This window comes from Rhodococcus sp. SB1D, from assembly GCF_048573875.1.
Taxonomy (GTDB): domain Bacteria; phylum Actinomycetota; class Actinomycetes; order Mycobacteriales; family Mycobacteriaceae; genus Rhodococcus_F; species Rhodococcus_F qingshengii.
The window spans coordinates 115,344-173,014 of record NZ_JBMAIQ010000010.1; the positions used below are offsets into that span (position 1 = coordinate 115,344).

Sequence of the window (57,671 nt, forward strand, 5' to 3'; positions counted from 1 at the left end):
AGCGATTCCAGCGGGTGTCGGGTCGAGGAACATCCACTGAAGCGGGATTCTCCGTCGGAAACGAGAGTGCAGTGCGCTGACGATTCGGGTGGCCACCAGGGAGGACCCGCCCAGGTCGAAGAAGCTGTCGGTAGTGCTCACCCGGTCGACACCCAGAACCTCGACGAACGAGTCGACCACGGCGCGCTCGGTGTCGGTGACCGGCTCGCGGAACTCGGCTGCAGCCGAACCGAATTCGGGTTCCGGTAAGGCCTTTCGGTCGAGCTTGCCCACCGGTGTCATCGGAATCCGATCGAGAAGCACCACTGCCGACGGAACCATGTGCGAGGGTAGTCGGTCGGCTGCGTACGCCCGTATCTCGTCGGTGCCGGTGGCGTCGGCAGCTGACGCACGCACGTACGACACCAGGACCGTTTCACCCGACGGTCCCGTGTGGCCGACAGTCGCGGCGAAGTCCACCGACGGATGGCGTGAGAGAACTGCATCGATTTCCCCGAGTTCGATCCGAAAACCACGGACCTTGACCTGGAAGTCGCTGCGCCCGATGTATTCGAGCGTGTGATGCGCTCCATCGCCGGAGCCAACGATTTTGGCACTGTCACCGCCGGATTCACGCCAACGCACGACATCTCCGGTGCGGTACATCCGGCGCCCCGGCGATCCGTACAAGCAAGCGACAAATCGTTCCGACGTGAGCGACGCCCGATTATGGTACCCACGTGCCATACCTGGGCCGATGATGTACAACTCCCCCGGCACGCCCACCGGGACGGGCTGCAAACGCTCGTCCAGCACCAGGAAGCCGAAACCCACTGCCGGCGAGCCGATGTTCACTCCCGCACCGGGTTTCATCGAATCGCTGACACTCGCCTGCACGGTGGTTTCAGTCGGGCCGTAGCCGTTGTGCAGCCTCCGACCCGGCGCCCATTGCGCGACGACCTCCGGCGGGCAGGCCTCGCCCACCAGATCGAGAACACGGAGCGCCTCGAAACCGTTGTCACCCAACGCCGCCAGCGCGGTCGGTGTAATGGTGGCATGAGTGACCTGCTCGCGCCGGAAAACATCGGCCAATTCGGCGCCACCGTACACAGCAGGCGGAACGATCACGACTTGCGCCGAGGCGCTGAATGCCATCGTCAACTCGAAGATGGAAGCGTCGAAACTCGGCGATGCCAACTGAGAGACATGAGAGTCGTGAGTGACCTCGAACCTCTCACGAGTTTCGGCCGTGAAGCTCGCCAAACCTCGATGAGTAATGTTCACTCCCTTGGGTTTCCCGGTAGATCCCGAGGTGTAGATCAGGTAGGCCGGATGATCGAGGTTCAGTTCACCGGTTCGATCGTCATCGGTGATCGGTTCCGGCGACAGCGCGGCTACCCGCCGGGCGAAGTGTGGGTCGTCGAGTTCCAGCCAGGGAACAACGTCGGGTAGGTGAGTTCGGCTGGTCTGAACAGTCAAACCGAGCGAGGCTCGGCAATCGGCGAGCATGTATTCGACGCGCTCGCGCGGATAGGCCGGATCGACAGGCACAAAAGCCGCTCCGGCTTTGGTCACCGACCAGATCGCCACCACCGATTCGATCGAGCGAGGCATTCCCAGTGCCACGAAGGTCTCCGGGCCCACACCGCGACCGCACAACTCCCGGGCAACACGATTCGACCACTCGTCCAGGTCGCGATAACTGAGCTGCCGGTTCTCGAGCGACAGGGCCACCGAGTCAGGATCGATCGCCACGGCGTCCGCCAACAACTCAGGCCACAATTTCGGAGGTACTTCGGGGAGCCCATGCGCCGGCGTCAACTCGCGACGTTCGAGATCGCCGAGTAGGTCGATGTCACCGATCGGTACCTGCGGATTCCGGGTCACGGCCTCGAGCACACGAACGAACATGTCGGCAAAACCGCCGACCGTACCGGGGTCGAAGAGATCAGTGGCAAAGTCGACGGCTCCGCTCATCCCTCCCGGTTCACCGCGATCGTCGTACTCCTCGGCCAGAAGGAATTCCAGGTCTACCTTCACTACCTCGAGTTCAGGGTCGATCCCGCGGACTTCCAGTCCCGGTAGCTTCAGAATCGGTCGTTTGTTGTTCTGGAATTCCAGCGACACCGAGGAAATCGGTGCATAAGCGCTCGACCGTTTCGGCCCGACCGCGTCCACTACCCGCTCGAAGGGCACGTCGGAATAAGCGAACGCGGCGAGGTCGACTTCGCGGCAATGCTCAACCAACTCGCGGAACGATCGAGCCGGATCCACCTGTGTGCGCAGTGCGAGCGTGCCGACGAACATGCCGACCAGATCATCGAGGGCACGATCTCCCCGGCCGGCGATCGGCGTGCCGATCACGATGTCGTCGGTGCTGCCCAAACGTGCCAGCAAGAGCGCGAGCGCTGCATGCACAGTCATGAATGCAGTGGACTCGTGCTGCCGCGACACGTTCAGAATACGGCGGTGAAGATCACTGCTGATCGAGAAGTGAATCCGCGAGCCGTGAAAACTCTGTTGCGTCGGCCGGTCTCGATCGAGCGGAAGTTCCAAGAGGTCGGGAGCACCTGACAATGCACGTCGCCAGTAAGCCAACTGCTCACTGATCACCGACCCGGGGTCGTCGACTGAGCCCAGAATCTCCCGTTGCCAGAGCGCAAAGTCGGCGTACTGGACTGGAAGCGGCGTCCACTGGGGATCCCCGCCGTACGCGTGGGCCTCGTATGCAATCATCACGTCTCGGGTCAACGGAGACATCGAGAAGCCGTCAGCCGAGATGTGGTGCACCACTACGGCAAGCACGTGTTCGCGCTCATCGATGGTGAACAACGCTGCCCGCAGGGGAATTCGTGCGGCGACGTCGAAACCGGCCGAGACCATCCGGGCAAGCTCGTCACGGAGATGATGTTCGTCGGTCACCGATGTCTCGGTCAGTTGCGGCAGCTCGGCGCTCTCGGTGGGCAGGATGTGCTGGACCGGTCCGTCACCGTGGACCGGGAACATCGTTCGCAGCGATTCGTGGCGGGCGATGACATCGGACATCGCTGATCTCAAGGCCGGTTTGTCGAGTTCACCGCTCAACCGCACCACGAGCGGAATGTTGTATGCAGGAGAACTGGTGTCGAGTTGATTGACGAACCACATCCGCTGCTGAGCAAACGACAAGGGGATGTTGTCGGGTCGGGGGCGCGGTCCCAGTCGCTCCGCCCCTTCGGCAACCGACTGGCCGATCACCGTAGCCAACTCGGCCACCGTCGGCGTCTCGAACAGATCCCGCACGCCTACGGTAGCTCCGAGCACCGCCCGTAGCCTCGCCGCGACCGAAGTGGCGCTCAGAGAATTTCCACCGAGCTCGAAGAAACTGATGTCGGTACCGACTCGTTCGAGGCCGAGCACCTCGCCGAACACGTCCGACACTGCCTGTTCGACCGGGCCGACCGGGGGACGGAAATCCCCTGTGGTCGTCTCGATTTCGGGTCTTGGCAACGCCGAACGGTCGACTTTTCCGACAGCGGTCAACGGAATGTTCTCCAGCACCGTGAGAACGGCAGGCACCATGTGCGAAGGCAAGCGCCGGGCCACGGCGCGACTCAGGATCCTGGTGTCCAGTCGACCCGCCGTGGGCACGACGTACGACACGAGTCGGGTGTCTCCGGTGGGGGCGGAATCGGCAACCGTAACGGCAAAACCGACGTTGGGCTCCGACATGAGCACACTGTCGATCTCACCGAGTTCGACACGGAAGCCTCGAACCTTGACCTGGAAGTCGCTTCGCCCGACGTACTCGACACACATGTCCGCCGTCCATCGCACGATGTCGCCGGTGCGGTACATCCGCGTTCCAGGGTCAGCCGGGTTGGCAACAAAGCGTTCTGCCGTCAACCCCGCCCTTCGGTGATATCCCCGTGCCACGCCTGGTCCGGCCAGGTACAGCTCGCCGGGGACCCCGACGGGAACCGCTTGAAGTCGAGTGTCGAGCACCAGTTCGCTGACGCCCCTGACGGGTCCACCGATGGTGATTGGTTCTCCGGCGGTCATCGGCGGGCTGACGTTGGACATGATCGTTGCTTCGGTCGGTCCGTACGCGTTGTACAGGCGGCGGCCAGGTGCCCAGCGAGCGACGAGGTCGGGCGGGCACGCCTCGCCCCCGAATACGACTTCCGAAAGTTGTTCCAGCCCAGCCGGGTCCACCGATGCCAATGCCGCTGTGGTGACGAACGCGTGCGTGACGGCGTGCTCTGCCAGAAGTTGCGCCAGGTCCTCGCCCCCGTAGATCCCGGGTGGAGCGACAACCATCGTCGCCCCGGCTCCGAAAGCCTGCAGATATTCGAAGAGCGACCCGTCGAAACTCGGAGTGGAGAAGTGCAGCGTGCGTGATTGTGGAGTTGCGCCGTAGCGTTCGAGCTGGTCTCGGGCGAAGTTGTCGAGCCCTCGCTGCGTGACCACGACGCCCTTGGGCACGCCGGTCGACCCCGAGGTGTAGACCACGTAGGCAGCTGAATCCAACCCGATCGGACGGAGTCGGTCGTTGTCGGTCAACGGGCTCCCCGAGAATCCCTCGCACTTCTTCGTAAAATGCGGATCGTCGATAATCAGCCACTCCGCGATATCGGGCAATCGATCTCGGCCCGCGGTGGTGGTCAATCCGAAGCTGACCTTCGAATCGATCAGCATGTGATTGATCCGCTCGTCCGGATAGTCGGGATCGATCGGCACGAACGCAGCGCCTGTCTTGGCGACGGCAAGTATCGACACCACGGACGCGAGAGAACGTGGGACACCGACCGCTACATAGTCCTCGGTTCCCAGGCCGTGCGAGACGAGCATGCGAGCAATGCGATTGGAGAGGATGTCCAGCTCGCCGTAGGTCATGCTGCCGTCCGCCGATTCCACGGCCGGTGCGTTCGGATCACGCTGGGCTGCCTCGTCGAAGATCTCCGGGAAGACGCGCGACGACCCGCCGGCCGTGCCACGGACTGGCACCAATTCAGCATGTTCGGAGGCTGCGAGCACCGACACCACAGCCAAGGGGCGATCCGGCTGGGTACACGCTTCGAGTACGCGCCGCAGTCGTCCGGCGATCTCTTCGATGTCGGCGGCACCGAAAACCTCGGGTATGTACTCGAATTTCAGGCGGAGCCTGGTGTCGAACGATGCTACGAGGCTGAGCGGGTAGTGGGCAGCGTCCTTGGCTTCGACATCGGTGATCCGGACCCCCGCAATATCGGTATCGGACGAAAGCCCCTGACGGTCAACGGGATACGATTCGAAGACAGTCAACGTGTCGAATACGATCTCCGGCCCCGCGCCTACGTGGATCTCGGAAAGCCCGAGACAGTGGTGATCCGACAGCTCTGCTTGCTCGGCCTGGATCCGCGCGAGGAGTGTGCCGATACTTTCACTCGGGCGCAGCGTGATTCGGACCGGAATTGTGTTGATGAACAGCCCGACCATGGTTTCGATCCCGGTCAGCTCGGGAGGTCGACCCGACACCGTCGCTCCGAACACCACATCGTCTCTCCCGGTCAGTGCAGCAAGGACGATCCCCCACGATGCCTGAACAATCGTGTTGATCGTCAGCCCGAGTTCACGCGCCATCCCGCGAAGTGAGGTTGTGAATTCCTCGTCCAGATCGAACACCCACTCGGCCGCCATGGTGGAGAGTCGACGCGATCGAACCGCTGGAGCCAACAGCGTCGGTCCTTCGACTCCGCTCAGCGTCCTCGCCCACACAGCTCGGGAAGCTTGCTGATCGCGGCGGCTCATCCAGGTCAGATAGTCGCGATACGCGCGCGCGTGAGGCAAGGCCGCCACTTGACCGTCGGCGGCATAGAGCGTCGCCAATTCCCGGATCAGCAGGGGCATGGACCAGCCGTCCAGAAGGATGTGATGATTGGTGAGCACGAGCGTGAACTTTTCGGGGGCGAGAGCGATCAGGGTGAATCGGATCAACGGCGCCCGTGCCATGTCGAACGGGCGCGCTCGGTCCTCGGCCAGCGCTCGATCAATTTCCTGATCTGGTGCACCAGTGAGGTCGATTTCCTGCCACGGCGCTGCCACGTTGCTTCGGACCACCTGGACGGCACGGCCGTCGGCGCTGTGAAGGAAGGCGGTACGCAGGTTCTCATGCCGGCCGAGCAGCGCGTCGGCGGCGCGGCGCAGGCGCTCCGAATCGACTGCGCCGGCTAGATCGAGAGCCACTTGTACGAGGTATGCGTCGACCGATCGTTCGGCCAATTCGGCGTGGAACAACAACCCCGCTTGCAGTGGAGAGAGTGGCCAGACATCGCTCAGGTCGGGACACCGACTTTCGAGGTCGTCGATCGCCTCCTGTCGAAGATCGACCAGATCGAAGTCCGAGGGTGTGAATCCGCCGCCGCCCGCCGCGAACTCTGCGAGTCCGGCCAGTGCGTCGAGCCACCACTGCCCCAGTTGCCGAACGTCGTCCGCACCCAGAATGTCCGGTGGGAACGTCCAGCCGGCAACGAGCTGCGGACCGTCCTCGGTATCGCTGTCGACCGTCATCACGTTGACCTCGAGGACGCTGGCGAGTGGGAGATCGACGGCCGCAACCGTCCGCAGGTCCTCGTCACGGATCGGTACCCATCCCGCTGAAGCGTCGGCGTCGGATCCACCGACGCGTCCGAGGTAGTTGAAGCTGATCTGAGGCACCGGAAGTTGCGAAAGAGTGTGTGCCGTTTCGCGGTTCAGATAGCGCAGCAACCCGAAGCCGATGCCGCGGTCCGGCACCGCCCGGAGTTGTTCCTTGACAGTCTTGGCAGCGACGCCGGCAGCCGGGCCGCCGGCGAAGGCGTCACCCGGATCCACTCCGCTCAGATCGATCCGCACCGGGAAGATCGTCGTGAACCATCCCACCGTGCGAGCAAGATCTGCCCCGGGAACCACCTGTTCCTCGCGTCCGTGCCCCTCTAGACTGATCAATGTCTCCGGATTGTCGATGCCGCGGTCCATGCGCCAGCGGACCATCGCAAGTGCCAAAGCCGTCAACAATCCGTCCTCGACGCTCCCGTGAATCGCCTGCGGAACTGTCGTCGACACGGCCTCGGTCAATCCCGTGGGAACTCGTACTTCGATGTCAATGGTGGCCGAGGCGGTGTCCCTCTTCGTCAGGGCGCGCACACCCAGAGTCGGATCCGGGCCCTCGAGCACCTCTCGCCAATAGTCGATTTCAGCGACCCGATCCGGCTCGCGCGCGGCGTCGACGAGGCCATGTGCCCATCGACGCATCGAGGTTCCGACCGGAGCAAGTGACGGGTCGACGCCTGACTGCACCTGCGCACAGGCAAGTGCAAGATCGGGGATCAGGATTCGCCAGGAAACGCCGTCCGTCACGAGGTGGTGCGCCACGATTAGCAACTGTTTCCGGCTCTGCCGGTCCTTTTGAATCTGTCCGTCGGTGTCGAGCAGGACTGCCTGCACCATCACACCTGCCTCCGGGTCGAGCCGCCCCAGAGCTGCGTCGAGTTCTGTCGAGACCGTCTCCGCGGCAGAACCCCCGAGGCTCCCGTGGCGTACGACGGTCTCCGCCCGCACCGTACCTACAGGCGCAACGTCCATCCGCCGAGCGGATTCAGGATGATGCGTCGCCCGGATGCCTGCGCGGAGGATGTCGTGGTGGTCCAGCACAGCCTGCATGGCCAGTGTCAGCGTGACCTCGTCGAGCGTGGCAGGAACCGAGAGCAGAACAGATTGGGAGTACCGGCGAAAATCTCCACCACGGTCAAGCATCCATTCGACGATCGGCGTCAATTCGATCTCACCGACGCCGCCGCCAGGTAATTCGTCGACGACGACACGGTTGCCAGCCGTTCCGGCCGTCTCGGACAGCGCCGCAACAGTTTTGCGTTCGAACACCTCGCGCGGTGTGATCAGAACTCCGGCAGACCTGGCGCGCGTCACCAACTGGATGGACATGATCGAGTCACCGCCGAGAGTGAAGAACGAATCGTCGACCCCCACCTCCTCGAGTCCCAGAACTTCGGCGAACAGACTCGCAAGGATGTTTTCCGTCGCGGACGCGGGGCCACGACTTACGGTTGCCTGTCGCCCGAAGTCAGGTTCAGGCAATGCATTCCGGTCGAGCTTTCCGTTCACCGTCAGCGGCAAACCCTCGAGAACCGTCACGACAGCGGGGACCATGTGGGGCGCCAACCTCTGTGAGACATACTCGAGCAACGCCGCCGGAGAGATAGTGGCACCGGACTCCGGCACCACGTAGCCCACCAACCGGTCTCTGCGGGCTACCACCGCCGACTGAGACACGCCCACTCCGGAGAGCAGTGCAGCCTCCACCTCGCCGAGTTCGATTCGGTACCCCTTCACCTGCACCTGCAGATCGTTTCGTCCGAGGTACTCCAGCTGCCCGCTGTCATCCAAGCGCCCCAGGTCACCGGACCGATACATACGCGCACCACTGACCGCGAGGTCGGGAATGAACCGCGCGGACGTCAGACCGAACCGGCCGAGGTATCCGCGTGAAACCTGATCACCGGAGACATACAGTTCACCCACCACACCGGGCGGCACCGGGTGCAACCGCTGATCCAACACATACACACGCAATCCGGGTAACGCCCGACCAATCACCGAGGCCGATCGTTGACGCACCAGCACACGATCGAGCGGTAAATGGCTGACGTGCACAGTGGTCTCCGTGATGCCGTACATGTTGACCAGATCTGGTGACGAAGTCCCGCGACGGGCGTACCAGCGCGTCAACTGTCCGAAGTCGAGCGCTTCTCCGCCGAAGATCACGTAGCGCAATGACAGGGCCGCACCCCCGGTAAGCCGGTCGGCTTCCGCCAATTGATAGAAGGCGGTGGGAGTTTGATTGAGCACCGTGACACGTTCGTGCCGTAGCAATTCGAGGAATGCCTCTGGTGAACGGGCCGTGAAGTAGTCGACCAGTACCAGTCGGCCACCGTGTGCGAGTGCGCCCCACATTTCCCAGACCGAGAAGTCGAATGCCTCCGAATGGAACATCGTCCACACATCGCCGCTGCCGAAGCCGAAGAGCGCTCTGGTGTTTGCCAGCAACGTCACTACGCTGCGGTGAGAAACCTGCACCCCCTTCGGGCGCCCGGTGGACCCCGAGGTGTAGATCACGTAGGCCACCGATTCGGGTCGGAGCGGTAGCAGCCGATCTCGGTCGGTCACCGCAAGCGGAGAAAACCTGTGCAGTGCATCGAGAATCACCGGGTCGTCTACCGCAATCACTGGAATCTCGCTGTCTGCGATTGCGTCACTGTCTCGTATGTAGTCGCCGTCGGCCCGGGTGGTCAACACACACTTCGGCCGGGCGTCACGCAGCACGAAGTCCACCCGGTTTACCGGAGAAGTCGAGTCCACCGGTACGTATCCGCCACCCGCCTTCACCGCCGCCAGCAATGCCACCATCAGGTCGATCGAGCGGGCCATCGCGACTGCCACCAAGGTTTCCGGCCCCACCCCCTGCGCCACCAACAGTCGAGCAAGGCGGTTTGCTCGCTCGTCGAGTTCGCGGTACGTAACCGACAATCCGCCGCAGCGCACCGCCACGGCAGCACCGGACGTCCGCGCCGTGCGATCGAAGAGATCCGACAACGAATCCTCGTCTGTTCCGGCGCCAGAGGGCGTGGGCGCAACCAGCACCCCGCTGAGTTCGCCGGCCAGAATCATGTCGATATCACCGACGACCACCGACTGGTTCTCGGTCACGGCGCCGATCACTCTTTCGAAGCGCGCCGCGATGCGCGCCACCGACATTCGATCGAAAATATCTGTTGCATAACGGAAACCGGCGCTGATACCAGCGGGCTCACCGTGCTCGTCGACGTGCTCCATCACACTCAGTTGCAGATCGAATTTCGCAACCGCGAGATCGACGTCGAGCGAGCGAACCGTCAGTTCCGGCAAGTCGAAGCGCAGTCCCGTATCGGTCTGGAATTCGAGGAGTACCTGAAACAGAGGTGAATGCTCGGTGGAACGGTCGGGCGAGAGGTAATCCACCAACCTCTCGAAGGGGATGTCTGCATGGTCCAGAGCACCGAGATCCGTTGACCGCACCGCGGCCAACACCTCGGCAAAGGTTGCTCCGGATGAGACAGGTGTGCGAAGGACGAGCGTGTTGACGAACATCCCGACCACATCGTCGAACACCGATGCACCGCGACCTGCGACCGGAGTCCCGATCACTACGTCGTCCGCTGTAGTGAGCCGTGCCAGCAATACCGCCAGAGCCGCATGCATCACCATGAACAGAGACGAACCGTTCTGGTGTGCGAGTTCGTTCAAAGCTCGATGGATCTCGGGCGAGAAGTCCATCGAAACCACCGCGCCCTCGGCAGACCGTTTCGAGGTTCGTGGTCTATCGAGAGGGAGCGGCAAGACGTCCGGAATACCCGACAGCTTCGCTGTCCAATAATCGAATTCGGCCGAGGGCGAAGTTTCCGGACCAACGTCTGCGTCGACGATCTCACGCTGCCAGAGGGTGTAGTCGGCGTACTGAACCGGCAGCGGCGCCCAGTCCGGGCTCCGACCTTGCGTGCGCGCGGTATATGCACTCATCAGGTCGCGTGCCAGTGGTGCCATCGAGAAGCCGTCTGCGGCGATGTGGTGAACAACGATCGCGAGTACATGCTGCTCCGGTCCGGTTCGGAGTAACCTCACGTGCAGCGGGAACCCTTCGGACACATCGAATCCGATGTCGAAGAACGCGTGCAAGTCCGTGAAAAGCCACTCGCCGGGAATCGGCACGGGGTGGATTCGAGGAGCAGCGACCGCGGGTTCGGCGATCACCTGGTAGGGCCCGTCTGCGGACGCAGGAAAGATCGTTCGAAGAGATTCGTGCCGTTCCACCACATCACCCAGCGCGGCTTGGAGCGCACCCGAATCCAGGAACCCGTCCAGTTGTAGTGCGACGGGGATGTTGTAGAGCGGAGACGACGTGTCGAACTGGTTGACGAACCACATCCGCGATTGCGCGAACGACAGCGGAATACGTTCTGGCCGTGCCCTACTCGTGAGGGGCACACGAGTAGCTTCCTCGGGTCCAGGCTCGCCCGGCGCGGAGTCGATTGGATCTATCGAGGCCGCCAGGTCCGCGACCACGGGGGCGTCGAACAGTGCATTGACCCCCATATTGGTGTGCAATGCGGCGTTGATGCGGGCGATGACTCGAGTGGCGCTGAGGGAATCCCCGCCGAGTTCGAAGAAACTGTCGTCGGCACCCACCTGGTCGAGACCGAGAACGTCGGCAACAGCACGGGCGATTCCGATTTCGGCAGGAGTGGCAGGAATCCGATATGCAGCGCTCGCAAAATCGGTGTCCGGGAGGGCTTTACGGTCCAACTTCCCATGCACCGTCACCGGAAACTCCCCCAACACCACCACCACCGACGGCACCATGAACCCCGGAAGAGACCTCCGCACCCCCTCCAACACCACCACCTCATTGACCACCACCCCCACCTCACCCACCACAAACCCCACCAAAAAATCCCCACCCACACCCGACCGCAACACCACCACCGCACCAGCCACCCCCACCTGAGCAGCCAACACCGCCTCCACCTCACCCAACTCCACCCGCTGCCCCCGCACCTTCACCTGAAAATCCGTGCGCCCCACAAACTCCAACACCCCACCACACCCCCACCGCACCACATCACCCGTCCGATACACCCGAGCACCCACCACCCCCGACACCGGATCCGCCACAAACCGACCCACCGTCAAATCCACACGACCCTCATACCCCCGAGCCACCTGCACCCCACCCACATACAACTCCCCCACCACACCCACCGGAACCGGCCGCAACCGCGAATCCAACACCAACACACGCGTATTCCACACCGGCCGACCAATCGGAACACCCACCCCCACAACACCCTCCACCACATGAAACGTCACATCCACCGACGCCTCCGTCGGCCCGTACAAATTCACCAACTCCGCACCACACACCCCCGCAAACCGCCCCGCCAACACCGACGACAACCCCTCACCCGACACAAACACCCGACGCAAACCCGAACACCCCACCCCCAACTCCCCCACGCTCAACTCCCCCACGAACACCTCCAACATCGACGGCACAAAATGCACCACCGACACCCCCCACCGCTCGATCACACCCACCAAATACACCGGATCACGATGCCCACCCGGATCCGCCACCACCAACCCCGCACCCACCATCAACGGCCAAAACAACTCCCACACCGACACATCGAACGACACCGGCGTCTTCTGCAACACCACATCCCCCACACCCAACGGAAACTCCCCCTGCATCCACAACAACCGATTCACCACCCCCGCATGCGACACCACCACCCCCTTCGGACGACCCGTCGACCCCGACGTGAACATCACATACACCGCATGCTCAGGCAACAACACCCCCAACCGATCCCCCACCCCCACCGGACCACCCGAAAACCCCGAAACATCAACACAACCCACATCAACAAACCCCACCCCCACCGGCAAACACCCACCATCACCAACCCGCGACAACACCACCACCGGATCCACCACACCCACCACAAACCCCACCCGCTCCACCGGCGCACCCACATCCACCGGAACAAACACCCCACCAGCCCGCACCACCGCAAACACCGCCACCAACAACTCCACCGACCGCGACAACGCCACACACACCCGCGACTCCGGACCCACCCCCAACGAAATCAACAACCGCGCAAAACGATTCACCCGAACATCGAACTCACCCCACGACAACACCACCCCACCACACACCAACCCCCCACCACCCACACCAGCAAACCGCCCATCCAACACATCCACCAACGTCAAACCCCCCACCACAACCCCCACACCATCCCAACCACCCACCACCAACCCACGCTCACCGGCGACAAACACGTCGACCTCACCGACCGGTGTATCCGCGTTCGCTGCGAAGGCGGCAAGAATCCGCGACATTCGCTGTGCAATGGTGTCGACCGCGGCGCGGTCAAATGCCGCCGGCTGGTACCGCAGGCTGACCTGCAGCGTCGGTTCCGCGACCGACAGCACGGTGAGCGGGTAATGCGTGGCGTCGCGGGCATTCACAGCGGTGACGCGCATACCGGCAATGTCGGTGTTCCCGCCCATCCCCGAGGTATCGATCGGATACGACTCGAAGACCGACAGTGTGTCGAACAAATTGCCTGTCCCTACGACAGATTGAATCGCGCCGAGTCCGACATAGTGATGATCGAGCAGAGCTGTCTGCTCGCTTTGCAGTCGAGCGAGCAGCTGCGTACACGTCTCGTCCGGATCCAGTTGCACTCGGACAGGCAACGTGTTGATCAGCAGCCCCATCATGTTTTCCACACCAGGCAACTCGGGTGAGCGGCCCGAAACCGTGACGCCGAAGACTACGTCGTCACGGGAAAGCATCCGAGACAGTAGGACACCCCACGCCGCCTGGATCACCGTGTTCATCGTGATCCCGCTCCGTTGGACCAGCGCACCGAGTCCGTCGCGCACCGAATCGGGTAGATCGACGGCAACCTCTTCGGGCACCAGCTGCTCCGCGATCGGCGTCGAAGGCGCCAACAACGTCGGCTCGTCGACGCCTTCCAAGGCGTCCTCCCACGCCGCGAGCGAGGTCTCCATATCGCGGTGCATCAACCATTCCAGATAGGTGCGGTACGACGGAGTCTCCGGAAGATCGGCCGGGGCCCTCTCGACCGGGAGACCGTCGTCGGCCGCGTATCGCATCAACAGTTCGCGAACCAGCAACGGTATCGACCAACCGTCGAGGACGATGTGATGGTTCGTCACCACCAACACGCACCTCGTCGGCGAGGTTCGCAGCAGCGTCAGCCGAAGCAGTGGCGGCGAAGCGAGGTCGAAGGGTGCACTGCGATCCTCGTCGAGGCGGCGCTCCAGATCTGCGTCGGTTGCCGATCCGCGATCACTCAGGTCGACCTCGGTCCAGGGAATCACTGCATCGTCGACAATCAACTGCACCGGTAGGCCGTTCACGTCGTAGAGAAACGCTGCACACAGATTCGGGTGGTTTGCGAGTAGTCCGGCAGCAGCGCCGCGCAAACGCTCGGAATCAACCGATCCTTCGAGCTCGACGCACAACTGCGCTGTGTAGACGTCCGTCGACGTGGCCGCCAGTGAGGCATGGAACATCAGCCCGGCCTGAAGGGGCGACACCGACCAGACATCGTGCAATCCGGGGAAGTCGTTCTCCCAGCGTTCGATCTGTTGTTGGTCGACCGAGACGAGGGGAATGTCCGACGGCGTCAGACCGCCCGCATCAGGTCGCGACGCGTGCGCGGTGAGTCCGTCGAGCGCACGACGCCACAGTTCCGCGAACTCCGCGATGTCAGACCTGTCGAGCACTCCGCGGGGAAAGGTGAAAGATGCTGTCAGGCACGGCCCGTCGACGTGGTCCTCAACCGCGGCGTTGATGTCGATCACGGACGCCACAGGCATGGACGGGTTCTGGGTTCCGCCAAGCCTTCGATTGCCCTCCACCGGCAGCCAGTCCTGTGTTCCGTCAGAGGAGCTGATCCGGCCCAGATAGTTGAAACTGATCTGAGGAGAACGGAATCGGCCGAGTGGGTCGCTCTCGCCCGACAGGTACCGCAACATCCCGAATCCGATTCCATGATCGGGGATCGCACGCACGTACTCTTTGACAGCTTTGAGAGCCCGCCCGGCGTCGGCGCCACCTGCCAGTGCGTCGTCGACGTCGATTGCGCCAAGTTCCACGCGCACCGGGTAGAGCGTGGTGAACCAACCAACGGTGCGAGCGAGGTCTGCACCAGGAACCACCCCTTCCTCGCGGCCGTGTCCTTCGAGCGTGATCAGGGCGGCAGCGGTATCCATACCGCGGCGTCGTCGCCACCCGATCGAGGCCAACGCAACAGCGGTGACGAGTCCGTCGTTCACGCCGGCGTGGAATGCCGCAGGAACCGTGGTGAGAAGGTTCCTGGTCGCCGAAGGCGAGATGTCCACTGTAACGGTGTCGACCGTGTCGTCGACGTCGATCGTGGGATCGAGTGGGCGCGAACCGATCAACGGGTCATCGCCGTCCAGGATCGTTCTCCACATGTCCAGTTCGACGCTCCGGTCGCCCACGTGCTCGACAAGCCCATGCGCCCATCGCCGGAACGACGTTCCGATCTGTGGCAGTTCGGGCGTGACACCGGCCTGGAGTTGTGCTGTCACCGACGCCAGGTCGGTGACCAGAATGCGCCACGAGACGCCGTCGACAACCAGGTGATGAATCACCACAAGTAGTCGGCCCCGCCCGGTCGACACGTCAGGTTTGTCGGCCAGGTCGAACCAGATCACGCGCACCATGTCAGCCACGGCGGGATCCAAGCTGTCGGCCACGGCCTCGAGTTCTCCCGACGCCAAGGCCCTGAAACCTTCGTCGTCCACCGAATCGACAGCTACGCGGTGGATCAGTCCTTCGGCCGAGATCGAGCCGGGTGGTAAGACTTCCATGACCCGGTCACTCTCAACCAAGCGCGCTCGAAGCATTCCGTGGCGGTCCAGCAACACCTGGAGACCACGGACAAGGAGGTCCTGGGTGAGATCAGCGGGAGCTGTCAGCAAGAGCGCCTGGGAGAACCGTTTCACTCCGCCGCCACGCAGCCCGCCACTGCTGCGGTCGAGCATCCACTGCGCCACCGGGCTCAGTGGAACAGTTCCGACAGCGGATCCCGGTAGCTCCGCGAGTACATCAGGCCTGTCCTGCTCAAGGTGCGCCGACTCGGCAAGCGCGGCGACGGATTTGTGGTCGAAAACATCTCGGGGTGAGATGATCACACCCGCATCGCGAGCGCGGGCCACCAATTGGATGGACATGATGCTGTCGCCACCGAGCTCGAAGAACGAATCATGCACTCCTACCGCGTCGAGACCGAGAACCTGCGCGAACAGAGCGGCAAGAAGATTCTCGGTTTCCGTTCGCGGTGGCCGGTCGGGTGTGGCGGCGGACGAGAAATCGGGTGTGGGAAGCGCTGCGCGGTCGAGTTTTCCGTGAACCGTCAGCGGAACGGCGTCGAGCACCACCACCGCCGCCGGCACCATGTACGACGGCAGGCGCTTGCCTGCATGGGCGAGGACGTCTCGCGGATCGACACTCGCTCCGCGATCGGGAACCACGTAGCCGATCAACCGATCCCTGCCGTCGCCGTTCCAGACGGCCGTCACCGCCTGGGCCACGCGCGGGTGCGTCTGCAGTGCCACCTCGACTTCCCCGAGTTCGATGCGGAACCCACGGACTTTGACTTGGGCATCGGTGCGCCCGAGATACTCCAGCCGTCGGTCGGGCGTCCACCGCACGCGATCGCCCGTGCGATAGATCCGCGTTCCCGGCGCACCGAAGGGATCTGCGACAAACTGCGTGGCGGTCAACGGGTATCGCCGGTGATAGCCGCGAGCGAGAGCCGGCCCGGCGAGATACAACTCCCCCGCGACACCTACCGGTACCGCTCGCAGACGCGAGTCCAGCACTACCTCGCTGAATCCGCGAGTAGGTGTGCCGATAGTGACCGGGTCGTTCGGGGCCAGTGCCGCACTGATGCTCGACACGACAGTTGCCTCGGTAGGACCGTAGGCGTTGAACATCTTTCTGCCCGGCGCCCAGCGGGCCACCAATTCCGGCGGGCAGGCCTCCCCACCTGTCACGACACAACCGACAGTGGTGAGTCCGTCTGGGGCGACGGACGTTAAGGCCGCCGGAGTCACAAAACAATGGGTGACGCGCTCGCGCTCCATTAGCTCCGCCAGTTCCGACCCGCCGTAGACGGTCGGTGGCACGATCACCATCGTGGCTCCAGCACCAACGGCCATCACGAGCTCGAGAACCGACGCGTCGAAACTCGGCGAAGCGAAGTGCAGAGTTCTGGATCGGGTCGTGGCGGCGAAGGTCTCACGCTCCTGGAGCGCGAAGTCGCTCAACCCGCGATGTGTCACCGTCACGCCCTTGGGTGTTCCTGTCGACCCCGACGTGTAGATCAGATAGACCGGATTGTCGATGCGAATCGGTGCCTTCCGATCCGCGTCGGTGACTTTCGATGGCGAGTACGCCCGCAGCCGTTCCTCGAAACCGGCATCGTCGAGGACCAGCCACGGCACGAGGCCGGACAATGCCGCGTTGTGAGCTCGAGACGTTATCCCCCACCCTGCACCGGAGTCGCCCAGCATGTGCTCGATACGAGCAGCAGGATGTCCCGGGTCCACGGGAAGGAATGCCGCACCTGTCTTGGCAATGGACCACACCGCCAGAACGGACTCGATGGAGCGTGGGAGACACAACGCCACCACCGATTCGGGACCCACTCCGGATTCGATCAGCATGCGGGCCAAGCGGTTCGACCGCACGTCGAGTTCGAGATAGGTCACTTCACGTTCCTCGAACACCAGCGCGACGGCGCCGGGATCCTGGGCGGTCGCCATATCTGTTGCTGCAGTCAGCAAATCCGGAAGGGTCTGAACAGCGGCGGAAATCTCACCTCGCACGGGTACCAGTTCGGCTGACTCATAGGCGTCGAGGATCTCGATATCTCCGATCCGTGATTGCGGATCCGTGATAACGCACTCGAGAATCCGTTGCAGGCGGTCGGCGAAGCCCGCTACCGTTTCCTCGTCGAAAATATCTGTGGCATATCCGAACTCGGCGCGAAGACCGTCCGATTCGTCGGCTGCGCCGGCGTTCTCCGTCACCGTCAACTGAAGATCGAAGTTGATGGTGTCGATCTCGACGCCCACGTCGGTCACCTGCAGGTCGGGGAGTTCGAGTGCAGGCCGTTCGATGTCTTGGAACTCCAACATGACTTGAAACAGGGGCGAGTACGCCGTCGAACGTGAAGGATTCACGATCTCGACGACTCTTTCGAACGGCACGTCCGCATGAATGAAGGCGCTCAGATCTAGGTTTCGGACCTGGTCGAGGAAGTCTCCGAAAGTCGCGCCGCGGTCCACTGCAGTGCGCAAGACCAACGTGTTGACGAACATGCCCACCAGGTCGTCGAGTTCGCGCTCCCCACGGCCGGCGATGGGAGTTCCGACGGCTACGTCGTCCTCATCACTGAGCCTCGCCAGCAGCACTGCCAAGGCTGCGTGCACAACCATGAAGACCGTGGCGTTGTGTTTGCGCGACAGGGCAACCACACCGGCATGCACCTTCGGACCGAACTCGAACCTGATCCGTCCGCGTCGAAGCGAACGCACATCACCGCGCGGTCGATCGGTCGGAATGTCGAGAACCTCCGTTGCGCCCGCAAGATTCTCGGCCCAATAGTCGAGCTGTTTCGAGATCAGAGATCGAGAGTCCGATTCCGAGCCCAACCAACCACGTTGCCACAACGCGTAGTCGGCATACTGGATCCCGAGCGGCGCCCACTGCGGTGCCTTACCGTTCACACGGGAGGAGTATGCGCTCGTGAGATCTCGGGCCAGCGGTACCGTCGAGAATCCGTCAGCGGCGATGTGGTGAATCACGATCACCAGGACGTGCGAGTGGACCTGGTCGTCTCGCCGCAACAAGGCGGCGCGCATCGGGACCTGCTGCGTGACGTCGAAACCATCCGAAGCGATCTGCCGGCTACGCTCGCGCAGCTCTTCCTCTCCCTGCACAAGTATCGGTGCAAGATCCGATACCACCTGTGAGGTAGACATGATCACTTGACGCGGGCCGTCATCGGTGAGAGGAAAAACGGTGCGCAAGGACTCGTGCCGCTCGACGACGTCGACAAATGCAGTCTGAAGCGCACTCACGTTCACTGCACCTTCGAGCCTCAACGCGCACGCGACGTTGTAGGCGGCGGACTCGGGGGCGAACTGATTCGCAAACCACATTCGCTCCTGCGCCGGTGAAAGTGGGATATCTGTTGTCATACCCCGCGGCGTCAACGCCGGCTTGGCCCCCTCTCCTCCGCGACACTGCGCCAATTCGGCCAGCGCTGCAACGGTAGAAGCATCGAAGACGTCACGAATATTGATCCGTTCGCCGAGAACAGAATTCACTCGCGCAACCAACCTGGCCGCACTGAGAGAGTTCCCACCCAGGGCAAAAAAGTCGTCGTTCACGCCCACCGTCGACGTTCCCAGCAGATCATCGAAGATTGCGGCAACCGTCTCCTCGACCGGCGTTCGTGGCGCAACATACTGCAGCGCTTGAGGTTCGAAGTTGACGTCCGGGAGGGCTTTACGGTCCAACTTCCCATGCACCGTCACCGGAAACTCCCCCAACACCACCACCACCGACGGCACCATGAACCCCGGAAGAGACCTCCGCACCCCCTCCAACACCACCACCTCATCGACCACCACCCCCACCTCACCCACCACAAACCCCACCAAAAAATCCCCACCCACACCCGACCGCAACACCACCACCGCACCAGCCACCCCCACCTGAGCAGCCAACACCGCCTCCACCTCACCCAACTCCACCCGCTGCCCCCGCACCTTCACCTGAAAATCCGTGCGCCCCACAAACTCCAACACCCCACCACACCCCCACCGCACCACATCACCCGTCCGATACACCCGAGCACCCACCACCCCCGACACCGGATCCGCCACAAACCGACCCACCGTCAAATCCACACGACCCTCATACCCCCGAGCCACCTGCACCCCACCCACATACAACTCCCCCACCACACCCACCGGAACCGGCCGCAACCGCGAATCCAACACCAACACACGCGTATTCCACACCGGCCGACCAATCGGAACACCCACCCCCACAACACCCTCCACCACATGAAACGTCACATCCACCGACGCCTCCGTCGGCCCGTACAAATTCACCAACTCCGCACCACACACCCCCGCAAACCGCCCCGCCAACACCGACGACAACCCCTCACCCGACACAAACACCCGACGCAAACCCGAACACCCCACCCCCAACTCCCCCACGCTCAACTCCCCCACGAACACCTCCAACATCGACGGCACAAAATGCACCACCGACACCCCCCACCGCTCGATCACACCCACCAAATACACCGGATCACGATGCCCACCCGGATCCGCCACCACCAACCCCGCACCCACCATCAACGGCCAAAACAACTCCCACACCGACACATCGAACGACACCGGCGTCTTCTGCAACACCACATCCCCCACACCCAACGGAAACTCCCCCTGCATCCACAACAACCGATTCACCACCCCCGCATGCGACACCACCACCCCCTTCGGACGACCCGTCGACCCCGACGTGAACATCACATACACCGCATGCTCAGGCAACAACACCCCCAACCGATCCCCCACCCCCACCGGACCACCCGAAAACCCCGAAACATCAACACAACCCACATCAACAAACCCCACCCCCACCGGCAAACACGCACCATCACCAACCCGCGACAACACCACCACCGGATCCACCACCCCCACCACAAACCCCACCCGCTCCACCGGCGCACCCACATCCACCGGAACAAACACCCCACCAGCCCGCACCACCGCAAACACCGCCACCAACAACTCCACCGACCGCGACAACGCCACACACACCCGCGACTCCGGACCCACCCCCAACGAAATCAACAACCGCGCAAAACGATTCACCCGAACATCGAACTCACCCCACGACAACACCACCCCACCACACACCAACCCCCCACCACCCACACCAGCAAACCGCCCATCCAACACATCCACCAACGTCAAACCCCCCACCACAACCCCCACACCATCCCAACCACCCACCACCAACCCACGCTCGGGCGCGCCCAAAATTTCCGTATCCCCTACTGGCACTGTTGGATCCGACACGACCGACCGGAGGAGGCGGACGAAACGCTCGCCGAACTCGGCGACTGTGGTGCGCTCGAAGATATCGGAGGCATAGGTGAAGGCGGCATCGAAACCCATGGGGACGCCGTCTTTGCCACGCTGCTCGGAGAGCGACAGTTGCAAGTCGAATTTGGCGACACCGACGTCGACTGGAACAACATCGACACCCAGTCCGGGTAGTTCGAGGTGGGGATCTGCGGTGTTCTGGAATTCCAACAGAACCTGGAAGAGCGGTGAGCGAGATGACGAACGCTCCGGCGCAACTGCATCGACGACTCGCTCGAACGGCACCTCGGCTTGTCCGAACGCTGCCAGATCGACTTCGCGAGTTCGTGAAAGGATCTCCTCGAAAGTCGCGGCGGTGTCAACGGTGATTCGCAGGACGACCGTGTTGACGAACATCCCGACCAGATCGTCGAGGACTTGCTCGGCGCGCCCTCCTACCGGAGTCCCGATCGCTATGTCCGGCGAGACGCTCAGCCGTGCCAACAGAACCGCCAGCACTGCGTGCATCACCATGAACGGTGTCGTGTTGTGATTCCGAGCGAGTTCGAGGAGTTCACTGTGCACGTCTGCGGGCACCGAGAATCGGACCGATTCACCGCGCATGGATCGTTCCGCCGGTCTCGGTCGATCCAGCGGAAGGTCGATCACGTCAGGTAGACCGGCCAGGGTGGACGTCCAGTAGTCCAACTGCTTCGCCTCGAGCGTGTCCGGATCGTCGTCACTGCCGAGCAGTTCGATCTGCCATTGGCTGTAGTCGGCGTACTGCACAGGCAAAGGCGACCAGTCCGGTGCCCGTTTCGCAGCCCGCGCCGCGTAGGCGCGGGTCAGGTCGCGGGCCAGCGGCTCGAGGGATGCTCCGTCCGCCGAAATATGGTGAACCACCAGCGCAAGGACATGATCGTCCGGCGTGACCCGAAAAAGGGAGCCGCGCAGGGGCACGTTCGCGCTCACGTCGAACCCCTCGCGAGCGAGATCGGCGATGCGCCTGTCCAAGGCTTCCTCGTCCACGGATACTTCCCACGCAATCTTCGACGTCACGCGTTCCGAAGGCACTACTACCTGATGTGGGCCGTCGACCGACGCCGGGTAGACGGTACGGAGCGATTCATGCCGATCGACAACATCTCCCACCGCGCGCTGCATTGCAGCGACATCCAAGGCACCTGACAGTCGGACCACCATCGGAATGTTGTAGGCCGGGGACGACGTGTCGAACTGATTGACGAACCACAGGCGTCGTTGTGCCACAGACACCGGAATCTTGTCCCTGTACGAATGTGCCTGCAGGATTGGACGCTTCGAACGCGTGCGATCAACGCGGGATGACTTCGCATCCCGCACGTGGAGGGCCAGTGATTCGATCGTCGGTGCTTCGAACAAAGTCCGCACCCCGAAATCGATTGCTTCAGCGGCATTGACTAGTGCGATCACCTTTGTGGCGATCAGTGAGTTCCCACCCAGCTCGAAGAAGTCGTCACCCGCACCCACCGTCTCGACGCCTAGAACGTCGGCAAAAATCTCGGCCAGCAGTAGTTCTTCAGCGCCCTCGGGCGGTCGAAAGTTGTCCGACCGAGCATCGAACCGAGGTGCCGGTAAGGCAGCGCGATCGACCTTTCCCGCCGGAGTTACCGGCAACTCGTCGAGTAGAACAAATGCCGCTGGAACCATGTACGACGGCACACGGCTCGCGGCGTACTGCGTCAGCTCGGCCGTCGAGAGCGCACTTCCGCCGGCAGGCACGACATACGTGGTGATCATCGTTGTACCGGAGGGAGCCGCACGCGCCACGGTGACTGCATTCTCGACCTGCGGACACGACTGCACGACGCTGTCGATTTCCCCGAGCTCGATACGGAATCCGCGAACTTTCACCTGGAAGTCACTACGGCCGACGTACTCGAGTGCACGGCCACGGCGCCGCCGCACCAAATCCCCCGTTCGATACATCCGCCGGCCCGGGTGGCCGAAGGGGTCTGCCACGAATCGTTCTGCCGTCAACGCATACTTTCGGTGGTAGCCGCGTGCGAGCGCGTCTCCCGAGATGTACAGCTCGCCCACAACACCGTCGGGGACGAGGTGCAATCGCTGATCGAGCACGATCTCCTCGAAGCCGCGGAGCGGACCGCCCACTGTGATGTTCTCCGACGACACCATCGGCTCGCCGATGTTCGACATGACGGTGGTCTCGGTCGGCCCGTACGCATTGCACAGCCGTCGGCCGGGAGCCCACCGCTGCACAAGATCCGGCGGACAGGCCTCACCACCGACCACCACTTCGCCGAAGTCCGAAAGGCCCTCAGGCGAAACTGTTCCGAGCGCCGCAGTAGTGACAAAACCATGCGTGACACGCTGGGATTCGAGGAAGTGAGACAACTCGTCACCGCCGTAGATCGTGCTCGGCGCAATCACCATGGTCGCTCCGGCACCGAAAGCCAGCAGGTATTCGAAAATCGAGGCGTCGAAACTCGGGGTCGAGAAGTGCAATGTTCGCGCATCCTGGGTCGCACCGAACCGCGAACGCTGTTCGGCAGCAAGCGCTTCCAGTCCACGATGCGAGACCGTCACCCCCTTGGGGAGTCCGGTGGAACCCGAAGTGTAGATCACGTATGCAGGATTGTCGGGCCGGATCGGGTGCACCCGATCGACATCGGAGATGGAGCGCACTGACAACCGTGCAAGTCGGCCACGGAACTCAGCGTCGTCGATTGCTATCCAGGAAATCGAATCCGGCAAACGATGAAGTTCGGAAACGACCGTGAGCCCCAGTACGGCGCCGGAATCGGTCAGCATGAAGCGAACACGTTCACCCGGATAGGTCGGATCCACCGGCACGAATGCCGCGCCAGCTTTGGTCACCGCCAACATCGCGACAACCGATTCGATCGAACGCGTCATACCCAGCGCCACACTGTTTTCCGGACCGATGCCGCGGTCGATCAATTCTCGGGCCAACTTCGAGGAACGCTCGTCGAGTTCTCGATACGTCAACTCGGCATCGAGATACGACAGGGCCACGCCGTCGGGGTGTGTGCGCGCCGCACCGTCGAACAAATCGGCCAGGGTGCGGTGCGAAGCGCGAGGGTCACTGCGTACAGGCCGTATCGCGGATCGCTCGACGTCGGACAAGATGTCGATGTCGCCGACCATCATTGTCGGATCCGCTGTGACGGATTCCAGGACGCGCGCGAACCGCAAACCGAGGCCACGTACCGTCTCGGCGTCGAACAGGTCGGTGGCAAACGCGAGCCTTACCGAGATTCCGGACGGCGTACCCACCTCGTCGAAAGTCTCGACTGCAGACACTCCGAGATCGAAGCGGCCGATGTCGCGAGGGTGCTCGTCAGCGCCGGTGACGGACTCGAACGTCACCTGTACAACCGGCGCATAGGCGGGTACATCCTCCACGTGCAATGGCTGAACCAACTGCTCGAGCCGTATCTCGCTGTGCGCCCGCGCATTACTGTGGACCTCGACGACGCTGTACAGGAGCGCCGTGAAAGTCGTCACCAGATCGACGCGACTCCGGATGGCGACGATGTTCGCGTCGGATCCCGCGGGCGTACCGATCACAACATCCGAAGCACCGGACAACCGGCTCACCAGGAGAGCAAAGCTCGCATGTAAGACCGCACGAGTGTCCGTCCCGAGATCACTCGCCATCGCCGTGATCCGCGCGTGGGTGTCGGCGGCGATCAGGACCTCAACCTGTGCACTGTCCAGCGATTGCGTTGCAGGCCTGGGTCGATCGAAGGGAAGTTGCAAAAGTTCGGGCGCCCCGGCGAGCTCATGTCTCCAATACTCGAGGTGCCGGACTTCGCGTTGTCGTCGCTCGCCCTCCCGGGCCGTCGGGCCGTGAATGTCTGCGAGTTCGGCACCGGAATCAGACGCGATCAACTCTTCCAGCAAGCCGACAAAGTTCCGGTGGTGCTCGCGTAAACCCGCCTCCTCGTATCGGATCGGGTTTGCCCGGAAGTCGACACGCAGCCTGTCGCCGCTCGGATACACGTTGACCAGAAGGTCTTCCACCGGCCCGGAGGTGACGATGTGATACTCCCCAACCACCTCGCCCAACTGCACCTCCTGGCGAAACAGCATGACGTTGACCATGGGCCCGGCATATGAGTCTTCGCCTTCCAGACCGCTCGTCACGCCTGCGTCCCGACGGATGTCGTCGAGGCTGCAGCGCTGGTGCCGCAATGCACCCATGAGCTCATGTTGGACCTGGGCGAACAGTTCACCGACGGTGTCGACCGCTGCGACACGGATGAGCAGTGGCGTGACGTTCACCATCATGCCGCCCGAGTCCCGCAGCACCGCCGTAGTCCGTCCGGACATCGGAACATGAATCTGGACAGTCTCTTTCGCCGTCATCCGCGCGAGGTACAACGCGAGCGCAGCGATGACCGGTGCAGCGTGGTTCTCGGATTCGTAGAGAAGGGCACAACTTCGGTCCGACATCAGTGTGCTTTCGAGTCGGCTCTCGGTTTGCGCGGGCCCAGAAGCCTCCGCCAGGCTGGATCCGGCGAGGGTGGTATTGCGCTCAGCCCAGTACTCCCGGTCGGCGGCGAATCGATCCGACATTCTGTACCGCTCGTCGATGTCGTACAGCGTGCGCAGCGTCGCGGCACGACTCGGCTGCGAGTCCTTTCTCGCCGCCGAGGCCGAGTACCGATGCGCAATGCGGTTCATCATGGTCATGGCACCGAAACCGTCGAGCGCAACATGATGGATGCGGCTGTACCACAGATAGTGCGCGTCCCCGACGCGCAGCACAGCGGTCGCGACGATTCCGTCGACTGCCAGGTCGAGCTGCGTCCGGCAATCTCGGCGCATCCACCCGAGGGCATCCTCGATCGGATCGGGGGACCCACGGAGGTCGACAAGACGGACGGTGATCTCAGATGTCTCGTCCACGTACTGCATCGGTTGACCGTCGATCTCGATCACTTTGAGCAAAGGAGATTGAAACTCGTATGCCACCGCTCGCGTTTCGCGATCCAGCAGTTCGACGTCGAGTTCGCCGCGCAGCTCCACGTAGTGCGCTATCAGAATCGGGACTTCGGGATCGAATTGCTGAGCGAACCAGGTTGCCCGTTGGGCGGCCGAGAGCGGAAAGAGCGTCTCATCAGAAGGATCGGTCCGACTTACCTCGAAGGGTTTCACAGCGCCCCGCCCTGCATGATCTCCGCGGCCGCCGAGTGCGTAGCCGCGTCCGAATCAACAGCGCGAAAGCAAGAGGCTGATCGCGCCTCTCAAGCAGTCGTACCCAGAATCGGCACGCGCATGCACCGCCCCACCAGTCGATGTCACGTACGTATCGCTCATGTTTCGCGTGCCCGATATGTACTAAAAGTGTGAATGCGTCTCGTCACCTCGGTAATGTCCCACTCCGAGAAGACACATCCCCCGAGGGGAGCAGGCGCATGGACATCACCACCATTACCGACGTGATACGCCGACCACCGGATCGCCCAGGGGACGTGTGGCGTCCCGGCGACGCCTGGCTCGCGGGAGGAACGTGGCTGTTCTCAGCAGAACAACCCGACACGCGTCGACTGGTCGACCTCACCGCGCTCGGTTGGACACCACTGGAGGTCGGCCCGACTCATTTCGGTGTCGGAGCTACGTGCACCGTTGCCGAACTGTATGCGTTTGTCCCGCCGGACAATTGGCGTGCGAGTCCACTTATTCGCGTCAGCTGCGAGTACTTCCTCTCGTCTTTCAAGGTGTGGAATTCGGCCACCGTAGGCGGCAACATCTGTATGTCGCTTCCGGCCGGACCGATGATCACCCTGGCAGTTGCACTCGAGGCTTCGTTCACACTATGGGCTACCGACGGAACAGTGAGGACCGTCGACGCGTGCGACTTCGTGACCGGTGACCACCAGAATGTCCTGGAGCCGGGCGAAGTCCTTCGGAGCATCGAGTTCCCGGTGCACGCACTCACCAAACGGCACGCCCACCGCCGCTTCAGTCTCACGCACCTCGGCCGTTCGACGATCTTCATGATCGCGACGCAGACTCCTGGCGCCGACGACTTTCACCTCACCATCACCGCCGGCACCACCCATCCGATCCGGCTGACGTTCGACACCATGCCGGACGAGCACTCTCTGCGACGAGCCGTCGACTCCATTTCGGCCGACATTTGGTTCGACGATCCCAACGGAACCCCAGACCACCGCCTCCACCTCGCCCGCCACTACGCCGACGAGCTCCGAAACGAACTCACGGGGAGCCAGTCATGAGCTACACGGTGAACGACCGGCAGTTCCACGAGGAGCCGTTCCCGGGACAGTGTCTCCGGACGTTTCTTCGGCACCTCGGACACCACGGGGTGAAGAAGGGGTGCGACGGCGGGGACTGCGGGGCGTGCACAGTGTGGCTCGACGGAACACCGATACACAGCTGCATCACGCCCGCCTTTCGCGCCGACGGTCGCGCGGTAACCACGATCGAGGGACTCGGCACGCCCGAAGATCTCCATCCGATTCAGCAGCAGTTCCGGGATGCACCCGGCTTTCAGTGTGGGTTCTGCACCGCCGGGATGATCATGACCTCGGCGGCGCTCACCGACGCGCAGAAAGAAGACTTGCCGCGAGCGCTCAAGGGAAACCTGTGCCGCTGCACCGGTTACCGATCCATCGAAGACGCGGTCAACGGTGTCGGTGCTATCGAAGTTGCCCTCCCGGGACAGGCCGTCGGAACCAGCGTCGGGGCGCCGGCGGCCACCGACGTGGTGACCGGCCGAGCCGAATACACTATGGACACCGCGATCGACGGCATGCTGCACCTGAAAGTGCTGCACTCGCCTCACGCACATGCCCGCATCACCTCCATCGACACCACCGAGGCGCTCGCCGTCCCCGGTGTCCATCGCGTCTACACCTGGAAAGACGTGCCGCGCAAGCTCTTCACCACGGCAATACATACCGACCACCTTGTCGATCCGGACGACACCTACATTCTCGACAACGTCGTGCGGTTCGTGGGTCAGCGTGTAGTGGCCGTCCTCGCCGACTCCGTCGTCGCTGCGGAAGAAGGCCGTCGGAAGGTGAAGGTCGATTACGAGATCCTGCCTTCCGTGTTCGATCCGGAAGAGGCCATGGCCGACGGCGCTCCAGCCCTGCACGGATCCGACGATCCCTTTGTTCGAGATCCCGAGCACAACATCCTGCTCGAACTTCACGGTCATGTGGGCGACGTCGAGGCAGGGTTCGCCGAGGCCGACGTCATCCACGAAGGCACCTACTTCTCGCCGCGGGTTCAGCACGCGCACCTCGAGACGCACGGTTCGATCTCCTGGATGGAAGACGGACGCCTTCACGTTCGCACAAGTTCGCAGTCCCCCTCCATCGCCAAGGTCAAACTCGCCCATCTCTTCGACCTCCGCCCGGATCAGCTACGCGTGTTCTGCAAACGCGTGGGCGGCGGGTTCGGAGGAAAACAGGAAGTGATCAGCGAGGATCTGGTGGCGCTCGCCACCCTCGACACCGGTCGTCCCGTCTGCCTCGAGTTCACCCGAGAAGAAGAGTTCACCACCGCGTCGCCGCGTCATCCGATGAAGCTCACGATCAAGCTCGGTGCCAAGTCGGACGGAACCCTCACAGCCTTTCAGTATCGCAACGTATCGAACACCGGTGCGTACGGAAACCACGGTGGAGAGACACTCTTTGCCGGCGGCGCGGCAGTATCGCTCTACCGCTGCGCCAACAAGAAGTTCGATGCGTATTCCGTGTACACCAATAACGTCCCGAGCGGCGCTCTGCGTGGGTACGGGATGACGCAACCGGCCTTTGCCGTGGAATCGGCCATGACCGAATTGGCCGTCGCGCTGAACATGGATCCGCTCGAACTGCGTCGACGCAATATCGTCCGACCGGGCGATTCGCTGATCGCACTCGAAGACGGCCCAGACGACGTGATCTTCACCGAAGACGGACTGGGGCAATGCATCGATCTGATCGACACCGCGTTGAAGCGGCAACAGGTTCCCTCGCTCGGAGACGATTGGCTGATCGGCACCGGTACCGCCAGTTCACTACATGAGACCGCGCCACCCACCGAGCACATTTCCGAGGCTTGGCTCACCCTCGGCGAAGACTGTGTATACGAACTTGCCATCGGCACAGTCGAATTCGGTGAGGGAACTTCTACGGCCCACGTGCAGATCGCCGCAAATCAGCTGGGCACAACTCCGTCGCGTGTACGAATCATTCAGTCGGACACCGACCGAACCGGTTTCGACACAGGCGCTTTCGCCAGCGCCGGCCTGTTTGTCGCTGGGAACGCGGTACTTCGCGCGTCGAATGCGCTCCGCGATCGCCTACTTGCCTTCGCCGCGCACCACACCGGCGTGTCGATTGACCAGTGCTCGATGGACGACGACAAGATCGTCTGCGGTAGTACTCGATTAACACTGCAAGAGATACTCGAGGCCGCGCCCCCGCGCGGGATCCGATTCACCGAGGCGCGGAAGGCATACGGATCTCCGCGCAGCGTGGTGTCCAACACTCATGGCTTCCGGATTGCCGTCCATCGCATCACCGGCGAGATCCGCATTCTCTACAGCGTCCAAGCCACCGACGCTGGGGTGATCATCAATCCGGCGCAGGTGCGGGGACAGATCGAAGGTGGCGTCGCCCAGGGCATCGGCTTCGCACTCACCGAGAACTTCCACGTAGACGCAAACGGCGCGATGATGAACCCGAATCTACGTAACTACCGGATCCCGACATATGCAGATATCCCACGCACGGAGGTGATCCTCGTCGAGTCATCAGACTCCGTCGGTCCTCTCCGCTCCAAGGGCATGGCGGAGTGCTGCATCAATCCGGTTGCCCCTGCATTGGCGAACGCACTGCAGGATGCAACCGGGTCACGATTCCGGTCGCTACCGCTCACCCCGGAACGCATCTACACAGGCCTGAACCGATGACCGCGCACACGTCGGCGGACAGCGCCGCGACGGTCATCATCGGCCAGCGAGTGCGTGCCGGACTGGAGAAAGAATTCGAGGTCTGGCAGAAAGATCTCAACCGAGCCGCCGCAGATTATGCAGGCTTCCTCGGGGCAGAAATCGCTGCTCCGACGCCCACCCAACCTGATTGGGTGATCGTGTACCGCTTCGACTCCATCGCTCATGTTCAAGCGTGGATCAACAGCGCGACGAGGCAGGACTACCTCGACAGCGGTCGTCAGTTCTTCGACGGCCCGGCCACGCAGCAGGTAGTGAGCGGCGGGATCAGGCCTCCGGACCCACTGCTGACCGTCGTAGTGACGCACCGAGTAGGTGACGACAGCATCGACGAGTTCCTTGCCTGGCAGGATCGCCTTCGGGAGGTGGAGAGTGCTTTCGACGGATTCCGCGGCACCGAACTGTTTCGCCCCGTCGACGGTGTGCAGGATGAATGGACCCTGCTGTATCGCTTCGACAATGCTGCCCACCTCGATACGTGGCTGACTTCCCCTGAGCGACAACAACTCCTCGCCGAGGGCCGCAAGTTTCACGACTTCGAACTGCGAACCGTGGACAATTCGTTCGGCAGTTGGTTTGCCTTCGACGAGAACGGAAACGAGGCCCCTCCACCTTCGGAGACAAAAACCTCGATCGCGGTCTGGGTCGGTCTCTACCCGACTGTCGTCTTGCTTACTTTGGCGCTGTCACCGCTGAAGCTGCCACTCTGGCTCGGATTGTTGATCGGCAATCTGCTGTCGAGCTTCATCATGAGTTTCTTCACGATGCCGTACTACGTGAATCGACTCCTGCGCCGTTGGCTGCGTCCGCCTCCGGGGATTCCTGTCGCAAAAACCAACGCACAAGGGGTGGCAATCGTCGCCGCTGTGACCTTGTTCTGGGTTATCGTCTTCTACCTCGTGACTACTCAGTTCTGGTCGCTGCCCTGAACTCTCCGGAACACGAAAAGCCAGCGCATGTAACGGGGCATGATTCTTCCCCGGTGCATACGCTGGCATTTTCAGTTATGTCCGTTCACGCGGCCGTTGGTGGGCTGTTCCCGCCGATCGGCTGCTGGAACGGATCGATCGACATCGGTGGATAGAACACCGATTTCCGATCCGGACCGATCTCCACCCGCCACTCCGTGTGATGCAGCGTCCGATGATGATGACCACACAACAAGACCAGATTATCGAGATCCGTTGGGCCACCATCACCCCAGTGAACAATATGATGAGCATCGCACCACCCCGACGGAGTCCAGCACCCCGGAAACGCACACCCACCATCACGAACCGCCAACGCCCGCCGCTGCGGCACCGTCGCTGTTCGCGCTTCCTTACCGCAGTCGAGCGGAACACCATTCTCATCCAACAAAATCCGCGTGACCGTGCAATCGCACGCCAACATCCGCGCAGTATCGATACTGATCGGACCCACCCAATCCGCCCACGCAAACCCGAGTTCCTCCGTCGACGGCAGTAGATCCTTCAATGCTTTGAGGTCGGTCATGTCTTTTGCACTGGCGGTGACTGTGATGTGCGGTTTCACTCCGCCCTCGATCGGACCCAACCCCGCCCGCTCGTACCGCCGCAACAATTCGCAAAACCCGTCCGCACGCCGCAGCGCCGGAGTACGGGTGTCCTTGACGCCGTCCTTCTCCGGCGTCGGCGCAGACAGACTCGACAACAACGTGATCAGACGTGCCCCGTTCACCGCATCCAGATCACCCTTCACCGACACGCGCCCGTACAAACCTTTCGAGGCATAGAACTCGTTACGCTCCGAATCCTCACCCACCGGAACCCCGTCCTCACGCTTGCCGTACTGCTTCTCGATCCGCCGAATCGCCGCCCGCACCGCATCACAATCGGCGATGTTCTTCGACGCCAAACCCAACAGAATCCCGCGGGCCTTGTCCACATCCGCCAGGGTCATGTTCTTCGGCGGATGCTGACAAAACGACGCCACCTGCCGCGCCTTCAACGCATCAACATCCCCGCGGTGAAACGCATCCGCGACAACAGGTTCGAGCATCAACAACCGCGCCAACCCGACCAGCAGGCTGCACTCACCGATCTCCAGATTCGTCGAACCATGCAACCACTGCGCGATCGCCCGAAAACCCTTCCCGCCGAGAACGTCCCGGGAAAACATCTCCACGATCAGCAACACCAACCGCGACTGCAACTCGTGCCGGACACGCACCAGATCGAGAACCTCACCCTTGAGGCCCTCGCCATCCAGCTGCCACGCTTCCCGACTGTCCATACCGAAAGTTTAATCGAACACACTTTCGATAACCAGAGACAAAACGGACAACTTCGAGAACAGGAAGGCTCGAGACCCGTTGACATGAAACTACTTTCAGTAAATCTCAAAACCGGATCATCGGCCACCGAGCGGCAAAACTCCCCCGCCGACGGGATAGGGCGGCAGCGTTCCCACAAGCGTCGGTGTCAATGTGGTCGCAGACGGATCGGAACGACCGAGAGTGAATTTCCGAACTTCGGCACCACTTCCGTCGCTGCCGCTGACGAGGAGATCCGCGCCGGTGGTCGTGCTCGTCGTGGCTACTCCGACACCCGTCCCTGGACCGGTGAACGGATCGAAGGATGCAACTTCCCGAAACACCACGTCCGTCGAATGATGATCTGGGCTCTCCAGGTACATCTCGGGCGCACCGTCGAGCCTGGATCCACTCGAGAAGACGCGGACGGATCCTTCGCCTCCGAGCATGCCTGCCACTATCGACTTTGCTCCGCCCTCGGCGCCGGCCACCCAACCCGTCGACAGAGACACCCCGTCGCGGTAGTCCTGATCGAATGCCAAGAACTGTGATGTCGTTGCCGGACCAGCCGTATGACCTGCGTGTTCATCGGAGCCGCCCTGCGCAGCCGCCGTCGGTTCGTACAGGTCGTAGCGGAACGTCTTGATCAACGGCTCCTCGCCCGCACCGGGTGCGGTCACGATGCTCGCTCGACCGGAGTGACTGTCAACCATTCCGGTTGCGAACGTGACTCCGCTACTCGATCCCGGGTACGGCGAGAACGAACCGAATTCTGTGGGTGCGGACCTCTTGTCCGCCGGAAGGTCGGTGGAGTAGATCTTGACCTGCGACTCCATCCCTGGGCCTGATGCAACGATGATGTTGTCTGCCAGTGCATTTCCGTCGATGTCGACACCGCCGACGTTCACTCCACCGCGGAAACCCACATCGAAGGGGGCGAATCTTGCCAACTCGTCGGTGAACGGCACGCCGCCGACTGCGTTGTACGCCACCACTTCCGGAGCCGAGCCTGCACCTGTTCCAGCGACCAGATCAAGCACCATGTCTCCGTTCACGTCCGCCATCGCAACACTCGGGGTGCCTTCGAACGACGGGAAGGGCGTCACAGCAGTGATCAGTTTGTCGCCGTTGGCATCGAATATCTGCACCTTGGCGGGCACGCCGGCCGAACCAGGTATCGCGACGGCATATGTCGATACCTCGGGAATCACGTTGACAGTCGCCATCAAACCGTTGTCCTCGTGATTGAGTCGGTGGCAGTGAATCACAAAGGTTCCGGTGTACTCGGTGAACTTCGTTCGCAACGTCACTGACGCAGGCTCGAGAGCATTCTCATTCTCGTCAGTCACCGGAGCGGGCACGTTCACGTTGTCGATTCCCCAGGGCTGAACGCCCGTCGTGGTACCTGCGACGGGATCCACAACTTCCGTTACCTGGAAGTCGTTGACGTGAATATGCATCGGGTGTTCGTCGTTGTTGAGGTTCGTGATCTTCCATTCCTCAACGGAATTCAGTCGCGGTTGAATCAGCGGAATGTTGGGGAACGTGTTGTCGGCGAATTCGTAGGTGAAGGCCTTCGGATCGCTGTTGCTGGCCTTCTCGTTTCCGAACCCACCGGACACTGTGAGATTGCGGGTCACGTCGGGCGTCATCGCTGCGGTATCCACGAACGAGGTGTAGGTATCGAGCTTCTGTCCGAACTCGAAGGGAGTCGTCTTTCCTTCACCCTCGTCTGGCGTCGCACGGATCAACTGCTGAGTCGGGAACGTGAAGAATCCGTCCGCGTAACTGATCACCGACGGGTCGACGGTGACGGTTCCGAGTTCGGCGGGCGGATTGTCGGTACCGTTGTTGGTGTAGAGAATGCCTGGATTGCTCACCGGCTTTGCACCTTCGAGCGGTGGCATCTCCAGCACCAGATCGCCGGACTCCGGCATCTTCACTGCGATTGCGTATCGCGAGGCCGGCGGAATCACCAGCCTGGTTCCGTCCCCGTCCACGGGTGGCCTGACCTCGTCGAACGGGTTTCCGTCCTGCCCTACGATGGCGAACTTCGGATGGGCGCCGGTTGCGGTTTCCGTCAACGTGACCGGCATGTAGGCAAAGTCGCTGATGTTGGCAAGCACCCAGATCTCGGTCTGCCCCGGCTTCAGTTTCAGCGACGGCTGGAACTGACCGTTCACGGTGTACTGCACATCGCGTTGGTTGTCCGGCAGTGAGGGATCGGCCGGTACAGTCGTCGATTCACCCACGAAGCTCTGCAGATTGCCTGGAACGAATTGATTCTGTCCACGATGATTGGCCGGGGACAACGGTCCGGTGTACCAGTTGGTGAAATACTGCGTGCCCTCGGTGGTGTCCGAGAAATTCACCGGAGCAAGGCTCGGACGGTACGTGCCGTCGGCTAGTTCCGTACCGGCGGGTGGCGTCAACGTACTGACGAATTGGGGCCAGTTCGCGTCGTTGAGCTGTCGGCCCTTTCCTTTTCGGTCGAATACGAAGTTGTACTGCAGTGCCATATCGCGAATCGGAACGTCGTTTGCCGTCACGACAGGCAGATTGCCGTCCGGCCGGCCGATTTCCAGTAGCCCGGCCAGGCCCATGTACGTCTGCTGGGCGGTGAGGGTGTGCCGGTGACTGTGATACCAGTACAGACCGTTCGGCATCGTCCCCGGAATCGCGTAGTCGTACACGTTTCCCTGGCCGGCGGGAATGTTGAGCAACACGTTGTCCGCATTGCCGTCCGGACTCACGTGCACTCCGTGCGTGTGCAGATTCAGCGGAGCCGACGTCAGCGCCGGCGGATAGATCGGCACGTCCCCGCCCGCCGGTGTGAATGCCGGATCGTAGAAGTCCTGGATCGTGAGATCCTGCAAATCGTTGTCGTAATGAATGATCAATCGCTCTCCGGGATTGACGCGGAGAGTCGGCGCCGGATAGACGTCACTCGCCGAGGTCGATCCGTCCGACGCCGTACCGCGGATGACCTCGTACCCGAAGAGCAGAAAATTCGACACGGGCGCCGAAGCGGTATCGAGCGGAATCACTCCCTGATGAGCGGACAAGCGCACCTCGAGAACACCATCTCGGCTACTCAGTTTCACCGGCTCCCGATAGTCGACGGCGGTTCCGCCAGAGCCGTAATTGCCGCCCACCTCGGGCGCCGATTCACCGGAGGTACACGCGGCCAACGCCATCGTCATGGACACCACTACTGCTGCGGCTAACGACTTTCCTCGCAGTGTGATCACTGGTTTCCCCGTTCCATGGTGGCGTGAGATACGTCCGATCAGCGCTCACCAGCCTATCGAGAAAACATGGGCTGAACAGGATATTCACGATAAATCGCCCACCTAAGGCCTGCGTGAGTGCTGCACCTTGCAAGCAGTCTCAGCAAACCGATCAGAAATCGAGAAGCACAGCCACGGGACCCGCAATTACGTTGAAAAACATGAACACACCACAGAAGTCCACTTCCGACCACACGTCGTCGATCCACACATCAGCAGGGAGCGCCCAGATGACCACCGCGCAATCCGTGATCCTCGACGTTCCCGACCTCGCGGCAGCCGAAGCCTTCTACAACGCTCTCGGCGTCGGAGATCGAATCCAGCTACACGAATCGAACGAACCGACAACAGGGTTTCGTGGGTACACCCTTTCGCTCGTCGTCTCTCGACCTAACATCGTCGACGCCTTCGTCGGCGCAGCACTCGCAGCCGGTGCCACCGCCTTGAAGCCTGTCAAGAAATCCCTCTGGGGATACGGCGGAGTCGTCCAGGCTCCAGACGGTTCCATCTGGAAGATCGCCACGTCGTCGAAGAAGAACGACGGGCCGGCCACCCGCACGATCGACAGCCTCGTGCTGCTGCTCGGCGCCGAAGACGTCAAGGCCAGCAAGCAGTTCTACCTCGACCGCGGACTCGAGGTGTCCAAGAGCTTCGGTCGCAAGTACGTCGAATTCACCAGTGCAGCAAACAATGTGACACTCGCACTGTATGGTCGCCGCGCTTTGGCAAAGGATGCCGGGGTTGCTCCGGAAGGCACCGGATCACACCGTCTGACCGTTGCCGGCGCGTCTGAAACCTTCACAGACCCAGACGGTTTCGCCTGGGAAGCCGCCTGCGCTTGACATCAAGCACAGATCACCGGGAAGGCGGCCGGTATCAGACGTCGGAGTTGGCCGCGTCATGCGCCGGGTACGCATGCACCAAGGCAGTAGCGAGTTTGGGCACCGCGTGAGTGAGCGAATGCTCGGCGCTGTGTGCAATCGCATGAGCTTCGGCAAGTGTTGCCCGGGGATCGATGTCGAGTTCTGCATCGGCATGCAGTCGGTGTCCGATCCACCGCATCTTCAGATCACGAACACCGAGGACTCCAGGTTCGTGCATCAATGCATGCTCTGCGTCGTCCACCAACTCAGGTTCGACGCCGTCCATCAACCTCCGGAAGACGTCTCGCGCTGCAGTCCTGAGCACCGCCACGATGGCAACGGTGATGACAAGGCCGATGATCGGATCTGCCAACGGGAAACCCAGCGCAACTCCCCCCGCCCCCAGAAGGACTGCGAGCGAAGTGAATCCGTCGGTCCGAGCATGCAATCCATCGGCCACCAGGGCCGCTGAACCGATTTGCCTGCCGACCCTGATCCGATACAACGCCACCAATTCGTTTCCGATGAAACCGATCAAACCTGCCGCCGCTACCCAACCGAGGTGCTCGATCTCGACCGGGTTGATCAATCGCCTCACCGCCTCGACACCGGCGATCACTGCCGACAGTGCGATCATGGCGAGCACGAACAGTCCGGCCAAATCCTCCGCACGCCCGAAACCATAGGTATAGCGCCTGGTCGCAGCGCGCCGACCGAGCGCGAAGGCAATCCAGAGTGGGACTGCCGTGAGCGCGTCGGAGAAGTTGTGAATGGTGTCCGCCAGCAGCGCCACCGAACCCGAGATCGCCACGATCGCGACCTGAGCAACTGCGGTGACTCCGAGCGCAACAAGACTGATCTTGACCGCCCGGATGCCGATTACGCTCGATTCCAATGCGTCGTCGACACTGTCGGCAGCGTCGTGACTGTGCGGCGAGAACACTTCGCGGACTGCCGATCGAAATCCCTTCGGCCCGTGGACATGGCGGTGGCCGTGGCCGTGGCCGTGGCCGTGGCCGTGGGACGTCTTGGGTTCGTGCGTCACGACGCACCTTCTTCTTGATCGGTCCGATCGACGTTCGCCGAGCGCTCCGGGTGTATCTCCCGAAGCTCACCTTCACTACGGTGATGCCCCGGCAATCCGGGTCCGGCATGCTCCGCATTGAAGACCGCGTCCGTAACCAGTTGGCGCACATGGTCGTTCTCCAGGCGATAGAACACCGTCGTACCATCGCGGCGGGTTCGTACCAACCTTGCCATGCGCAATTTCGCCAGGTGCTGCGACACCGAGGGCGCCGGCTTGCCGACGCGTTCCGCCAGTTCGTTCACCGAGCACTCGCGGTCGACCAATGCCCACAAGACCTGCACACGGGTTGCGTCGGCCAGCATGCGGAACACCTCGACGACGAGGTCGACTTGATCATCGGGAAGCTTGCGGCGACAAACACCACTATCTGCGTTCATACGTAGATAGTAGATCATGCTGGACGCCGAAGATGACCTCTCGTCGATTCACCAGTTGTGCAAAGCTTGGCGGCAGAGCCCTTCGCCACTCGCAGACCGGGAGACAACGATGAGTACCGACGATTGGAACGCAGGAATCATTGCGGAATTTCGGGAGAACGAGGGCAAGGTAGGCGGCCCCTTCGAAGGTGCGCCCATGGTGTTGGTCCACCACACAGGACGCAAATCCGGACGCGATTTCGTGAGTCCCATGATGTATCTGGCAGACGAGCAGGATCCGAAGACCATCTACGTTTTTGCATCCAAGGCCGGTGCCCCGACCAATCCCGACTGGTACTACAACCTCGTTGCCACCGACCAGGCAGAGGTCGAGATCGGCACCGAAACATACCCGGTCTCCGTCAGCGAAGTAACCGGCGATAAGCGTGACCGCATCTACGACGAGCAGGCCAGTCGATACCCGGGATTTGCCGAATACGCGGAGAAGACCGCTGGGATCCGCACAATCCCGGTGGTAGCCCTGACTCGCGCGTAAATCCTGGTAGCACCTCCCAGTCGTTTCCATTCGGAAACGGCTGGGATCGTTTGTACGGAATCAGGTCGCTGAAGAGGCTTTGACCTCACCCTTCGCATGCCGTCCGAGCAGCACGTATCCTACCCAGGATCCGACAACCACTGTCGCCGCGAGCGCCTGTACAAGGCCTTCGATACTCGCCGGATAGAACACGCCGGTGATGTAGTGCGAGATGAATCCGGTGGACGGCAACTCCGCGATCCCGGCCATCCGGCGGGCCCAGTTCTCGAGATTGGTCAGCGGGCAGTCGTATCCGACCGCTATCGAACCGACTCCCCAGACGACTGCAAGAAGGTGGAAACCGATGGTACGACGCCACTTCCACGCCACGAACCCACCCAGCACCACATAGAGGACAAACCCGAAGTGAACGAACACCGTTACTACTTCGATGAGCCGATACACCATCGTCGTCTCCGCTCGTGGCGCGGAAGTCCCGCAACAACCAGACTAATCCGATGTTAGTCCTCGTAGAGGTGATCTACCCGGTGTATGCAGCGGTCGTGCGAGCCGCGGCGGCTGCAGCCGCATCCGGGTCGTCGCCCGATGCGATCGCAGCTTCGGCCCACAGTTCACTGCTTCCCGCGATGAATGCCTTGGCCTCGTCGCTCGCCGACCACTCGGGTGTCTCGAGTGGCGTCGCGATCCCCAGTTCCACGTGTCGAGCCAGCCCGAGCAGTCCCATGTCCCACCCGACGCCGACGGCACCTGGACCGTACTCGGCCCACCGATCCGGCTCCACGTCCGCGGCGTGTGCGAAGTCGAACAGAATTGCACGACGGCGCTCCTTGGTTCGGGAAAACTTCAGCTCAGGCGCTGCTGTAGATGTACCGCTACCTCTTCTCCAGCGGCGCTCTTGCCGATCGCCTTGCACAGCGCCACGCGCAGCGGAAGCCAGTGTGGACCGTCACCGGACGGCATCAGCGTCGCCTCGAAGGGATGCTCACCATCGAGGGTTCCGAGCACCTTCACAGCGCGTCTGGTTCCCAGAAGTTCCGCCGAGCCGGGCACGGTCAAGAACGTTGCGAACGCACCGTCTTTCTCGATGGGAGCGGTGAACGAGTAATCGAGCGGTTGTGGAGTCTTGTCAGTGGCCATCTCGCGTCACTGCTCAGCAGCGAGCAGGACGTCGGTGTCGAAACACGTGTGAGTGCCGGTGTGGCACGCGGCGCCCTCCTGATCGACGATCAGCAAGACGGAATCGCCGTCACAGTCGAGTCGCACCTCGTGGACGTACTGGGTGTGCCCCGACGTCTCACCCTTGACCCAGTACTGCTGCCGCGAGCGCGAATAGTACGTCCCCTTACGGGTTTCCAGTGTTCGCGCGAGCGCTTCGTCGTCCATCCACGCGACCATCAGCACATCACCGGTCGACTTCTCCTGCGCAACCGCGCTGAACAGTCCGGCGTCGTTTCGCTTCAGCTTCGCCGCGATTGCGGGATCAAGACTCATATGACGTTTATACCTTCCACCTGTGACTTCCGTGGAATTCCCCTGCACGGCCGCCCTAGAATGGAAGTTCCTTCGCTTCTCGCTCTGGAAGAAGATCCGACATGAACCATCAGCATCATGACGGTCCGCACCCGGAGTACATCTGCCATCTCGCGAACCCGAGTACCGATCGCGTCCGAACCCGCCACGTCGTTCTCGGCATCGGCCCAGGTGCTACCAGCAAGAATGTACTCAGCTACGCACTGACGCTTGCCGCCAAGGAGGATTCAGCCCTCCACGTCGTTCACTGCATCACGTCAGAGGACCTACCTGTCGAAACCGACTCACCAGAATTCGAAACGCGTCTGCACGACGAGATGGTGTCGCAACGCGAGCAGACAACCTCGGCACTTGCCTCGCACGCCGACACCTGGACGTACGACTGCACCTATGGAGACCCGGCCGGTGTCATTCTCGCAACCGCGGACAAATACGACGCATTTACCATCGTGATCGGATCTCCGCGAAAAGGCGCTGCCTCCGCGGTGAGCCGACTGATGCACATCTCGGTCACTTCCCGACTGAACCGGCAGAACCGTTATCCCGTGATATCGGTTCCGACCGGAGTCAGCTCGGCAAGATAGCCGAACGCGGGACAAGCCCGCCTAGATGATCGAATAGTCCTCGAGCGGAAAGCGTTTCGCTTCGACGAACGCATTCCGTGTAGACGTGGGCCGCAGAATCGCAGCCTCGCCGTGCTGATTGAAGTAATAGCTTCGTGCAGTCTGGCAACTACCGCCGTAGAAGACGGAGTCCGCCAGGTTCTCGGTCATCCGGTCGAGGAACTCGGCGTTGGCAGTTTCGGTGACCTCGAATGTTTCCGCGCCGCGCCGTTTCACCTCGCCGAACAGTCGATCCATGTGCTGCATCTGGGATTCGATCGTCGTGAAGTAGGACAACCCGCTGTACGAGTACGGACTGGCGAGCGTGAGGAAGTTGGGGAAATACGGAACCGCGACCCCTTCGTAGGCCTGGAAACGGTTGTCGCGCCACCACTTACCGAGGTTTCGTCCCTCGCGACCGATAACCTCGATGGCTGGAAAGTTCACATCCCAGAGGTTGAATCCCGTTGCCAGCACCAAGGTGTCGATCTCGGTCTTGCGACCGTCGGCGGTGACGATTCCGTCGGCAGCGATGTGGTCGATCGGCGTCGTTTCGAGATGCACGTTGTCCTTGGTGAACGTACGGAAGTAGTTGTTGGAAAATGTGGGACGCTTGCACCCGAAGTCGTAGTCCGGTGTGAGTTGTTTGCGAAGGCTGGCGTCGCTGACCTGGGACCGCAGAAACGCACGTGATGCGGCCGCCGCACCCTTGTTCAACAGTTTGACCTGCTTGTAGTGAAGGACCGCGCTGACCATGATCATTTCTAGGATCGACGAACTGACAGCGCGGGCGATTCGCTGGGTGAGCGGAATACGCGAGAACAGCTTCTGCACTGCATTCGGAATGGAGACGTCGATCTTGGGAACCACCCAGATCGGGGTGCGTTGGTAGACGGTCAACTCTGCGGCCTGCCGCGCCACCTCGGGGATCAACTGCACAGCGGTGGCGCCGGTTCCGATGATTGCGGTCTTGGTGCCGGACAGATCGTAGGAATCGTCCCAGGCCGTGGTGTGGATGATCTTGCCGGCGAAGTCGTCGATACCGGAGATGTCGGGCCGATGCGGTTGCGAGAGGAAACCCGTCGCAGTCAGGAGGTACTTGGCAGTGATGTCCGGCGCGCCTTCGACGGATACGACCCAGTGCGAGGAATCCTCGTCCCAGCGGGCTCCGTTGACCACGGCACCGAACGTCATGTGCTTCCGCAGATCGTACTTGTCCGCGACGTGATCGGCGTACTTCTTCAGTTCCGCGCCCGGTGCGAAAAGCCTGGACCAGTTCGGATTGGGCTCGAACGAATACGAGTAGGTGACCGACGCGATGTCGACAGCCAGACCGGGATAGCGGTTGACGTGCCAGGTTCCACCCAGATCGTCCTCGCGCTCGAGGATCGCCAGGTTGTTCAGGCCCAGCCGCTTGAGTTGAATGGCCGCACCCATTCCGCCGAAGCCCGCCCCCACCACAACTGCGTCGTACTGCACTGCCATCGGAGAATCCCTCTCGTGAACTGCACATCAGAAAAACTGCACATCAGAAAAACTGCACATCAGAAACTGACACGTCATTCCGTTATTGAGAACGGTATCATTCCTGATGTGACGAAGGCCATGACCAGAGCGGAACGAAAAAAGGCGGAATTGCGCCGCGAGATCATCGACGCATCATTCGAGTGCTTCGCGGAACGCGGCTACCACGCGACCGGAATTGCCGATATCGCAACAACTCTCGGAATCGGTCACGGGACCTTCTACCGGTACTTCGAGAACAAGCGCGACATCATCGACCACGTCATCGACGATCTGATCGCAAAGATCATCAGCGCACTCGCCGTCGAAAATGCCCCTGACGCAGCAAATACATTGGACGAGTACCGCGCCCAGGTCGGTCGCATCGCCGAAGCGCTCCCCCGCATCTTCTTCGACGACCCGCGCATTCCGCGGGTTCTGCTCTTCGAGACGACAGGCGTCGACGCCGATCTCACTGGCCGGATGCTCGATCTACTCGACCAGTCGGCATCCTTGACCGCGGCGTACCTGCATCACGGAGTCGAATGCGGCTATCTACGCGCCGACCTCGACGTCGACAACACTGCGCAGGCCGTCAACGGCATGATGCTGGCAAGTGCGATTCAAGGATTGCGAGCCGGTTCGTCCGTCGACTGCACGGCGTTGAACCAAGCCATCAGCCGCCTCATGTTCGACGGAATCCGCGCCGAGAACGCCTAGCGAACGACGATTCCCTCGGCACGCATCGCATCCTTGACCTCCGGGATGCTCAGATCGCCGAAGTGGAAGACACTTGCTGCGAGAACTGCGTCTGCGCCCGCTTCGACTGCAGGGGCAAAGTGCTCGACCAGGCCGGCACCGCCACTGGCGATCACCGGTACGTGGACTGCCGCCCGGACAGCGCGGATCATCAGAAGGTCGAAGCCCGCTTTGGTGCCGTCGGCATCCATCGAGTTGAGCAGGATCTCCCCCACTCCCAACTCTGCACCACGCTCGGCCCACTCGACAGCGTCGATCCCGGTGCCGCGCTTGCCCCCGTGCGTCGTGACCTCCCACCCCGACGGTGTGTCCGGCTGCCCCTGGGGAACGGTGCGGGCATCGACCGAGAGGACGATGCACTGCGAGCCGAAACGCTCACTCAGTTCCTTCAGCAGTTCCGGGCGCGCAATCGCCGCGGTGTTCACGCTGACCTTGTCGGCACCGGCACGCAGCAGACGATCGACATCCGCGACCGTGCGCACTCCACCGCCGACGGTCAGAGGAATGAAAACCTGCTCGGCAGTGCGACTTACGACGTCGAGCATCGTGCCGCGATCCGACGTGGAGGCGGTCACGTCCAGGAAGGTCAGTTCGTCGGCGCCCTGAGCGTCGTACGCTGCCGCGAGTTCCACCGGATCTCCGGCGTCGCGAAGATTCTCGAAATTGACACCCTTGACCACTCGCCCGGCGTCGACGTCGAGGCACGGAATCACACGAACTGCGAGGGTCATGACTGTGGTCCTCCTGAGGACGAAGCGCGCGGATCACCGAGCGCGTTGAGGATATCGAGAATCTCACCGTGGATGCCCGGAGCGGCAGCGAGCACCGACTCCGATTCTACGGTCCACGGGCGGCCGGCCAGGTCGGTGACCACCCCGCCCGCACCGCGAACGAGCGCGACCCCGGCCGCGTTGTCCCACGCGTTGCGGCCGTAGACGATCGCACCGCCCAGGATGCCGGCCGCGGTGAAGGCCAGATCGACTCCGGTTGAACCGTGTATCCGGATCCGCGAGGACACCTTGCTGATCTCGGCGAGGAGGTCGAGACGGAAACTGCCGGGGATCCGCCCTCGACTGTTGACGTTGAGCGCACCCAAGCCGACGATCGACGACGCCAGATCGGTTGGCTCCAGCGGCGGTACGGCGATTCCATTGACCAACAACGGACCGCCGGCGCGAGTCGCGTACGTGTGACCGATCAATGGAAGCCAGGTCAATCCGAGCACCGGGACACCGTCGTCGAGAAGCGCCAACAACGTTCCGGCAGTGGGCAATCCGGCCGAGTAGTTGAAAGTACCGTCAACGGGGTCGAGAACCCAGACGAGCCCGGAACCGACGTCGGGACCGCCGAATTCCTCGCCGTGCACCTCGATGCCGGTCTGCTCGAACAACTCCGCGGTCAACCGCTTCTCGAGCGCAAGATCGACCTCGGTGGCAAAATCACCCCAGCCCTTGCGGACCGCACTCGGGGCGCCGACACCGGAGACGAACTGATCGTGGACGCCGTCGAGAAGCCGACCCGCAATCGCGAGAAGTTCGTCGAGGTCACGCGTCGGAGTCATCTGGAAAATCTATCCGGAAACTGCTGCCAGTGCTTCGGGGAGAGTGAAGCGACCGGCATACAATGCCTTGCCCACGATCGCGCCCTCGACACCCTGATCAACCAGGCTGGAAATGGCGAGTAGATCCTCGATGGTCGACACACCACCGGAGGCGACGACGTGCGCGTCGGTGACCGCGCAGACCTGGCTGAGAAGTTCGAGATTGGGACCGGTGAGTGTGCCGTCCTTGGAGACGTCGGTGACGACGTAACGAGTGCAGCCGTCACGGTCCAGACGCGCGAGGGTCTCCCACAGATCGCCGCCGTCGGTGACCCAGCCGCGACCACGGGTGCGGTACTGACCGTCGACGAGACGAACATCGAGGCCGACAGCGATCTTGTCGCCGTACTTGGCCAATGCACGCGCACACCACTCGGGATCCTCGATAGCGGCAGTACCGAGATTCACGCGAGCACAGCCGGTGGCCAGTGCGGCTTCCAGGGAAGCGTCGTCGCGGATTCCACCGGACAGTTCCACCTTGACCGTCAGGTCGCCGATGACGCCGGCCAACAGTTCACTGTTGGACCCACGCCCGAAAGCAGCGTCGAGGTCGACAAGATGCACCCATTCGGCACCGTCGTTCTGCCACGCAAGAGCAGCGTCGCGGGGCGACCCGTAACCGGTCTCACTTCCCGCCTCTCCTTGCACGAGGCGAACAGCTTCACCGTTGACGACATCTACAGCAGGCAAAAGGACCAGGCTCACGTGCGGTAACCCTAGTAGGTCAGGACCTCGAACCGTCTTCCGGGTCACCGAACGCTTTTCGGGTCATCCGCTTGGATACGACGCCCATTGCCGCAATCGCAGCGGCGACCCCCACGAGACCGATCACGAGGCCGACGCCCGGCGATGGTTTGAGAACAACGATGACGACAGTTGCGACCGCCAGCGCAGCCACAGCGGCGCCGAGCGAGAACAACGCCAGACGGGCGAGGGAGAAATCGTCACCGCGGTTCGGTCCGGATCCCCCGGTCACAAACTCTGCACCCAGTTGCTCAGCAGCTCGGCGCCTGCGTCACCGGATTTCTCGGGGTGGAACTGCGTTGCCGACAACGCACCGTTCTCGACGGCAGCGAGGAACTTTCCGCCGTGATCGGCCCATGTCAGCTTCGGGGGTGCAATGTGCTCGGACGGCGCGAGCTCCCAACTCTGCACACCGTAGGAGTGGACGAAGTAGAAGCGGGTATCGGCGTCTATGCCCTTGAACAGGGTGCTGGACTCCGGAGCCTCCACGGTGTTCCAGCCCATGTGCGGCAGGACCTCTGCTTGCAGCCTCTCCACGGTGCCGGGCCATTCGCCACAGCCCTCCGCCTCGACACCGAATTCGACTCCCCGGTCGAACAAAATCTGCATGCCGACGCAGATGCCCAGCACCGGTCGGCCACCGGCCAGGCGTCTGCCGATGATTCGGTCACCCTGCACTGCACGCAGACCTTCCATGCAGGCCGCGAACGCGCCGACGCCGGGCACCACGAGACCGTCGGCCGCCAGTGCAACCTTCATGTCGTTGGTCACCTCCACCTGCGCCCCGGTGCGCGCCAGTGCGCGAGTAGCCGAATGCAGGTTGCCGGAGCCGTAATCGAGTACAGCAATCGTGGAAGCGCTCATGCCCCAACTCTATCGGGCAACCCTGCTGCCGATCACTTTGCCGCCCGCGGCCAGTGCCGGGAGCAGAGCGACAACGACCGCGGAGACCGCGAAGACCCACGCATAGCCGGCAGTCGTGGCCACGAATCCCAACGCCAGTGCACCGATTCCGGTGCCGGCGTCGTAGCCGATGTTCCAGATCGCGCTGGCGGATCCGAGTTGCCTCGGGCCGGCAGCCTGAAACGCCATGACCAAGGACTCGTTCTGTACCGCCCCGAACCCCAGCCCGAAAAGGACCGCCGCGCAGAACAAGACCGGCGTCGACCCGCCGTCGACGTTGATCGCGAACAGCACCAATCCGATGGTCGACGACGCCAATGCCGGCGCGAGTGTCCGACCACTGCCGAGACGATCGGCGATCAGGCCCGCCGAGTACCGGCCGATCAACATCGATCCACTGGCGGTCGCCAACACCACACCTGCAACGGCCGCGCGCTCCGAGATTGCGATCGGCAGTAGAGACGACAATCCGCCGAACGAGGCGGACACACACGCCAGAGCGAGCACCGGAACCAAGACGGCGAACACACTCAGTCGAACGGATTCCCCGGTCGGCTGGGCGAAGATCTTCGGCAACCCGGCAATGGCCACCAGCGCGAGCGCCGGGATCAGCGCACCGAGGACGAACACCGGTGTCGCCGACCACCGTTCCATGATCGCAAGCCCCAGCGGAAGCCCCGCCATTTGTGACGCTGCGATCGCGATTCCCTGAGCACCGGTGGCACGGCCCAGAATTCGTTTGGGCGCCAACTCCGCCACCAGTGCACTGCCGGCCACCGTCAGCATGCCGAAACCGATGCCACGCACCGCGGAAACCGCCAGGACAGGGCCGGCGTCGGCCGAGATCAACAGCACCAACGACGGTGGGCCGAGGAGCAGACACCCGACCGCCAGCACGCGCCGGTAGCCCTGCGTCCGCAACAACCGAGGCACGAGCAGTTGCGTCAAGACCGTGGCCGCCATGAAGACACCGGTCACCGATCCGGCAAGCGCATCCGATCCGCCGGACTGCGCAACCAGCAACGGCACCACCGGCAACAGCAACGACCAGCCACCGAAAGCTGCTGCCGCCATGATCAGGACACCGATCATGCCCGGTGTGCGAAGCAACCCCGGCGATGGAGCAGGATCTTGCGTCTCAGATACAGTCACTTTTCGCGTCTCAGACACAGTCACTTTTCGCGTCACAGACGCAGTGCGCCCGCTACCGCCGCCAGAACCGCCAACGCCAGAAGGATTCCCGACGCAAGCTTGTTGACCTTGAACATCGAGTAGGCGCCGCCCACGGCAATACCCGCGCCGATGAACAGCAAGTAGGTGAAGAGGACGCTCACAGTGTGCCCTTCGTCGACGGCACGCCGCTCACGCGCGGATCCGGCTCGACCGCCTCACGCAGAGCTCGCGCAACGGCCTTGTACTCCGCCTCGGTGATGTGGTGCTGATCGCGGCCGTACAGAACCCGAACGTGCAGTGCGATACGTGCATTCAATGCGATCGACTCGAACACGTGGCGGTTGATCACCGCGTGATACGGAACGCCCGGGTACCCGCCGATGACGGAATGCACCATGTAGTCGGGCTCACCGGTGTGCACGCAGTACGGGCGACCGGAGACGTCGACCGACGCGTGCGCCAGCGTTTCGTCCATCGGGATGAAGGCGTCACCGAAACGACGGATGCCCTTCTTGTCGCCGAGAGCCTGGCCGAGTGCCTGGCCGAAAACGATCGCGGTGTCCTCGACGGTGTGGTGAGCGTCGATCTCGACGTCGCCCTTCGCCTTGACGTCGAGATCGAAGCTGGCGTGAGTACCCAACGCGTTGAGCATGTGGTCGAAGAACGGAACGCCGGTGGAGACGTCGACGATGCCGGTCCCGTCCAGATTCAGTTCGACGACGATGCTTGATTCCCGAGTTGTTCGTTCGATCCGCGCGATGCGATCGCTCATGCCGTCTCTCCTGAATTCGTGTCGACCAGCTGGGTGCCTGCGATTTCGTCACTGGCCTTGATGAACGCGTCGTTCTCGGCTTCGAGTCCCACGGTGGCCCGCAGATATCCGGGGATGCCGATGTCGCGGATGAGAACCCCGCGGTCGAGGTATTCCTTCCACGCCTGTGCACTGTCGGTGAACTGTCCGAACAAGATGAAGTTCGCGTCACTGGGAATCACTCGGAAACCGGTGTCCGCCAGCGCCTTCGACACCCGATCACGCTCGGCGGACAAGGCGTGGACACTGCCGAGGGTCTCGTCGGCGTGACGCAGGGCGGCACGTGCCGCCGCTTGCGTGACCACCGAGAGGTGATAGGGCAAGCGCACCAACAACAGTGCGTCGATGAACGCGGGAGCGGCGGCGAGGTAGCCGAGTCGGCCACCGGCAAACGCGAAAGCCTTGCTCATGGTGCGGGTCACAACCAGCTTGGCCGGGAACTCGTCGATCAGCGTCATCGCGCTGGGGGCAGCGGAGAACTCCGCGTACGCCTCGTCGACGATCACGATGCCCGGCGCCACGTCGAGGATGCGTCGCAGTTCCGCAATGCCGACGCTGTGTCCGGTCGGGTTGTTGGGGCTGGTCACGAACACGACGTCGGGTCGGCGTTCCGCAATCACGGTGACGGCAGCATCCACGTCGAGTGCGAAGTCGTCCCGACGGAAGACCTCGACCCACTCGGTATCGGTACCGTCGGCGATGATCGGGTGCATCGAGTACGAAGGCACAAAACCCATCGCGCTACGTCCCGGACCTGCGAACGCCTGAAGAAGTTGCTGCAGAATCTCGTTCGATCCGTTTGCCGCCCACAGATTGTCGACGGTGACCGGTACACCTGTCTGCTTCGCCAGGTACGCCGCCAGATCCGTCCGCAACGCCACAGCGTCACGGTCGGGGTAGCGGTGCAGTTCCTTCGCGGCTTCGCGCACGGATTCGGCCACATCGTCGATGAGCGCCTGGGTCGGCGGATGCGGGTTCTCGTTCGTGTTGAGCTGAACCGGAACCGTCAACTGCGGTGCGCCGTACGCCGACTTTCCACGCAGGTTCTCGCGAATCGGCAGGGCGTCGACCGAAATCGACTCTCCAGGAGCACTACTCATCGCAGAGCCTCGAATCGCAGACGCACAGCCTCGCCGTGAGCCGGCAGGTCCTCCGCATTGGCCAGCGTGATGACGTGTCCGGCAACGTCTTTCAGTGCAGACTCGGAGTAGTCGATCACGTGGATTCCACGAAGGAACGTCTGCACACTCAGACCGGAGGAGTGGCGTGCACACCCGGCCGTCGGCAGAACGTGGTTGGAGCCGGCGCAGTAGTCGCCGAGACTGACCGGCGCCCACGGGCCGACGAACACGGCACCAGCGCTGGTGACCTGAGCTGCCACCCCGGTTGCATCCTCGGTCTGGATCTCGAGGTGCTCTGCCGCATACGCATTGACGACGCGCAGACCAGCGGAAACATCAGAAACGAGCACCGTGCCCGACTGGCTACCGGTCAGTGCCGTGGTGACGCGCTCGCGATGCTTGGTGATCTCGAGCTGCGCAGCCAGAGCCTTGTCGACCGCGTCGGCCAAGTCGACGCTGGTCGTGACAAGAACGCTGGCGGCCATCACGTCGTGCTCGGCCTGGCTGATGAGATCGGCGGCAACGTGGACCGGGTCAGCGGTGTGGTCGGCGAGGATCGCGATCTCGGTGGGACCGGCTTCCGCGTCGATGCCGACCAGTCCGCGGCACAGACGCTTGGCGGCAGTGACGTAGATGTTGCCGGGACCGGTGATGAGGTCGACCGGGACAAGCTCGGTTCCATCGGTGTCGGTTCCGCCGTAGGTAAGGAGGGCGACGCCCTGCCCGCCGCCGACGGCCCACACCTCGTCGACGCCGAGCATGGCTGCTGCGGCAAGGATGGTCGGGTGCGGCAATCCGCCGAAGTCGGCTTGGGGCGGCGAGGCGACAACAAGTGATCCGACGCCGGCCGTCTGAGCCGGCACGACGTTCATGACAACGCTGGACGGGTACACGGCATTGCCGCCGGGCACGTACAGCCCGACGCGCTCGACCGGAACCCAACGCTCGGTGACCGTTCCACCCGGAACGACCTCGGTGACGGTGTCCTTGCGACGCTGATCGGCGTGCACCGTGCGGGTGCGCTCGATCGCAACCTCGAGGGCTTCCTTGACTGCGGGGTCGAGTTCACGAAGTGCGCGCTCGAGCTCGGCTGCTGGTACACGAACCGAAGCCGGACGAACGCCGTCGAACTTCTCGCCGAATTCGAGGGCGGCTTCTGCCCCGCGATCACGGACGGCTTCGACCATCGGGCGAACCTGATGCAGTACCGCGTCCACATCCACTCCACCTCGGGGAAGCGCGGCGCGGAGTTCGGCCGTGGATGGGGTACGACCACGCAGGTCGGTGCGGGCAAGCATGAGAGTTCCTCTCGTACGCAAACGGGGTGCCTGTGCAAGCGGCAGCAAACCGGTCCGGCATCACAGGCCCTGAACAGAGCGCCTGAAACACAGAACTGATGTCAATTATCCAGGATAGGCGCACCCCGTTTTTCACCGGTCCACCTGCAACGCTCACTGCAGGCCCGGCGCCCGCCGCCGGGCGAGTTCGATCAGCTCGTCCCTTCGAGGTGTTGCCACCGAGATTTCACGGCCGTCATGCAGACGAAAGCGGACCCCGTCGCCGGGAGATGCGAGAATTACCCGCATACCTGGGCCGGTCATTCGATAACCGATTCCGGAGCCCATCCCGATATGTACTGCAGTGGCAGACACAACTTCGTCCCACCTAAATACCTGACGCAGCCCCGGAGACAGCGCGATCGACACTCGTTCGACGTCTGTGGTGATGATCACGCGCACCTTCCACATGTACGCGGCCAACCCGAAGGACAGGACCGCGGACAACACGGCGCCGACGTAGCCCGCCGAGTCGCGATCCACGATTGCCGCGAACCCGCAGACAATTACCAGGACAATTCCGAGGACGACGCACAATGCGACCGCCGAACGCCGCAGTAGTGGGCTCAGGGGAATGGACTCGTGAAATTCGCGCACAGCACCCCCCGCCTCGATCGCCGACAACCCCACCCCGAGGAATGACACCGGGAACACGACCATCCCATTACTCGCGCTTTTATAACAAACACGTCACGCACAGCTAGGGTCCAAAGTCGTGACAGACAGTGACGTGGCCACGACCGCACCTCCGGCCTTGCCGACCCCTCAGCGATCCAGCGGACCGACCCGAGCACGGATCGTTGCGATTGTCGCATCGATCCTCGGCATAGTTTTGTGCGGATCAGTGCCGTTCCTGCCGATCGAGCAGGACACCGCCGTCGTCAACTGGCCGCAGGCCGGGTCGACGACAAGCGTCGAGGCGCCATTGGTCTCGTACACACCGTTGCGCATGGAGGCATCGATTCCGTGCGCGTCGATCAGCGAGTTGGCCGCCACCGGCGGAACACTCGTCTCGACTGCACCTCCGGGTGCCCCCGATGCGCGCCGCTACGGATTTGTTGCCACTGTCTCCCCCGAATCCTCCGACGCTCCCGCTCGGGTCGACGTTGTCCTACGCGATCGAGTGTTGCTCTCGACACCCGTCGCTGATCTGCCGAGTGGATGCGCACTCACGCTCGCCGCCGAGCCGACCCGAACCACCTTCAGTGCCACCGGTTCCGAACCGCGCGTCATCGAGGGCGACAGCCGGCCACAGGTAGTCGGCGTCTTCAGCGACCTCGATTCGGCGGCAGCCGGTTTGAACGTCTCGATCGAGGCGGACTCTCGCTTCACGTCGAGCCCGTCGGTGATCAAGACTCTCGCCATGATTCTCGGGGCACTCACGGCTGTCGTGTCCCTCTTCGCGCTGCACCGCCTCGACAACCGCGACGGCCGGGGCACACGCAAATTTCTGCCCGCCCGATGGTGGAAGTTCACCGTCCTCGACGGCGTCGTCGTCGGAACGCTGGTGCTGTGGCACTTCATCGGCGCTACCACCACCGACGACGGCTACCAGTTCACGATGGCAAGAGCCTCCGAGCAATCGGGCTACATGTCCAACTACTTCCGGTGGTTCGCGGTCCCCGAAACCCCGTTCGGAACGCCGTATTACAACATCCTCGGACTCCTGGCCCACGTCAGCACCGCAAGCCCCTGGGTCCGTCTGCCTGCTCTGTTGGCAGGCATCATCACCTGGCTCGTCATCAGCCGGGAGGTTGCGCCTCGGCTGGGCGCCGCCATTCGCGGAAATCGACTCGCCCTCTGGACCGGCGCGCTTGTCTTCCTCGCATTCTGGCTTCCGTTCAACAACGGACTGCGCCCCGAACCGATCGTTGCCCTCGGCGTGCTGCTGACCTGGTGCTCGATCGAACGCGCCGTCGCGACGAGACGACTTCTGCCGGTCGCAGTCGCGATCCTGATCGCCGGATTCACCTTGACTGCCGGCCCTTCCGGCCTCATCTGCTTTGCCGCACTCATCGCCGGAATACGCCCGATCATGCGCATCATCATCGAACGTGCGCGCACCACCGGTTACGTCGCGGCTGTCGGGCCACTGCTAGCTGCCGGACTCTCGATTCTCATCCCCGCGTTCGGCGATCAAAGTCTGGCCGCCGTCATCGAGATGCAACGCGTCCACTCGATCTCACCGAATCAGCCCTGGTTCGACGAGTACCTCCGCTATCAGTACCTCTTCAACATCTCCGTCGACGGTTCCCTGACTCGCAGATTCGGTGTGTTCGTCATGGTTCTGTGCCTTGGCGTCTGCACCGCGATGATGCTGCGCAAAGGGGGCCGGATTCCCGGTTTGGCCGCCGGCCCGTCACGCCGCGTCGTGGGGCTGACGATCGGCGCACTGCCACTGCTGATGTTCTCGCCGACCAAGTGGACGCACCACTTCGGAATCTTTGCCGGACTCACCGCCGTTCTGGCGATGATGACGGCCGTCGCCGTGGGAACAAAACTCCTGCGCTCGCCGCGCAATCGGGCCCTCTTCGCGGCGGCCGTCCTGTTCCTCCTCGCGGTGGCATTCACCGGCAGCAACAGCTACTACTACGTGTCCAGCTACAGCGTTCCGTGGTGGGACAAGCCTGTGTCCATCAGCGGACTCGGCGCGAGCACCGTCCTCCTCGGGCTGACGGTGCTGATGCTCGGCGTCGCCGCGTGGTACTTCTTCCGTGAGCCGTACACCGCGGGGAAGGAACCGTCCGCGAAGCACGCTCGACTGCTTGCCATCTCGCCACTGACGGTTGCCGCAGGTGCCATGGTCCTCTTCGAGGTGCTGTCCATGGCCAAGGGCGCGGTCACCCAGTACCCGGCCTATTCGGTGGGCCGTGCAAACGTCGACGCCGTTCTCGGCCAACATTGCGGTCTCGCCAACGACGTTCTGCTCGAGACCGATCCGAACGCCTCGATGCTGACGCCCCTCTCGGGCAGCGTCGCCACAGGACTGTCCGCCGGTGGGGCTACGGGATTCGATCCGAATGGCGTCGCCTCCGACCTTCGAGCAGACAAGGAAGCCACGGCTACCGGCGGCGCGAACACCGTCGACACCTCCGAGGACACCGCCGGCAACTCGGCCGGAACCGGCGGTGGCGCCGGACAGACCGGAGTCAACGGCAGTTCGGTCGCGTTGCCGTTCGGTCTCGACCCGGCGACAACACCCGTCATGGGTAGTTACGGTCAGCCCTCCCCCGGCACTCTGACCAGTGACTGGTACCAACTCCCCGACGTGGGCGAGAACGCCACACGTGGCGACATCATCTCGATTGCCGCGGCTGGTCGTGTTCGGTCCGTCGACAAGGACGGAATCGTCACCTACGGCCAGAACGTCGAGGTCGAGTACGGCACAGCGCGTGGCGTCGACGATGCCGAAACAGACGCTGTCGAAACACTCGGAAAGATCGCGCCCCTCGACATCGGCCCGGCGCCGTCATGGCGGAACCTGCGTGTGCCGTTGGATCAGATTCCCGTCGAAGCCAACAGCATTCGACTGGTCGTCAGCGACTACGACAGCAAGCCCGACCAATGGGTGGCCGTCACCCCGCCGCGGGTTCCGAAGACCCAGAAGCTCAACGACGTCGTCGGTTCACAGGCGCCCGTCATGCTGGATTGGGCTGTCGGACTGGCATTCCCATGCCAACGCCCCTTCGATCATCGGGTCGGTGTCGCCGAGGTCCCCGAGTATCGGATCCTTCCCGACCATTCCGGCGCGCTCGTGACCAGTGCCTGGCAGGACCACTACGGTGGTGGACCGTTGGGGTGGATCGATCTGCTCCTGACCGCTCAGACCATTCCGTCGTATCTCGACAACGACTGGGCTCGCGACTGGGGTTCGATCGAGAAGTACACACCGATCGATCCGAGTGCAGTACCTGCCCAGGTCGACGAAACGACCGTTCAGCGCTCCGGGACGTGGAACCCGGGATCGATGACCATGGTTTTCTGAGCGGAATTTCTGAGCGGCTGGGTCACTGAGTGACACGGTCCTGCCGCGGGCGGATCGGACGAAACGCCTGCGACTGGACACTTGTATGACTTAGTCTCCCAGGCATGGGAGCCCTGTCACGGTCTATTGCGCCTGCGCTGATGGCACTGACGTGCCTGTTCGGGGTGCTGGCCCTTCCCGCTCACGCCTCGGCTGAGGTACCGGATGACTTCCTCTGGGGCGTTGCCACCTCCGGGTTCCAATCGGAAGGTTCGTCGCCGGACAGCAACTGGTCTCGATACTCCGATTCCGGACGAACCCACGACAAGATCGGTGACTCGGTCGACTTCCGTCATCGCTACGCCGAGGACATCGACCGGGCGGCCGATCTGGGATCGAAGGTTTTCCGATTCGGCGTCGAGTGGGCGCGAGTTCAGCCCGCCGCCGGGAGCTGGAACGAGACCGAATTCGCCTACTACGACGACGTGGTAGCTCACATCCGCGCGCGGGGCATGACTCCGATGATCACACTCGACCACTGGGTGTATCCGGGATGGGTTGTCGATCAAGGCGGCTGGACAAATCCGAAGACGGAAGCCGATTGGCTGGTCAACGCAGAGAAGGTAGTCGAGCGGTACTCCGGAATCGGGGCGCTCTGGATCACGATCAACGAGCCGACTGTGTACGTTCAGCGCGAATTGACCTACGGCGGAATCGCACTCACCCAGGCGCCGTCGATGTTCGACTCATTGGTCCGAGTCCACCGGGCGATCTACGACCGCATCCATGTTCTCGATCCCGGTGCCCGCGTAAGCAGTAATTTCTCCTTCATTCCCGGCGTGTCCGAGGCGATCGATTCGGTATTCACGGATCGAGTGCGCGACAAGCTCGACTTTCTCGGCATCGACTACTACTACGGTGTGGCCCTGAACAATCCGACTGCCGCGTACGCCGCACTCGACGAGTTCTACAACGTCACGCCGCAGCCCGAAGGCCTGTACGACGCATTGATGCGGTACTCGGGCAAGTATCCGGAACTCCCCCTCTACATCGTCGAGAACGGCATGCCCACCGACAACGGAGCGCCGCGCGCCGACGGATACACACGCGCGAATCACTTACGCGATCACATCTATTGGATGGAACGCGCCCGAGAAGACGGTGCCGACGTGATCGGCTACAACTACTGGTCCATCACCGACAACTACGAATGGGGTTCGTACCGACCTCGATTCGGCCTCTACACGGTCGATGTTCTCGGCGATCCCACTGCGGCCCGAATCCCGACCGACGGCGTCGCCGCCTACCGCCGAATCATCCACGACAACGGCGTCGGAGCCGACTACGTGCCCGTCATGGCCCCGGCCTTCTGCTCGCTCGTCGATCCTCCCCGCAGCTGTACGGCTACTCGATGAGGGCCGTTTTCCGAATTTCCTCCACTCCTCGTCGTTAGGATGTCCCATGCGAACACTGCGAAATATCGCCGGAACTGCCGCTGCCACCGCTGTCCTGATCCTGGTTGCCGGAGGCGCTGCGACGGCAGCCCCGAACCCGGCCGATTCACCCCGCGAGGCGCAAGCACGCGCCTACATCGACGCCCTCGTCTCCCATGACGTCTCCGATGTTCATTTCGCCCCGGATGCGACCCGCGTCGAAGCCGGACTCAAGACGGGGTTCTCCGGACCACAGATGTCCGCCGACCTCGAAAACGGCATCCAATACCGCGTTATCCAGGGCGTCCGAGACCTCGAGATGTCGGAGGCCGGGGACATCGTCTCGACCACCTACCTGCTGGACGCGGGAATCGGCGGCACTCGCCTCATGACCGTGGAGATTCGTGAAACCTTCGAAGTCCGTGACGGTCTCATCCACGACGTCGTCGCCGACATCATCCCTGTGTCTGTGTCGTGACGCGCGCCCGATAGCTACTGGGCGGTGCACCCGAGACTCGGGTGCACATCGCCGCGAAGGCAGCCGGCGTCGAGTATCCGAGTTCAGACGCAACGGCCGTCACACTGGCCCCGGCAGAAAGTTTCGGAAGCGCGTGAAGAATGCAGGCACGCTGCATCCACGACGACGCGCTCATCCCCGTTTCCGAGATCAGCAAGCGGTGCAGTGTCCGTTCACTGACGTGGAGTCGGTCAGCCCACCGCGTGGGCGAGTCATGGATCGACGGGGCTGCGAGATACTGCGCGCACAACGCCCGCAATCCCGGGTGCCGAGGCAGCGGGAGTTCCACAGGTAGGGGCGCAAGATCGCGAAGTTCGTGCAGGATCAGCTGAAATACCGCGGCGCTGCGTCCGTGTGCGGGTAAGTCGTCCTCCACATTCAGCTCGACATCCATGTCGACTGCAGCGACAAGTAACTCACGCAGGAGCGACGATACTGCGACGACTCGGCACCTGACCGGGAACCACGGCGCTGCGGACGGTTCGATGTAGAGGCTTCGCGTGCTGACGCCGTCCATTGTCACGGCATGAGCGACACCGGCGGGAATCATGACCGCATTGGACGGCAGAACCGTCCACTCACCGTCATCGGTTTCGACGTTCATCGCACCGTTCACAGCGAAGAGAAACTGGGCTCGTCGATGTTCGTGGGCGGCCAGCACGTGACCGGGTGGGTAGTCGGTTCCGATTGCGAGAACACCGCGGGCGAGTGATCGACGTCGTTGATCGAGATGTTGCGCACCGGAGGAACCTACCGAGTCTGTGTCCGATTCACAATGGAACGTGGCGAACCTTCGAATGTGCGCCAACGGAGAAATCGCTAACGTTCATCAAGTGCTTCACTACTCCCTCATCCTGCTCGCTTTCGGCGCCTTGACCGGAGTCACCACCGTTCTTTTCGGATTCGGTGGCGGGTTCGTCACTGTCCCAGTCGTTTACGCTGCATCGACGCTGCGGCCGGACGTCATCGATCCGATGCATGTCGCCGTAGCATCCTCGGCGGCCGTGATGGTGGTCAATTCACTCGGTGCCACAGTCGCATTCAGGAAGTCAGGACGGCTTCGGACGGAGTACATCAGACCTCTGATCGGTCCCGTCGCACTCGGAGCCGGGCTCGGAGCGGTTGCGGCGGGCCACGTAGACGACGGCGTCGTCCGGATTCTGTTTGTGCTCTACCTGCTGGTGACAATCCTGGACAGTCTTCTGCGACAAGGGTTTCTGACACCATCTGAACCTCGCGAACATCTTGACCGTCACGGCGTCCGCGCTGTCGGGATAGGCATCGGTGCCGTCGCAAGTTTCCTCGGAGTCGGCGGGAGCGTCATGACGGTTCCGATGATGCGACACCGCGGAGTTCCGATGGCCGACGCCGCCGCGAGCGCCAACCCGTTGAGCTTGCCTGTCGCCGTCGTCGCGACTGCGGTGTATGCGGTCTCATCAGGGCACAGTTCAGCCTCGGATCTGTCGGCGGGCAGAGT

The 57,671-nt window shown here is 62.5% G+C and carries 32 protein-coding genes and 1 pseudogene (2 of these 33 cut by a window edge); 11 read left to right on the forward strand and 22 right to left on the reverse strand.

The window, feature by feature from the left end; translation table 11 throughout:
- Positions 1 to 25,959 carry the 5' portion of a non-ribosomal peptide synthase/polyketide synthase gene (locus ACN50D_RS21790; protein ID WP_419970238.1) on the reverse strand. Its footprint begins 837 nt before the window's first position, so only the first 25,959 of its 26,796 coding nucleotides appear in the window; it begins with the start codon at positions 25,957 to 25,959; its stop codon lies beyond the left edge, outside the window.
- A 260-nt stretch (positions 25,960 to 26,219) separates the two neighbouring features.
- Here ACN50D_RS21790 and ACN50D_RS21795 point away from each other — a divergent pair, with 260 nt between their 5' ends.
- The 3 genes from ACN50D_RS21795 to ACN50D_RS21805 are packed head-to-tail and all read left to right on the forward strand — an operon-like array spanning position 26,220 to position 30,702.
- Positions 26,220 to 27,044 (forward strand): FAD binding domain-containing protein, encoded by an 825-nt coding sequence (locus ACN50D_RS21795; protein ID WP_007733027.1) that lies wholly within the window; start codon positions 26,220 to 26,222, stop codon positions 27,042 to 27,044.
- Positions 27,041 to 29,734, forward strand: a complete 2,694-nt coding sequence (locus tag ACN50D_RS21800) for a molybdopterin-dependent oxidoreductase (RefSeq protein WP_211921134.1) — start codon at positions 27,041 to 27,043, stop codon at positions 29,732 to 29,734. The genes ACN50D_RS21795 and ACN50D_RS21800 overlap by 4 nt, the downstream gene beginning before the upstream one ends.
- On the forward strand, positions 29,731 to 30,702 hold the full coding sequence (locus ACN50D_RS21805; protein ID WP_021333615.1) for an antibiotic biosynthesis monooxygenase: 972 nt from the start codon (positions 29,731 to 29,733) through the stop codon (positions 30,700 to 30,702). The genes ACN50D_RS21800 and ACN50D_RS21805 overlap by 4 nt, the downstream gene beginning before the upstream one ends.
- An 85-nt stretch (positions 30,703 to 30,787) precedes the next feature.
- On the opposite strand, the gene ACN50D_RS21810 is transcribed toward ACN50D_RS21805, so the two are convergent.
- Both ACN50D_RS21810 and ACN50D_RS21815 read right to left on the reverse strand, forming a co-directional pair.
- A complete protein-coding gene (locus tag ACN50D_RS21810) occupies positions 30,788 to 32,026 on the reverse strand; it encodes an HNH endonuclease signature motif containing protein (protein ID WP_211921136.1) in 1,239 nt (412 codons plus the stop codon).
- Between the two features lie 117 nt (positions 32,027 to 32,143).
- Positions 32,144 to 35,248: a multicopper oxidase family protein gene (locus ACN50D_RS21815; RefSeq protein WP_211921324.1), complete on the reverse strand. Its 3,105-nt coding sequence runs from the start codon at positions 35,246 to 35,248 to the stop codon at positions 32,144 to 32,146.
- Positions 35,249 to 35,565: 317 nt separating this feature from the next.
- On the opposite strand from ACN50D_RS21815, the gene ACN50D_RS21820 reads away from it, so the two are divergent.
- Positions 35,566 to 36,177 carry a glyoxalase gene (locus tag ACN50D_RS21820; protein WP_042923073.1) on the forward strand — a complete coding sequence of 204 codons (612 nt, stop codon included), beginning with the start codon at positions 35,566 to 35,568 and terminating at the stop codon, positions 36,175 to 36,177.
- Between the two features lie 34 nt (positions 36,178 to 36,211).
- Here the strand turns inward: ACN50D_RS21820 and ACN50D_RS21825 are convergent, their stop codons facing one another.
- Together ACN50D_RS21825 and ACN50D_RS21830 are read right to left on the reverse strand one after the other, a co-directional pair.
- On the reverse strand, positions 36,212 to 37,243 hold the full coding sequence (locus ACN50D_RS21825) for a cation diffusion facilitator family transporter (protein ID WP_211921138.1): 1,032 nt from the start codon (positions 37,241 to 37,243) through the stop codon (positions 36,212 to 36,214).
- Positions 37,240 to 37,662 carry an ArsR/SmtB family transcription factor gene (locus tag ACN50D_RS21830; RefSeq protein WP_003942406.1) on the reverse strand — a complete coding sequence of 141 codons (423 nt, stop codon included), beginning with the start codon at positions 37,660 to 37,662 and terminating at the stop codon, positions 37,240 to 37,242. Before ACN50D_RS21830 ends, ACN50D_RS21825 begins: the two co-directional genes overlap by 4 nt.
- 109 nt (positions 37,663 to 37,771) lie before the next feature.
- Between ACN50D_RS21830 and ACN50D_RS21835 the strand changes: the two genes are divergently transcribed.
- Positions 37,772 to 38,197: a nitroreductase/quinone reductase family protein gene (locus ACN50D_RS21835; protein WP_211921140.1), complete on the forward strand. Its 426-nt coding sequence runs from the start codon at positions 37,772 to 37,774 to the stop codon at positions 38,195 to 38,197.
- A 60-nt stretch (positions 38,198 to 38,257) separates the two neighbouring features.
- Here the strand turns inward: ACN50D_RS21835 and ACN50D_RS21840 are convergent, their stop codons facing one another.
- The 4 genes from ACN50D_RS21840 to hisI form a co-directional block, all read right to left on the reverse strand.
- Positions 38,258 to 38,644, reverse strand: a complete 387-nt coding sequence (locus ACN50D_RS21840) for a DUF2784 domain-containing protein (RefSeq protein ID WP_030537060.1) — start codon at positions 38,642 to 38,644, stop codon at positions 38,258 to 38,260.
- Between the two features lie 73 nt (positions 38,645 to 38,717).
- Positions 38,718 to 38,978 (reverse strand): hypothetical protein, encoded by a 261-nt coding sequence (locus ACN50D_RS21845; protein WP_223304508.1) that lies wholly within the window; start codon positions 38,976 to 38,978, stop codon positions 38,718 to 38,720.
- Positions 38,979 to 39,040: 62 nt separating this feature from the next.
- Positions 39,041 to 39,334 carry a DUF1905 domain-containing protein gene (locus ACN50D_RS21850; RefSeq protein ID WP_042449548.1) on the reverse strand — a complete coding sequence of 98 codons (294 nt, stop codon included), beginning with the start codon at positions 39,332 to 39,334 and terminating at the stop codon, positions 39,041 to 39,043.
- 6 nt (positions 39,335 to 39,340) lie between these two features.
- A complete protein-coding gene (hisI, locus tag ACN50D_RS21855; protein WP_003942390.1) occupies positions 39,341 to 39,688 on the reverse strand; it encodes a phosphoribosyl-AMP cyclohydrolase in 348 nt (115 codons plus the stop codon).
- Between the two features lie 101 nt (positions 39,689 to 39,789).
- On the opposite strand from hisI, the gene ACN50D_RS21860 reads away from it, so the two are divergent.
- Complete coding sequence (locus tag ACN50D_RS21860) at positions 39,790 to 40,311, forward strand: universal stress protein (protein WP_054187191.1); 522 nt, start codon at positions 39,790 to 39,792, stop codon at positions 40,309 to 40,311.
- Between the two features lie 21 nt (positions 40,312 to 40,332).
- Here ACN50D_RS21860 and ACN50D_RS21865 read toward each other — a convergent pair whose 3' ends face one another.
- Positions 40,333 to 41,814 (reverse strand): flavin-containing monooxygenase, encoded by a 1,482-nt coding sequence (locus ACN50D_RS21865; protein ID WP_058226986.1) that lies wholly within the window; start codon positions 41,812 to 41,814, stop codon positions 40,333 to 40,335.
- Between the two features lie 120 nt (positions 41,815 to 41,934).
- Between ACN50D_RS21865 and ACN50D_RS21870 the strand changes: the two genes are divergently transcribed.
- Positions 41,935 to 42,552 (forward strand): TetR/AcrR family transcriptional regulator, encoded by a 618-nt coding sequence (locus ACN50D_RS21870; protein WP_185744506.1) that lies wholly within the window; start codon positions 41,935 to 41,937, stop codon positions 42,550 to 42,552.
- Here the strand turns inward: ACN50D_RS21870 and hisF are convergent.
- The 11 genes from hisF to ACN50D_RS21925 form a co-directional block, all read right to left on the reverse strand.
- Positions 42,549 to 43,322, reverse strand: a complete 774-nt coding sequence (hisF, locus tag ACN50D_RS21875) for an imidazole glycerol phosphate synthase subunit HisF (RefSeq protein ID WP_003942380.1) — start codon at positions 43,320 to 43,322, stop codon at positions 42,549 to 42,551. The genes ACN50D_RS21870 and hisF overlap by 4 nt on opposite strands.
- Positions 43,319 to 44,152 (reverse strand): inositol monophosphatase family protein, encoded by an 834-nt coding sequence (locus tag ACN50D_RS21880; protein ID WP_003942414.1) that lies wholly within the window; start codon positions 44,150 to 44,152, stop codon positions 43,319 to 43,321. Before ACN50D_RS21880 ends, hisF begins: the two co-directional genes overlap by 4 nt.
- Before the next feature lie 9 nt (positions 44,153 to 44,161).
- The gene (gene priA / locus ACN50D_RS21885; protein ID WP_003942371.1) at positions 44,162 to 44,896 is read right to left on the reverse strand and encodes a bifunctional 1-(5-phosphoribosyl)-5-((5-phosphoribosylamino)methylideneamino)imidazole-4-carboxamide isomerase/phosphoribosylanthranilate isomerase PriA; all 735 of its coding nucleotides are present in this window, start codon (positions 44,894 to 44,896) and stop codon (positions 44,162 to 44,164) included.
- A 19-nt stretch (positions 44,897 to 44,915) separates the two neighbouring features.
- Positions 44,916 to 45,167: a hypothetical protein gene (locus tag ACN50D_RS21890; RefSeq protein WP_050655347.1), complete on the reverse strand. Its 252-nt coding sequence runs from the start codon at positions 45,165 to 45,167 to the stop codon at positions 44,916 to 44,918.
- Positions 45,164 to 45,799, reverse strand: coding sequence for an imidazole glycerol phosphate synthase subunit HisH (gene hisH, locus ACN50D_RS21895; RefSeq protein ID WP_003942389.1), 636 nt, complete (start codon positions 45,797 to 45,799; stop codon positions 45,164 to 45,166). The genes ACN50D_RS21890 and hisH overlap by 4 nt, the downstream gene beginning before the upstream one ends.
- A gap of 9 nt (positions 45,800 to 45,808) precedes the next feature.
- Positions 45,809 to 46,930: an MFS transporter gene (locus tag ACN50D_RS21900; protein WP_042449554.1), complete on the reverse strand. Its 1,122-nt coding sequence runs from the start codon at positions 46,928 to 46,930 to the stop codon at positions 45,809 to 45,811.
- Between the two features lie 92 nt (positions 46,931 to 47,022).
- Positions 47,023 to 47,172 carry a hypothetical protein gene (locus ACN50D_RS21905; protein WP_007732248.1) on the reverse strand — a complete coding sequence of 50 codons (150 nt, stop codon included), beginning with the start codon at positions 47,170 to 47,172 and terminating at the stop codon, positions 47,023 to 47,025.
- Positions 47,169 to 47,783, reverse strand: coding sequence for an imidazoleglycerol-phosphate dehydratase HisB (gene hisB, locus ACN50D_RS21910; RefSeq protein WP_003942383.1), 615 nt, complete (start codon positions 47,781 to 47,783; stop codon positions 47,169 to 47,171). The genes ACN50D_RS21905 and hisB overlap by 4 nt, the downstream gene beginning before the upstream one ends.
- Positions 47,780 to 48,922, reverse strand: a complete 1,143-nt coding sequence (locus tag ACN50D_RS21915) for a histidinol-phosphate transaminase (RefSeq protein WP_042449556.1) — start codon at positions 48,920 to 48,922, stop codon at positions 47,780 to 47,782. Before ACN50D_RS21915 ends, hisB begins: the two co-directional genes overlap by 4 nt.
- Positions 48,919 to 50,241 carry a histidinol dehydrogenase gene (gene hisD / locus ACN50D_RS21920; RefSeq protein ID WP_037130144.1) on the reverse strand — a complete coding sequence of 441 codons (1,323 nt, stop codon included), beginning with the start codon at positions 50,239 to 50,241 and terminating at the stop codon, positions 48,919 to 48,921. The genes ACN50D_RS21915 and hisD overlap by 4 nt, the downstream gene beginning before the upstream one ends.
- Before the next feature lie 153 nt (positions 50,242 to 50,394).
- Positions 50,395 to 50,940 carry a hypothetical protein gene (locus ACN50D_RS21925; protein WP_211921142.1) on the reverse strand — a complete coding sequence of 182 codons (546 nt, stop codon included), beginning with the start codon at positions 50,938 to 50,940 and terminating at the stop codon, positions 50,395 to 50,397.
- A gap of 70 nt (positions 50,941 to 51,010) precedes the next feature.
- Between ACN50D_RS21925 and ACN50D_RS21930 the strand changes: the two genes are divergently transcribed.
- From ACN50D_RS21930 to ACN50D_RS21940, 3 genes are all read left to right on the forward strand, one after another.
- A complete protein-coding gene (locus ACN50D_RS21930; protein WP_064444177.1) occupies positions 51,011 to 54,265 on the forward strand; it encodes an arabinosyltransferase domain-containing protein in 3,255 nt (1,084 codons plus the stop codon).
- 140 nt (positions 54,266 to 54,405) lie between these two features.
- On the forward strand, positions 54,406 to 55,659 hold the full coding sequence (locus tag ACN50D_RS21935) for a glycoside hydrolase family 1 protein (RefSeq protein WP_007732259.1): 1,254 nt from the start codon (positions 54,406 to 54,408) through the stop codon (positions 55,657 to 55,659).
- 46 nt (positions 55,660 to 55,705) lie between these two features.
- A complete protein-coding gene (locus tag ACN50D_RS21940; RefSeq protein ID WP_007732260.1) occupies positions 55,706 to 56,155 on the forward strand; it encodes a hypothetical protein in 450 nt (149 codons plus the stop codon).
- Here the strand turns inward: ACN50D_RS21940 and ACN50D_RS21945 are convergent.
- Positions 56,133 to 56,935 (reverse strand): annotated as a pseudogene (locus ACN50D_RS21945) (AraC family transcriptional regulator). The gene ACN50D_RS21940 and the pseudogene ACN50D_RS21945 overlap by 23 nt on opposite strands.
- 92 nt (positions 56,936 to 57,027) lie before the next feature.
- On the opposite strand from ACN50D_RS21945, the gene ACN50D_RS21950 reads away from it, so the two are divergent.
- Positions 57,028 to 57,671, forward strand: the 5' portion of a protein-coding gene (locus ACN50D_RS21950) for a sulfite exporter TauE/SafE family protein (protein ID WP_307850447.1). 160 nt of this gene lie beyond the right edge of the window; 644 of the gene's 804 nt are visible here — the first part of the coding sequence; the start codon lies at positions 57,028 to 57,030; the stop codon falls past the right edge of the window.

Bases quoted from the DNA above. Each gene is read 5' to 3' on its own strand.
- ACN50D_RS21860 (WP_054187191.1), top strand. From the start codon at position 39,790: ATGAACCATCAGCATCATGACGGTCCGCACCCGGAGTACATCTGCCAT.
- ACN50D_RS21810 (WP_211921136.1), bottom strand. From the start codon at position 32,026: ATGGACAGTCGGGAAGCGTGGCAGCTGGATGGCGAGGGCCTCAAGGGT.
- ACN50D_RS21815 (WP_211921324.1), bottom strand. From the start codon at position 35,248: ATGACGATGGCGTTGGCCGCGTGTACCTCCGGTGAATCGGCGCCCGAG.
- hisH (WP_003942389.1), bottom strand. From the start codon at position 45,799: ATGAGCGCTTCCACGATTGCTGTACTCGATTACGGCTCCGGCAACCTG.
- hisB (WP_003942383.1), bottom strand. From the start codon at position 47,783: ATGAGCGATCGCATCGCGCGGATCGAACGAACAACTCGGGAATCAAGC.
- hisD (WP_037130144.1), bottom strand. From the start codon at position 50,241: ATGCTTGCCCGCACCGACCTGCGTGGTCGTACCCCATCCACGGCCGAA.
- ACN50D_RS21880 (WP_003942414.1), bottom strand. From the start codon at position 44,152: ATGACTCCGACGCGTGACCTCGACGAACTTCTCGCGATTGCGGGTCGG.
- ACN50D_RS21800 (WP_211921134.1), top strand. From the start codon at position 27,041: ATGAGCTACACGGTGAACGACCGGCAGTTCCACGAGGAGCCGTTCCCG.
- ACN50D_RS21850 (WP_042449548.1), bottom strand. From the start codon at position 39,334: ATGGCCACTGACAAGACTCCACAACCGCTCGATTACTCGTTCACCGCT.
- ACN50D_RS21820 (WP_042923073.1), top strand. From the start codon at position 35,566: ATGACCACCGCGCAATCCGTGATCCTCGACGTTCCCGACCTCGCGGCA.
- ACN50D_RS21830 (WP_003942406.1), bottom strand. From the start codon at position 37,662: ATGAACGCAGATAGTGGTGTTTGTCGCCGCAAGCTTCCCGATGATCAA.
- hisI (WP_003942390.1), bottom strand. From the start codon at position 39,688: ATGAGTCTTGATCCCGCAATCGCGGCGAAGCTGAAGCGAAACGACGCC.
- ACN50D_RS21870 (WP_185744506.1), top strand. From the start codon at position 41,935: ATGACCAGAGCGGAACGAAAAAAGGCGGAATTGCGCCGCGAGATCATC.
- ACN50D_RS21900 (WP_042449554.1), bottom strand. From the start codon at position 46,930: ATGATCGGTGTCCTGATCATGGCGGCAGCAGCTTTCGGTGGCTGGTCG.
- hisF (WP_003942380.1), bottom strand. From the start codon at position 43,322: ATGACCCTCGCAGTTCGTGTGATTCCGTGCCTCGACGTCGACGCCGGG.
- ACN50D_RS21935 (WP_007732259.1), top strand. From the start codon at position 54,406: ATGGCACTGACGTGCCTGTTCGGGGTGCTGGCCCTTCCCGCTCACGCC.
- ACN50D_RS21865 (WP_058226986.1), bottom strand. From the start codon at position 41,814: ATGGCAGTGCAGTACGACGCAGTTGTGGTGGGGGCGGGCTTCGGCGGA.
- ACN50D_RS21795 (WP_007733027.1), top strand. From the start codon at position 26,220: ATGGACATCACCACCATTACCGACGTGATACGCCGACCACCGGATCGC.
- ACN50D_RS21925 (WP_211921142.1), bottom strand. From the start codon at position 50,940: ATGGTCGTGTTCCCGGTGTCATTCCTCGGGGTGGGGTTGTCGGCGATC.
- ACN50D_RS21835 (WP_211921140.1), top strand. From the start codon at position 37,772: ATGAGTACCGACGATTGGAACGCAGGAATCATTGCGGAATTTCGGGAG.
- ACN50D_RS21805 (WP_021333615.1), top strand. From the start codon at position 29,731: ATGACCGCGCACACGTCGGCGGACAGCGCCGCGACGGTCATCATCGGC.
- ACN50D_RS21840 (WP_030537060.1), bottom strand. From the start codon at position 38,644: ATGGTGTATCGGCTCATCGAAGTAGTAACGGTGTTCGTTCACTTCGGG.
- ACN50D_RS21915 (WP_042449556.1), bottom strand. From the start codon at position 48,922: ATGAGTAGTGCTCCTGGAGAGTCGATTTCGGTCGACGCCCTGCCGATT.
- ACN50D_RS21940 (WP_007732260.1), top strand. From the start codon at position 55,706: ATGCGAACACTGCGAAATATCGCCGGAACTGCCGCTGCCACCGCTGTC.